Below are 54135 nucleotides of genomic sequence, written 5' to 3'. Positions count from 1 at the left end.
GCGAATGCAGCTCGGACACCCTCGCCGCCGCGGCGGACGAGATGGACTTCAGCGACGACTGCTGGGTGCGTGCCGGTGAGGACCTGCAGGCGTTCGCCGAGACCGAGCCCTTCAACTCCGGATTCCTGACGACTCCCGCACAGCAGGGCGCGGGCAGCTCGGCCGGCCTCATCGCGAACCACCAGGCCGCCATGGAGCTCATGGGCGCCTGGAACCCCGGCGTCATCGGCTCGCTCACCCCTGATCAGAAGCCGCTGGCCGACCTCAGCTGGTTCCCGTTCCCCGAGGTCGAGGGCGGAGACGGCGAACCCGGCTCCATGATGGGTGGCGTCGACGGCTACTCGTGCTCGGTGGATGCACCGGACGCCTGCGTCGACTTCCTGAACTACATCGGCACCTCGGACGTGCAGACCGCGTACTACAAGGCGTTCAACGCCCCGCCCGTCAACACGGTCGCTCAGGAGGCCGTCACCGAGCCCTACCTGCAGACGATCCTCGAGGCGTACAACGCTGCCCCCTACGCGACGCAGTGGCTCGACACCGTCTACGGCCAGAACGTGGGCAACGCGCTGAACGTCGCCGTGGTCGACCTGCTCGCCGGCAACAGCAGCGCGGAAGACCTCGTCAAGGCTGTGCAGGATGCCGCAGCGAAAGCGTGACATGCGTGCCCGGCTGGAAGTGATCCTTCTGGCCGGGCCCGCCCTGCTCGTGTTCCTCGCCTTCGTCATCTTCCCGGTGCTGATGGCGGCGTACTACGGGTTCTTCAGCTGGCAGGGCTACGGCCCTCCCACCGACTTCGTCGGGCTGAAGAACTACCTCACGATCCTCCAGGATCCGCTGTTCCACGACGCGCTCGCGCACAACGGATTCATCCTGGTGTTCTCCCTCGTGCTCCAGGGCCCGATCGCCATCGTGCTGGCGCTGCTGCTCAACCGCAAGATGCGCGGCCAGTCGCTGATCCGCGTGCTGATCTTCGTCCCGTACGTGATCTCCGAGGTCGTCGTGGGCACGGGGTGGAGCCTGATGCTGCAGACCAACGGCGCGATCAACGCGATGCTGACGAACATGGGCCTCGGGTTCCTCGCCACCGACTGGCTGTCGGATCCCGGCATCGCGATCTGGACCCTGATGGCCATCATCACGTGGAAGTACATCGGCTTCGCGGTCATCCTGTTCCTCGCAGGCCTCCAGGGCATCCCGGAGGAGCTGCACGAGGCGGCGGCGATCGACGGCGCGTCCTACTGGCAGATCCAGTGGCGCATCACTCTGCCGCTCCTGGCGCCGACTCTGCGCATCTGGGCGTTCCTGTCGATCATCGGCTCGCTGCAGCTGTTCGACCTCGTCTACATCATCTGGGGCCAGTACATCGCTTCCACCGCGGGTACGTCGACCATGGCGACCTACATGGTCTCCGAAGGCCGCAACGCCGGCAACTACGGCTACGGCAACGCGGTCGCGGTCGTCCTGTTCCTCATCTCGCTCGTGGTCGCTCTCATCTATCAGCGTGCGGTGCTGCGCAAGGACACCGACGGCGCCCTCACGGGTGCCTCGGGTCGCAAGCGCGGCTCCCGGTCGCGCGCGTCGCAGGATGCCGTCCCGCAGGATGCCGTCGCAGACGCAGACGCCGACTCCGGTGCAGACGCCACCACACAGAAGGAGTACGTCCGATGACCGCCACCTCGGTGCTCGTCACCCAGCGACCCGCACGTCTCGGACGCCCGGGTCGAACCGCCAAGCCGAAGCTCCCGTGGGCGCATCCGACCGTGTACTTCGTCGCGCTGATCGCCGTCGGACTGATGCTCGCGCCCATCGCATACATCATCACCGGCGGGTTCCGCACGAACGCGCAGATCACGACCGACCCGTCGGGGTTCCCGTCTCCCTGGGTGGTGTCGAACTACCTCGACGTCCTCACCGGCGACGTGTTCTGGCGGCTCGTGGGCAACTCGACGATCGTCGCCCTCGCGACCACCGTGGGCACCGTCGCTCTCGCGCTGATGGCGGCATACGTGCTCGCTCGATACCGGTTCGCCGGTCGCGGCGTGCTCTACGCCTTCTTCGCCGCGGGCCTGATGTTCCCGCTGACCGTGGCGATCACGCCGCTGTACATCGTGGTGCGCAGTCTCGGGCTGATGAACTCGCTCGGCGGAGTGATCCTGCCGCAGATCGCCTTCGCCCTGCCGACGACCATCATCATCCTCGTGCCGTTCCTCCGGGCGATCCCCGATGAGATCGAGGAGGCCGCGTTCATCGACGGATGCAGCCGCATCGGGTTCTTCTGGCGGATGGTGCTGCCGCTCTCCCTGCCGGGAGTGATCACGACCGGCATCCTGGCGTTCATCGGCAGCTGGAACGGCTATCTGCTGCCGCTGTTCATCCTCAACGACGCCTCGGCGTTCACCTTGCCGCTCGGCGTGCAGTCGTTCGCCTCGCAGTACTCGGTCGACACCGCGAAAGTGCTGGCATTCACCTCCCTGTCGATGATCCCTGCGCTGATCTTCTTCAGCCTGTTCGAACGGCGGATCGTGGGAGGGCTGACCGGTGCTGTCAAGGGCTGACACGGTCGCCGTCGCGACCCCACACGTCGACGAGAACGAGAACGAGAAAGAGAACAAGATGTCGCAGTACGCAGGCGCCGCGCCGCGCTCGCCCCGCGTCGAGGAGCTCCTCGCGCGGATGACCCTCGAGGAGAAGCAGGCGCAGCTCGTCGGCTTCTGGGTGGACCAGGGCGTCGAGGTCGTCGCGCCGATGTCGGGCGAGAAGAAGAGCTCGACCCGCTACGAGGACGCCTCGGAGCACGGGATCGGTCACCTCACCCGGGTGTACGGCACGCGTCCGGTCGACCCTGTGGAACGCGCCGAGTGGCTGTGGGCCGAGCAGCGCCGCCTGAAGCAGCAGACCAGACTCGGCATCCCCGCCATCGTGCATGAGGAGTGCCTGACCGGTCTCGCCGCCTGGAAGGCGGCGACCTTCCCGACGCCGCTCGCCTGGGGCGCCGCGTTCGACCCCGAGCTCGTCGAGGAGGTGGGCCGAGCGGTCGGATCATCCATGCGCGCACTCGGGATCCATCAGGGCCTCGCTCCCGTGCTCGACGTCATCCGCGACCCCCGCTGGGGCCGGGTCGACGAGTGCATCGCCGAGGACCCGCTGGTCGTCGGCCGGGTGGGCACGGCGTATGTCCGCGGCCTTCAGTCCGAGGGCGTGCACGCGACCCTGAAGCACTTCATCGGATACTCCGCCTCGAAGGCCGGACGCAATCACGCGCCCGTGAGCGCCGGCCGGCGAGAGATCGAGGACGTGCTGCTCCCGCCGTTCGAGATGGCGATCCACGAGGGCGGCGCCCGCAGCGTGATGAACTCCTACGTCGACATCGACGGCGTTCCCGTCACGGCGGACGCGCACTACCTGACCGACATCCTGCGCGATCGCTGGGGGTTCGACGGAGTCGTCGTGTCGGACTACTTCGCGGTCGACTTCCTCTACAGCATGCACCGCGCAGCCGCGGACTCGGCGGACGCCGCCAGGCTCGCGCTCACAGCGGGAATCGATGTCGAGCTGCCCTCGCCCGACGCCTTCGTCACGCTCGCCGATCAGGTGCGGGACGGTCGGCTCCCGGTCGAGATCCTCGACAGGGCCGTGGGGCGGGTGCTCGCGCAGAAGGAGGAGCTCGGGCTGCTGGATGCCGACTTCGACACCCCTCCGACCGCGATCGACCTGGATCCGGCAGAGCACCGTGCGCTCGCGCGCCGTCTCGCCGAGGAGTCGATCGTGCTGCTGAGCAACGACGGATCCCTGCCGCTCGCGCCCTCGACCACCGCCAGGATCGCCGTGATCGGGCCGAACGCCGACAGCGCCGAAGCGCTGATGGGGTGTTACTCGTTCGTCAACCATGTGCTCGCGCATCACCCCGACACCCCCGCAGGCATCGATCTGCCGACGGTCGCCGGCTCGCTGCGCGACGAGTTCCCCGCCGCCGAGATCGTCTCGGCGATTGGATGCGACGTCGAGGGCTCCGATCGCTCCGGCATCCCCGCCGCGGTCGACGCCGCCTCCGCTGCCGACGTCGCCGTCGTCGTGGTGGGCGATCGCGCCGGCCTCTTCGGACGAGGCACCGTGGGCGAGGGCAACGACGTCGAGGACCTCGAGCTCCCCGGCGTCCAGCGCGAGCTGGTCGAGGCTGTCGTCGCGACCGGCACTCCTGTGATCCTCATCGCGATGACCGGACGTCCGTACGTCCTCGACTGGGCGCTGCCGACCCGCGCGGGCGCCGCCGGGACCATGACCGGCCTCGGAGCGGTCGACGGCTCTGCTGTGGCGAACGAGGCATCCGCGGGCATCCCCGCGGCTGTGCTGCAGACGTTCTTCCCCGGCGAGGAGGGCGGCCCCGCGATCGCGCGGCTGCTGAGCGGTCGCGTCGCTCCGTCGGGTCGGCTGCCGGTATCGCTGCCGCGTTCGGCGGGAGCGCAGCCGTACTCGTATCTGCACCCCGTGCTGGGCGGGCTCACGGATGTCACGAGCGCCGACTCGACGCCCGTGCGGCCCTTCGGCTTCGGTCTCAGCTACACGACCTTCGCCCACGATCAGCTCACCGCACCCGCATCGGTCACCTCGGGGAGAACTTCCGGGCGACGGTGCGCGTGCGCAACACCGGCGAGATCGCCGCGACGGACGTCGTGCAGCTCTACGCGCACGACGAGGTCGCGAGCGTGACCCGTCCGGTCGCCCAGCTGCTGGACTTCCGGCGGGTCGCGCTCGCGCCCGGCGCCGAGCAGATCGTCGAGTTCGACGTGCCCATCGACCGGCTGGCCTTCACCGGGCTCGACGGCGTCAAGCGGGTCGAAGCAGGAGCCGTACGCCTGTGGGTCGGCGGCGCCTGTGACGAGGAGGAGACGGTCGCCCGGCTCGAGATCGTGTGAGGCGTCAGCCCTTCACACCCGCGACGAACGCGGGTGTGAAGGTCACGCCGCGACAGTCGTCACGGTATCCGGAAGGTCCACGGTCGACCTCAGCGTGACGCCCGGGAGCATGACGACGGCGACGAGGCCGACCGAAGAGATGGCCGTCGCGACGATGAACACGAGCGATGACGCAGAGGCGTAGAGGCTGCCAAGCGACGCGGCCGCCACCTCATCCACGGCCGGCACGAAGCTCGCGACGATCGCGCCGAAGACCGCGAGCCCGACCGTCGAACCGAGCGTGCGGCAGAAGATGATGGTTCCGCTCACCGCGCCGGTGTCACGCATCCGGGTCGCGTTCTGAGCGAGCAGCACGAGATTGGTCACTGTCATCCCGAGCCCGGCCCCGATGAATGACGATGCCAGGATCACCCACCACAGCGGAGTGGTCGAGGTGAGCAGGATCAGAGCCCCATTACCCAGCACCACCAGCGCGATCCCGGTGAGCAGGTAGCGACGAATCCGTCCGGTCCTGGTGCTGAGCCGTCCGACGAGCAGGGCGGCGATGAAGGTGGCGACCGCCATCGGCATGAGCAGCACGCCTGCGGTCAACGCGTCGAGGCCACGACCGAGCTGTAGGTACTGCGTGACGAAGATGGTCCCGCCGAACATCGAGACTCCGACGCACAGGCTCGCGACTGCTGCGAGCGCCGGAACTCGCCCGGAGAGTGCGCGGAGCGGGACGATGGCATTGACTGCGCGCCACTCCCACCATGCTGCGACCGTCAACACGACAAGGCTCGCGGCGACCCAGAGGAACGACGCTGTGGATAGGAACGGCAGGTCGTCTCCGACGAAGGAGATCCACGCCAGGAGGCCGGTGAGACCGATGACGAGGAGCACGGCACCGAGGTAGTCGACGCGGCCTTCAGCCGGTGCCGTGGCCCGGGGCAGCACGATCTGCACGACGATCGATGCGACCACGGCGACCGGCACCCCCAGCAGGAAGCACAAACGCCAGCCGACCACCGGCACCCCGACCAACAATGCCCCGATCAACGGTCCGCTGATCGTCGCGACGATCTGCGAGACCGCCATCACGCCGTTGACTTGCGCACGCAGGCGCGGGACTACGAGCCGCGCCGCGAGCGCCTGGGTGAGCGCGATATGTCCCCCGATCCCGATGCCCTGGACGACTCGAGCGGCGATGAGCAGATCGGCTGACGGAGCGAGCCCGCACAGCAGCGCACCGACTGTGTAGAAGCCGAGCGACCACTGCAGCACCGTCTTCGCGTCGAAGATGTCGCCCAGCCTGCCCCACAGCGGAGTCGTGACGGCGGATGCGAGCGCGGTGGTCACGAACATCCACGTGTAGTGCATCGTGGTGCCGTGGATCTCGGACGTGATCGCCGGCAGCGCCGTGGCGATGATGGTGCCGCTCATCATGCCGACGAACTGCACCATGGTGAGGACACCGATCTGTACCCAGAGGCGGCGATCACGCAGCCGGGCTGCGCCGGGCGGAATGGGGGGCCGAGCCGACAGGCGGCCCGGCCCCGACGATCGAGAACTCACGTCACACAGCTGCGGCGAGCGCCGCCGAGCCCACGTTCGCCCGCTGCAGGGGGAATCCGGGCACACCGGTGACCTCGGTGCCCCATGAACGCTGCACGTCCTCCGTCATCGCGACAGTGCCGAACAGGAACTCGATCGAATAGAGCGCGTGCCAGTAGCGGCTCGGCTCGGCCTCGCCGGTGGCGTCCGCGATCACGTAGGTGTCGTACCCGCGGGCATGGGCTTCGCGAGCTGTGGTCTCGACGCAGATGTTCGTGGTGACTCCGCAGATGACGACGCTACGGATGCCGAGACCGACCAGCAGAGGCTCGAGACGTGTGCCGTAGATCGCCCCCGGGCGCGACTTGTCGACCACGTACTCCGTGTCGAGAGGCGCGAGCTCGTCGATGATCTCGACATCGGCGCTGTGCTCGTGCATGCGACGGGCCGGAGCCGGCTTGCCGAGTGCGCGTCCACGACGTGGCAGCGCGTCGGCGTGGTCATACAGGTTGGTCGCTCGCGTGTAGATCACCGGGACCCCCGCCGCGCGAGCCGACTCGACGAGCGCGACGCACCCGGGCACCGCCATCGCGAAGGGGTCCTGCGTGGGGGCGATACCCAGCGAGTACTCCTCGCGGATGAATCCGTTCTGCATGTCGATCACGATGAGCGCGACGTCGTTCGCGGCGACGTCGACCGGGTCGCCGTCGGTGCCGTTCATCCAGCTGTCGAAGGTCTTCAAAGTTCTCTTCCTCTCATCCAGGGGTCGTTCATCCAGGTGGCTCGCACCGAAGGGCGCCGCACTCATGCGGTGACCGCTTCACGCCACGCGAGGTCGGTCACGTTCTCACCGCGCTTGAGCGGGTACCCGGGCACTCCCGTCACCGGCACGCCCCACGACCGCTGCACATCTTCGACGGTCGCGACCGTGCCGAAGATGAACTCGACGGTGTAGAGCGCGTGCCAATGACGACTGAGCTCGGCCTCGCCGACGGCATCCTCGATCACGTAGGTCTTGTATCCGCGCTGGCTCGCATCGCGAGCGGTGGTCTCGACGCAGATATTCGTCGTCACGCCGCAGATCACGACGCTGCGGATGCCTCGAGCGGTCAGGTACGGCTCGAGACGCGTGCCGTAGAAGGCGCTCGGCCGCGACTTGTCGAGCACGATCTCTCCGGCGATGGGGGTGAGCTCGTCGACGATCTCGATGTCGACCGTGCCCTCGACCAGTCGGGGCGAGAGGGTCGTGCCTTCGGCCCTGCCGACGGGGTCGAGCTGATCTTCATTGCCCGGCAGATACGCGTAGCGGGTGTAGATCACCGGTACACCGGCCGCACGAGCCGCCTCGACGAGCTTCACCGAACCGGGCAGAGCCGCGGCGAAGGGCTCCTGCGTCTCGGCGATGCCCAGGGAGTACTCCTCCTTGAGGAAGGCATTCTGCATGTCGATCACGATGAGTGCGACATCGGATGCGGGGACGGCGACAGGCGAGGAGTACTCGCCGTGCAGCCATCCTTCGAACGTCTTGCGAGCCATGATGGCTCCTTTCGGTATTTGTCTGGTTCGGCGTTCTGGTTGTGCGGAGGGTGGGCGGCACAGCAGCCGCCCACCCGCCGATCGATCACTGGGTGTCGGCATCCTTCATGATGAAGAGACCGTCGGGGCGCGGTTCCCATACGACGTCCGGGTTCACGCCGTAGGCGGCATCCGGCGAGTAGAGAGGCGCAACGTATGCGTTCTCCTGGTTGATGCCCCAGATCTGGGAGATCACGTCGAGGCGGGCGTCATCTGCCACCGCCTTCTGGTCGACGACGAGCTCTTCGATCGCCGCGTCGGAGAAGTAGTTCGTCGCCTCGGCCGAGAACACGAAGCGCAGCGGCAGCCCCGCGTCGAGGATCGAGGGTGAGAACTGACCCAGGAACAGGCCGCTGAGGCCGTGCTCACGGGTGACGATGTCGTAGCTCGCGTTGTCGGTACCCTCGAGGGTCACGGTGATGCCGACCTCGGCGAGCTGCCCGGCGATGGCCTGCGCGATCTCGGCGCCCATCGGGATCACCCCGTCCAGCGCGTACTGGAACGAGATCTCCTCCCCGTCGTAGCCAGATGCGGCGAGCTCGGCCTTCGCGGCCTCCTGGTCGAACTCGAGGGGCTCAAGCGAGTCCGAGAATCCGACGACGGTGGGGGCGACGAGCTGGCTGTTCGCCTGTCCGTTGCCACTGAGGATCGTGTCGACGATGGCGTCGCGGTCGATCGCGTACGACACCGCACGACGCAGCGCCGCATCGGCGAGCGGCCCGGTCTCGGTGTTGAATCCGAGGTAGACGACCTGATGGCTGGGGATGCTCACGACGTCGGCGCTGCCCGTGTTCTCGACGGCCGAGATCTGCGCGGTGGGGATCGCGGCGATGTCGACGGTGCCGGACTGCACGCCGGTGACGCGCGCGTCGTCGGCCGGGACGGGGATGAACTCCACGGAATCGAGCTGCGGAGCGCCGCCGAAGTAGTCGTCGAACTTCGTCACGACCACCGACTGTCCGCGTTGCCAGCTCTCGAACTGGAATGGCCCCGATCCCACAGGAGCTTCGTTGAAGCCGTCGGCCCCGAGCTCTTCGTAGACCGCCTGAGGCACGATAGAGATGAGCGTGGTCTGCCGCGGCCACTCCGAGAACGGCGATGACAGGGTGAAGCGCACGTGGGTGTCGTCCACGGCCTCGACCGACACCATGTCGGTCAACCACAGCTGTCGATTGCTGTCGGCATCCGCCATCACCTCCTCGAAGGAGAAGACGACATCGGACGCCGTCATCGACGAGCCGTCGTGGAAGAGGATGTCGTCGCGGAGGGTGAAGTCCCAGACGGTGTAGTCCTCATTGGAACTCCACTCCGAGGCCGCTCGCGGGATCACGTCGCCGTCCACGGCGATCTCGGCCAGTTGGTCGAAGAGGTTGAACTCGAGACTCAGCGCCCCGAAGGATCCGCCCACGACGGGGTTGAGATTCTCGGGGTCCTGAGTGATGGCGACGGTGACGGTCTTCTCCTCCGAACCACCGGATGGAGCGTCACCACCACCGGCGGCGCAGGAGGCCAGTAGGGCGACGGCTGCGGCCGAGGCGAGGACGGCCGCGGGCCGATATGAGCGGATGCGGGACATGGGACTCCATTCGGGATGCTGCGAGTGGTGCATGGGTAGGCGATCAGCTCGCCCGACGTCGTGGGTCGGGGATCGGGATCGCGTCGAGGAGCGTGCGGGTGTACTCCTCCTGCGGGTCTTGGAAGATGCTGCGTGTAGTGCCCTGCTCGACGATGACTCCCTGGCGCATCACCGCGACGCGGTGAGAGACGTGCCGGACCACGGAGAGGTCGTGAGCGACGAACAGGTAGGAGACGCCGAGCTCCCGCTGGAGCTGGGCGAGGAGGTTGATGATCTGCGCCTGGATCGACACGTCGAGAGCCGACACCGGCTCGTCGAGGATCACCAGGCGAGGATGCAGCGCGAGCGCACGCGCGATCCCGATACGCTGACGCTGGCCACCCGAGAACGCGGACGCCTTGCGCGAGGCGTACTCCCACGGCAGGCCCACCCAGTCGAAGAGCTCGCGGACACGCTTCTCGGAGTACTGCCGATTGAGCCACAGCGGCTCGGCGACGATGCGCTTGGCGCTCATGCGCGGGTCGAGGGCGGAGTAGGGGTCCTGGAACACGACCTGGGCGTTCGCCCTGGCCCGCGCTCGCTCCTTGCTGGCCCACGCGTTCACATCGGAGCCCATGACCCGCACAACGCCGGATGTCGGCGTGTGCAGGCCGAGGATCGTGCGCACCAGCGTCGACTTCCCGCACCCGGACTCGCCCACGAGTCCTACGGTCTCGCCTGCCGCAACGTGCAGCGAGACGCCATCGACGGCCCGGAAGGTCTCCGTGTGCATCCCGACGCGCTTCTGGAAGTGCTTGCGCACATCGACGATCTCCAGCGCGAGCTCACCGCCGTCCGAGCGGGGCTGTTCCTGGGGCAGACGTCGGAGGCGCCGGCGTTCGCTGATCGTGGTCATGATGCTCTGGCCTCCTCGGGCTGCGCCGTGTGATGGTGGGCTGGCAAGTCGGACACCAACGGCAGCCGTCCATCGACGAGGGGGAAGTGGCAGGCGACCCGAGCGTCCGCGGCATGCGTGATCGGCGGCGCCATCGCGCACTCCTCGCGGTCCCGGCCGACGATGCAGCGCTGCTGGAACGCGCACCCCGCCCCTCGTGTCGCGGGGGTCGGCGGCTGTCCGGGGATCGCATAGGCGGAGCCTCCCTCACCCTCGAGACTCAGCACGCTCGCGAGCAGACCCGCGGTGTACGGATGCCGGGGCGATTCGAAGATGCTGTACACGTCCTGCACTTCGACGATCCGACCGCTGTACATCACGGCCACGCGGTCGGCGACCTGGGCGACCAGTCCGAGATCGTGGGTGATGAGGATCATCGCCGAGCCGACGTCGGCGCGCGACCGCGCGAGCACCTTCATCACCTGCGCTTGGATCGTGACGTCGAGCGCCGTCGTCGGCTCGTCGGCGATCAGCAGCGCGGGGTCATGCGCCATCGCCCCGGCGATCAGCGCGCGCTGTCGCATTCCGCCGGACCACTGGTGCGGGTAGTCGCGCATCTTCGTCTCGGCATCCGCGATCCCGACGCTGTCCAGCAGCTCGACCACTCGACGACGCGCCTGGGTCCGTGAGAGCGATCGTTCGTGCACCCTGACTCCCTCGGCGAGCTGCGTGCCGATGCGACGCACCGGGTTGAGCGTGGTCATCGGGTCCTGGAAGACCATCGCGAGCTGTCCACCGCGGATCCGATTGATCTCGCGCTCGCTCAACGTCGTGACCTCCGCGCCCCGGAACCGGATGGAGCCGGAGTCGATCCAGGCACCCGGCGGCAGCAGCCCCATCACGGCGAGCATGGTGATCGACTTGCCGGAACCGGATTCTCCGACGAGGCTGAGCACTTCGCCGGCGGCGACTTCGAGGCTGATGCCGTCGACGAGTGTGACATCGCCGGTCGACGTCTCGGCCTTGACGACCAGATCGGTGATGCGGAGCACGGGTTCGGTGGTCATCGACGTCCTGCCTTTCGCGCGGCTGCGACGGACTCGGTGGTGAAGCGCTGGCTCAGGAACTGCATCCCCGCCACCAGCAGGAAGAGAGCGATGCCGGGCAGGATGACGAGCATCGGATTGATCTGCACGTACTTCTGACCCTCGGTGATCATCGCGCCCCAGCTGGGGATCGGCGGCTGGACGCCGAGACCCAGATAGTCGAGCGATGATTCGATGCCGACGATCACGGCGATGTCGAACGAGGCGATCACCGCCATCTGAGGCAGCACCTGCGGCAGCACGTGCGAGAACACGGTTCGTCCGTGCGAGCCTCCCTGGGTCAGCGGCGAGACGACGAAGTCACGATCCCGCAATCCCATGGCCATGGCCCTCGCGACGCGCGCATAGCCGACCCAGTAGGTGAGCCCGAGAGTGATGACCATCAGCTGCGTGCTCGGGCCGAAGACGGCCGACAGAGCGATGAGCAGGATCACGACGGGCATCGCGAGCTGTATGTCGGCGATCGATCCGAGCACGGTGTCGAGCCAGCCGCCCCGATAGCCGGCGATCAACCCGACGGTGACGCCGATGATGAAGTTGAGGGCGACTACGACAGCCGCGATGCCGACCGAGACGAGCCCCGCGAGTGCCAGTCGCGACAGCACATCACGGCCGAGCGAGTCGGTGCCGAGTGGGTGCGCCGCAGAGGCGAACGGCGGCAGCATGGCATCAGCGAGGCTCTGCCCGAACGGGTCGTAGAGCGGCAGGAGCGGCACAACGGTGACGAGCATCAGGATGGTTGCCAGCAATCCGATGCCGATCCACATCGGCACGGTGCCCTGGGGTCGACGGACGCGCACCCTGGGGTTGCGGCGAAGGAAGGCCGGGGCGAGCGGGCGGGGTGCGGCGAGGGTCATGGCAGCCTCACTCTCGGGTCGATGGAAGCGGTGACGAGATCGACGAGGAAGTTGACCGCGACGAAGAACACGGCGACGACGGCGAGCCCACCGAGCACGACCGGGAAGTCGCGTCCGTTGACGGCCTGCAACAGGACCTGCCCCATTCCCGGCCAGGCGAAGACCGCCTCCACGATCACGGTGCCTCCGAGCAGACCACCCAGGTTGAGTCCTGCGATGGTCAGCACCGGGACGAGCGCGTTGGGCATCATCTGTCTGACGACGACGATCGGGTGCGCCTGTCCGCGGGCATAGCTGGCTCGCACGTAGTCGAGACCCTGTTGCTCACCGAGCGCTGAGCCGATGAGTCGCAGGTACAGAGCGAACTGAGCGGTGGCGAGACAAGCCACGGGAAGCACGAGGCTCTGCGGGCCCTGGTTGCCGAGCGAAGGCAGCAGACCCAGCATCACCGAGAAGACGAGAGCGAGGATCACCCCGAAGAGGAAGTCGGGAACGGCCTGTCGCAGCGATCCCAGCCAGAGCAGGCTCAGCCGCAGCCAGTTCCATCGAGTGATGAAGATGATGAGGGCGACGATCAGGGCGGCGCCGAGTCCGACGACGAACGACGTGATCGCCAGCTGAAACGTCGCGGGCACCCTGTCGATCAGGAGATCCAGAGCGGGCACCTTCTGTCGGTACGACTCCCCGACCGTTCCCTGGAGAAGTCCGGCGAGGAAGTCGCCGTACTGCACGATCAGGGGCCTGTCGAACCCCAGATTGGCGTTGAACGCGTCGATCTCGGCCTGGGTGGCTCCCTCTGGGAGGATCAGCGCACCGGGCTTGCCGCTGAGCCTGCCCAGGAAGAAACCGATCGTCATGACGGCGAAAACGGTGATCACGGCTTGAGCGAGCTTGCGGGCGACATATCTCGGCATGTCTCTCCTCTCGATGGTCGTGGGAGCTCTCCATCGAGCGGCGATTAAAACATCGGACATATTCCGATACAGCCGATACTGGCTTCAATCCGCGGGGTCATGGGTTTCGAGAATGTTAAATACGGGTCTCGAATGCGTTTCTCGTGGTTCACAGTCACCTCGTTTTCGGCATCCTGGAGAAACATTGGACATATCGTTGCCAGAGGTCGAGAAGAGCCGATATGGTTCCTGATGTCGCCCGATCGAAAGGAATCCGGATGCCCCTCGACACGGACCTCGCACTCGCTCGCATTCGTCCCGCCTACGACCAGATCGCGAGTCAGCTGAAGCTGCTGATCCTGAACGGATCACTTGCCCCGGGCGAGCGACTGCCCGTCGAGTCCTCTCTCGCGGCAGCCTTCGGCGTTTCACGCAATACGGTTCGCGAAGCTCTGCGGATGTTGAGCTCGATGGGGCTGGTCCGCACCGAGCGCGGGGTGAACGGCGGAACTTTCGTCGCCCAGGTCGCCGTCGACGACGTGAGCGAGTTCCTGGAGTCCCGCCTGGGTCTGCTCGTGGGCAGCGATTCGATCTCGCCGGCCGAACTCACCGAGGCGCGCATCATGCTCGAGGTACCGTGCGCGCGACAGGCCGCGGAGCGTCGCACCGACGAGGATCTCGATGCGCTGCAGGCGCTCGTCGACGCCGAGCGCCAGGACCGCACCGGCTGGAGCCGCGGCGAGCACAGCCACGAATTCCATCTCACGCTGTTGCGCGCGACGGGAAACACGGTGCTGGAGCTGATGCTCGCTCCAGTTCTGTCGATCTCGCGACCCAACATGCTGCAGCCGAAACCGGGCACCTGGGATGCCGCCAACGACGATCACTCGAAGATCCTCGAGGCCGTTCGCAGACAGGATGCAGACGCCGCCGCGCATCTCACCCTCGAGCACCTGCACCGTGTGCGCGAGATCACGGATCCGGCGTACGACGACGGCCACTCCTGACTCATCCCGATAGCTCACCCGACAACGGTGTCGGTCCCCCACCCCTAAAGAGAGGACGCACCACCATGACCGACACCACCGACTCCCCCGTGGAGATCACCGACGAGATCGCCCGCACGTGGATCGACATCGCCCTCACCGAGGCGCGAGCCGGCGCCGAAGAGGGCGGGCAGCCCATCGGATCCGCGCTGATCGGGCCGGATGGAGAGGTCCTCGGTCTCGGCCGCAACCGCTTCGTTCAGCACGGCGACGTTTCCGCGCATGCCGAGACCGAGGCCTTCTCCGACGCCGCCTACCGCGAGTCGTACGCCGGGACCACGATGGTCACCACCGCGGAGCCATGCTGGTACTGCTCGGGCCTGATCCGACAGTTCGGCATCAGCCGCGTGGTGATCGGCGCCGGCACCGGCACCGGCGGCGCCGCGTGGCTCGAGGAGCTCGGTCACGAGATCCACCGCATCGACGATCCCGCATCCGTCGAGTTCCTCGAGGGCCTGCGTGCGGGCTGGAAGAAGAAGCCGTAACCGACGAGGCATCCGACACGACGGTGAAGGGTCCGTCCTCCTGAGGGAGGACGGACCCTTCACGCATCTCAGCCCTTCACACCCGCGATGAACGCGCTCACGTGCTCCTGGAGCTTCAGGATGCGCATCTCGCGGGCGAGCTCGCGGTCGTAGCCCTCGTAGGCGAGCGGCGGCAGCACGCGCACGTTCTGCGAGCATCCGAACTCCGCGCAGACGAGAGTGCCGATGCTGTCGCCCTTGCGGCCGGCCGGACCCGCCTTGCGGGCGACGTACAGCTGCACGTCGTTGCGCAGGGTGACGTCCTCGCACCAGGAACACTGGGCTCTGGCCGTGACGCGCTGCTCGGCGCGCTGCAGGATCACGCCGGTGAGGACGTCATCGACCCAGGCGACGACATAGGAACGTCGAGGGAGCTTGGGGTCGACCCAGCCGAGGTAGTCGAGCTTCTCGACGTCGAGGTCGGCGAAGCCGGCGGGCAGGGTGAGATCGGAGACCTCCTTGCGGGAGGCGTTGATGAAGGAGGCGCGCAGGGTGCGCTCGTCGATGGGACGCATGCGTCGGTGCTTTCGTGTGGGCCGCAGAGGGCGGCGGAAGAGGATTGGAGGACGGCATCCGCACGGATGCCGGGTACGACGTGGTTCCGGGGACGGGATGTTCCGCCTCCGGCCGATCGTCAGCCTCTGTCCGTGGCGCTGAACGCGCCCACGGCTCCATTCCGCGCTCGATCCGGAATCCGGAGAGCGCTCTTCGACAACAGCACCCCGAGAGTCTACGCCCGTTTGTTTCGGAGCATGTCGGCTCGGGTTTCCTCGCTGCCACGGCCGACCTACTCTTGCCGGAACGTCCGCTCATGAAGGAGACCACCGTGTCCACGCCGCTGAACCGCCTTTCGCCTCTCTCGGTGCGTGAGCGTTCTGCGTGCATGTGCCGCCACGGCTTCGCGTGCTCCTCGTTCGAGGCGGGTCACGCGCTGCACCTGATCCAGGCGCGCATCGCGTCGGCGACCCCGACCGAGTGGGCCGACGCGATCGTCGAGCACGCCGACGCGGCGACCGGCGAGCTGAGCGTGCGCACCCTCGACGGGGCTACTCACGCACTGTGGAACAGCGGCGGCGCAGCGCTCGAGGCTCCTGCGGGCACGCCGATCGCGCTGCACGTGCGCTACGGCGTGCTGGCCGTCGGTCGCACGCAGTTCAACGTCGCGCTCTCCTGAGGGCGCCGTGCGACTCGCTGCCGCTCAGGCGGTCGCCATCATCATGTCCTTGACGGCCATGCACGCGTCCATGCAGTCCTTGCAGGTCTGAGCGCACATCTTGCACACCTCGCTGTGGTCGGCGTGCGCCATGCACTCGTCCATGCACGTCTGACACATCGCGATGCAGGCGTCGAGCATCGCCATCATCGACGCAGGGGTCATGCCCTGCATCCGAATCATCGACCGCATCATGGTGTTGCACATGTCCGCGCAGTTCATGCATGCCGGCGAGCAGTCCATCATCTGCGTCGAGCACACCGTGCACGCCTGCTCACAGGCCGAGCACGCGTCCATGCAGGCCTGCATGACCGACATGTCCATGGTCGCCATGTCGGGCATCGACATCATGTTCGAGCGCATGGCGCCCATCATCATCGAGTCCATGTTCTACCGCTTCCTTCGTCGACCGCAGCCGAGGTGAGAGCGGGCAGGACCACCCGCCTGGGGCCAGGCTAGTCGTCGCCGACGTCCGCGTCGACGGGGAGGTGGCGCTGTCACGCCCGACCGCGGTTGTCAATCCCGTGTGCAGGATTCTCGGTCCGTGCGACGGTGGACATCCATTGATCGACTGATGAAAGGAATCGCGCCATGAGTGGAGCAGACGACATCAAGAACGCAGCCGAGAAGGCCGGCGGAAAGATCAAGGAGGGCGTCGGAAAGGCGACCGACAACGAGAGCCTCGAAGCCGAGGGTCGCGCCGACCAGACGAAGGCTTCGGTCAAGCAGGCCGGAGAGAACGTCAAGGACGCCGCACACAACGTCGGCGACGGCCTGCGGGACGCTTCCCGGGACTGATCCCTGAAAACGGAGTGAGGCCCGCCGAAGCGGGCCTCACTGCGTGGATCAGCGGGTGCGGCTGCCGGAGATCGCTCGGATCAACCAGGCGATGACCGCGATGGCCAGCAGCACCAGGCCGACCCACAGGAGGAACTGCAGGGACTGCACGAGCCCGCCGGTGATCGCCAGGATGATGGCGACCACGATGATGATGATCAGCAGGATGTTCATCGGTCTTTCCCTTCTTGGGGGCGCGGGGGAGTGCGCCCATCGGTCACTCAACCTAGACCCCCGGGGCCTGTCACCGGAGGGCCTTGACGCGGGGCTTCCCGCCGTGCGAGAGGAGCAGACGACATGCCAGGACGCAGGAACAACTCACTGAAGGATCCGGAGCTGTACGAAGAGCTCCGCGATGACGGCGCCTCGAAGGAGAAGGCCGCCAGGATCTCGAACGCCGCAGCCAGAGACGGCCGCAGCACGGTCGGGCGCCGAGGCGGCGAGCACGGCGACTACGAGGACTGGACCGTCGACGAACTGCGCAAACGCGCCAAGGAGATCGGCCTCACCGGTTACAGCGGCAAGCGCAAGGCCGAGCTCATCTCGGCGCTGCGCGATCATTAGGTCCGCGTCTGTGGCCCGGTTCGGTGTCGAGGAGGAGTTCGTCCTCCTCGACGAGCAGACACTCGTGCCGTCGGCCATGACTCCCGAGACGCGCGAGCGCATCCTCGACGCGGCGGGCTCCGGTCTCACCCCTGAGTATCTGACCTGCCAGCTCGAGTCGGCGACCGAGCCGTGCGTCACGCGAGCGGATGCCGAGGGGCAGCTGCGTCGCACGAGAGGGATTCTCGGCGAGGTCGCTGCGGAGCAGGGATCGATCGTGGCCGCCTCCGGCACCCCCTTCATCTCGCCCAACCGCCTCGTGGTCTCGTCGTCGCCCCACTACGACGCGGTGTCCGCCCAGCTCGTCGAGATCACGCGCGAGCACGAGGTCAACGGCCTGCACATCCACGTCGAGGTGCCGGACGAGGAGGAGCGCGTCCGCGTGGTCAACCGCGTGCGGGCCTGGTTGCCTCCGTTGCTCGCCATCACCGGCAATGCGCCGTTCGCGCACGGGCGGGATTCGGGCTACGCGAGTTGGCGCAGCATCCTGATCCGTCGACTTCCTGCCTCGTGGAGTCCTCCTCTCTTCCACGATCTGAGCGACTACCGCTCGCACGTCGATCAGCTGGTGTCGATGGGGGCCATCGCCGAAGCCAGCTCGCTGTCATGGACCGTCCGCCTGTCCGAGAGGTTCCCCACCGTCGAGGTGCGCGTCTTCGATGCGCAGCTGACGGTCGACGACACGCTGCTCGCCGTGGCCCTGACTCGCGCGCTGCTGGTGAGCGACGCCCTCGACGACTGTCACGGTCTGAGCCTCGACGCGATCGACGCCTCGCTGTGGACCGCGGCCAGATACGGCACGGATGCTCGCCTCGTCGACCCGGTGAACGGATCGATCGAACCGGCCTGGACGATCGCCGACCGGCTGCTCGAACGGCTGCGCCCGGCGCTCGCCCAGCTCGGCGACGACGATTTCGTGGTCGACGGCCTCGCCCGCCTCCGATCCGAGGGCACCGGCGCCCAGCGCCAGCACCGCGCCTACGCGGATGGCGGCGCCGCCGGACTCCGCGAGCTGTATCGGACGAGCACCGCGACCCGCTGACCGCCCCGGAGGTCTCCTGGCGGCAGTAGTGTCGCCGTGTGGCATCCTCTCGCTTCGCGCCGCTGCAGCGGCTCGTGATATCCGTCGCCGTCCTCGCGTCCTTCGTGACCTTCCTCGACGGCACCGTGGTGACCGTCGCCCTGCCCGCGATCAGCCGAGAGCTCGGCGGCGGCATCACCACTCAGCAGTGGGTGGTCGACGCGTACCTCATCACCCTCAGCGCGCTGATCCTGCTCGCGGGGTCGCTGTCGGACGCCTACGGCCGGGTGCTCGTGATGCGCATCGGCCTGATCGCCTTCGGCGTGGCATCCGTCGCGGTGGCCGCCGCACCCGATCCCCTCATCCTGATCATCGCGCGCGCGGCGCAGGGCGCCGCGGGTGCGCTGCTCGTGCCCAGCTCGCTCGCGCTGATCACGGCGACGATGCGCGCCGACGTGCAGTCCCGGGCGATCGGCGTCTGGACCGCGTTCACGACGGCGGCACAGCTGGTCGGCCCCCTGCTGGGCGGGCTCTTCGTCGACTTCCTCTCGTGGAGATTCGTCTTCCTCATCAACGTGGTGCCGATCGCCGTCACGCTCGTGCTGCTCTCGCGCCTGAAGCTGAAGGAGCACCCCAGCGGTGTGCGGGTCGACTGGCTCAGCGGGGCGCTGTGCGCGATCGGTCTGGGCGCTGTGGTCTTCGCGCTGATCGAGCAGCCGAACCTCGGGTGGCAGTCCCCCGCGATCTGGATGCCCGGCATCGCCGGAGCGGCGCTGTTCGCCTGGTTCCTCGTGCGCCAGCAGCGCTCGGCCTCCCCGCTCATGCCGCTGTCGCTGTTCCGGGTGCGCGACTTCGCCTGGGGCAACCTCGCCACCCTCTTCGTCTACGCCGCACTGTCGCTCAACGGCTTCGTCGTCGGCGTCTACCTGCAGCAGGGCGCAGGTCTCAGTGCCACGGCGGCCGGCCTCGCGAGCCTGCCGATGACGATCCTGATGATCCTCGTCAGCTCGCGCGCCGGATCCTGGGCCGGTCGTTTCGGGCCCCGCATCTTCATGACCGTCGGTCCGCTCATCATGGCGGTCGGCGCGCTGATGCTGCTGCTCGTCCGCGAGGACTTCGACTACTGGTGGCAGGTATTGCCGGCGATGATCGTGCTCGGGCTCGGGCTCTCGCTCACCGTGGCTCCGCTCACCTCGGCGATCCTCGGCGCCATCGACGAATCCCGCTCGGGCATCGCCTCCGCGGTCAACAACGCGGTCTCCCGCGTCGCCGGGCTGCTCGTCGTCGCGATGCTGTCGACCATCATCGGCGGCACGCTCGATCTCGCGGGCTTCCACAACGCGGCCTGGGTCACCGCCGCACTGCTCGTGCTCGGCGGTGTGGTGTCGTGGATCGGCATCCGCCGCAATCCGGCCGAGGAGGCCGAGGCTCCGGCCGTCGACGGGGCACCCTCGCCGATCGGTTGACGATGTCGGTGGTCGGGCGCACACTGGGGGCATCGTCCTACCGAGCACCCGGAGGTCCACCGTGAGCACGCCCCAGACGCCCCTTCCGCCCGTCGTCGACGTCGACACGTGGCGTCGCGAGCTCGACGCACTGCGCGTGCGTGAGAAGGCGGCGACGCGAGAACTGGATGCGATCGCGGCACAACGACGACGACTGCCGATGGTCGAGCTGCCCGACTACACGCTCGTCGGCGAAGACGGGCCGGTGCGGCTGCCCGAGATCTTCGGCGAGCACCGCCAGCTCATCGTCTACAACCACATGTGGACCGACGGCAATGAGTGGCAATGCCCCGGCTGCACCGGCTTCACGTCGCAGTTCACCCGCCTCGACTTCCTCGAGCGCTACTACGACGCCCGCTTCGTGATCGTGACGAACGGACCGATCGATGAGGCACTTGCCTACCGCGACAGGGTGGGCAACCGCATGACCTGGTATTCGAGCGCCGACAGCACCTTCGGTGCCGACATGGACGCCGGGCCGAACGAGGGCTTCGGCGTGAACGTGCTGCTCCGCGACGGCGACACGGTCTATCGCACGTGGCACACGAACGGCCGTGGCACCGAGCGCATGAGCCAGCTGCAGGGTCTCGTCGATCTGCTGCCCTTCGGCCGACAGGAGGAGTGGGAGGACTCCCCCGCCGGCTGGCCCCAGCATGAGACGTATTCTCAAGGGATGGGTTCGAAAGAGATCGCCGCACTGTACGGGGCCGGCAGCTGAGGCGCGCCACGGTCGAGGTCGCCGCCATCGCCGTGCTGGTCCTCACGCTCACAGGGTGCGTCACGACCATCTCCGACCCTCCGGCGCAGTTCGCCCTTCCCCCCGCGGGAGCGACCCCCGACTATCAGCTCGGCGGCGGCTACGACCCCGCCGACGGAGTCGGCATCGTCGGCCGGGACCGCTCGGATGAGCCCGCCGACGGGCTGTACTCGGTCTGCTATGTGAACGGATTCCAGACCCAGCCGGGCGAGCTCGACACCTGGCCCGACGACCTCGTGCTGCAAAGCGACGGCGAGCCGGTGTTCGACCCCGATTGGCCCGATGAGGCTCTGCTCGACACGTCGACGGACGAGCGCCGCGAGCGCATCGCCGAGATCGCCGGACCGTGGATCGAGGGGTGCGCCGAGTCGGGATTCGACGCGGTCGAGTTCGACAACCTCGACTCGTACACCCGCTCGGACGACGCGCTCACTCTCGACGACAACCTCGCCCTCGCGGCGCTGCTGGTCGACGTCGCCCACGACTCCGGACTCGCGGCCGGGCAGAAGAACGCCGCCGAAGACGCACCGGTGCTGCGCGAGCACGCAGGATTCGACTTCGCCGTCGTCGAGGAGTGCAGCGTCTTCGACGAGTGCGGGGCGTTCACCGACGTCTACGGAGACGCCGTGATCGACATCGAGTACTCCGACGAGCTGCCGCGGTCGTTCGACGAGATGTGCGCCGACGACGACGCCCCCTCGTCGATGGTGCTGCGAGACCGCGACCTCGTCACGCCGTCAGACGACGGGTACGTGTTCGAGACCTGCGATCGCTGACCGTCGCCTCAGCAATGCACATCGATATGCTGGCCCCGTGAGCATGACGGGGGATCACGGTGGCGCCACGCCTGCGGCCTCGCGCCCGGCGCCCGCGCAGGTCGTGCGGCACGCTGCCTCCCGGTGGACGCGCGGGATCGCCGAGCTGCCCCGATGGATCTGGTTCGCCGCAGTCGCGGTCGCCGCCGTGGCCATCGTCGTCGCGGCGATGGGCGGGTTCGCCCGTGCAGAGGCTTCGCCGACGCTGCTCGGCGCGGATGAGGAAGTGCGCACCTCGCAGTACGCGATCACCGTGCTCGACGCCGAGTTCGCCACCGAGGTCGAGTCGGAGTATCTCGAGGCGGAGCCCGGCGAGAAGCTGCTCGTGATGAGCACGCGTATGGAGAATCTCTCGGATGCTCCGATCGGAGTCGGCACCACCGTCGACCGCATAAGCACCGGGTTCGTGAACACCGGCCGTCCGCTTCTCGACCTCGCAGGCGTCCCCGCGAGTGACTCGGTGGCGGTCTGGCGAGCGGACGGGTCATCCGGCCAGGTCATCCTGCAGCCGGGCGTCCCCAGCCAGGTGACCTTCGCCTGGACCATACCCGAGGACGCGTTCCTCGACGGTTCCGTCGCGCTCGACGTGCACGAGGTGCAGATCCAGCGTGGAGCGGTGATCCTCTCCTCACGAGCGGTCACGTGGCGCCCTGCCGCCCTCAGCGCACGCATCTCGGTCACCGCCCAGGAGACACGATGAGACGCGCGACCCCCTGGCTGGTCGGCGCTGCGCTGGTGGTCGCGGCCGGCGTGCTGACCGCCGTCACCCCGACCGATGACGACGTCATCGGTCCGACCGTCGTGCGTGGCGCCTTCGGCGACCCCGTCGAATCCCGCACTCTGATCGCGGCAGCGACGGACGCGACGTTCGCGGACCAGGTGGCGGTGTCCGGTGGCGACTGGAGCGCGGAGGGGAACTGGCTCGTCGTGACGGTGATCGCCTCGGCGCCCCGCACGGAGGTGGATGCCGCCATCCAGCTCGCGACGCTGACGATCGACGATCGCGTGTTCCAGGCCAGCGAGCGACCCGACGCGACGCTGACGTCGACCCCGCTGCGACTCGGCATCGACACGGTCGGGACGCTGGCCTTCGAGCTGCCACCGGATCTGACATCGGGGCAGGCGGACCTGCGTCTCATCTCCTCGTACTTCACCGCCGAGCTCGACGACGTGATCGCGATCGCGGTCGAACTGGACGACCTTCCTCGCACGCCGAGTCTCGAGCTCGATGACCCCGAACTGCGGATCCCATGAGCTGGTGGCGGACGCAGCGGACCGGGCTGATCGCGTTGGCGATCGCGGCCGTCGCGATGGTCAGCGCCACGGCATGGCTCGACATCGCGCCGAGCATCCGGCCGACGGATCGGGTGATCGACGCCGACACGACGGTCGACATCGCCGGACAGACCCTCACGCTCGGGCCCACGGAATGGGCGGAGTTCGAGGCGCCTGCGGGGACCCGCACCCTCAGCGTCCGACTGTCGTCGAGCGGCGGATCCGCGGCATCGCTCTGCGGACAGACGACGCTCGCAGAGATCGACGCCGATCGCACCTGGCTCAGCTCTCGCGCAGACCTCGATGTGCCCTACGACGAGGGCGAGAGCTCATGCATCGCCGAGCCGGCGTCGTACCGCATCCTGCTGACCTTCCTGCTTCCCGACGACGCCGATGGCCCGTTCCTGCTCGACATCGAGGGCAGTGACGACGACCTCGCCCGCTTCCGTATCGAGCCCTGACGGGCGGGTGTCGAGGCCAGACCGGGGCCGGCCGATGACGGCGTCATAGGCCGTGGCGACGATCGCCACCCTGAGCGGTTCGGCGACGGCACCGATGGCGACGGTGACGAGCGGGAAGAACCCCGCCCAGAACGACGATTCGTGGCCCCCGATCAGCAGCAGCACTCCCCGGGTGCCCGCCTGCTCGGCGAAGCCCCACGCGGCGTAGGCCAGTGCGTAGACGCCGAAGAGCAATGGCCCGCCACGCCAGATCACCGCGACGGCAGCCCAGAGGCCTTCGAGTCGCATCACCAGCGTGCGCGCGATGCTCAGCGCCGCCCCTCGCGCCGCTCCCCGCCGACGCGTGCGAACGGCGGAGTCGAGTCGAAGGTCGTGCCGAAGATCACACCGGCGACCGTGAGCCAGGCCGCGGGGACGAGGAGTGCGGCGACGAGGATTCCGGCCAGCCAGGTCGCCCCTTCCCATACGGCGGCGATGGGTTCGATGTTCACCGAGAACCAGTCGCCGAGGCTCTGCAGCCACCCGGCCGCCTCTCGTTCACCGAACCAGTCCAGGACGCTGACCCACCACCGTGCGACGAGTGTGAAGAGCATGAAGGTCCACAGCACCTCGGCATAGGTGGCCAGGATGATCGTCCACCGCGGCAGCCGGTCGGCGAAGCGCGTGAAGAGCAGTCGTGCGATCAACGCGATCACGAGCACCGTCACCGGCAGCACGCCGACCGCGATGACACCACCGCGATCGCCCATCTGGACGAGGTCGTACCCGGAATCGGCCAGCGCGATCGCGCTCGCGATCTGGAAGAACTCGATCTGGTCGGCATCGAGCAGACCCCACGCGGTGTAGAAGGCGAAGAACGGCAGGATCGCGGCGAGAGTCGCGGAGGCGAACTCGCGGAGGCCACCGGCATCCTCCCTCCGGCTGTGCGGCAAGGAGGGGCGCACAGTGAGATACATCGCGACGTACGCGACGAGTCGGGCGGCGACCGCCAGCGGCAGCAGCAGCAGGCCCCCGAGCGTGGTGTGACCGCCGACGAAGCCGGCGAGCTCGATCAGTACGCGATGCAGCGCCTCGCCCCCGAGATACCAGGCCATGAGCGCAGGCCAGTGTCGGGCGAGGATGCGCCCGAACGTGCGGAGGGCCTGTGACATGTGCCCTACCGTACCGGTGGATCACCGTCGTCGAGCGGCATGAGGACACCGACCCCGGCTCACGCCAGCGGCATACTCCGCGCCACATCGGGCGTCAACCCGGTTCTCACCGCCGCCCTGCGGGGGCACCATGTCGTCGTGAACGCATCGACGTGGACTCCCCGCCGCGCCGTCTCGGCCGCAGTGGCGCTGTTGCTCGCCGCCGCACTCTCGGGCTGCGGCCTGACCATCCCGGCCGACCCGGACGGCACTCTCGCGTCGGCGACCGGCGCTGACCTGAGGGTCGGCGTCTCGGCCGATCCCGGGCTGGTCGACACCGATCGCGACACCCCCACAGGAAGCATCGCCGACCTCGTGACAGGCTTCGCCGACAGCATCGACGCCGACATCGACTGGACCTACGGGTCGGAGGAGACGCTGGTCGGGATGCTCGAGCGCGGCGACCTCGACCTCGTGGCGGGCGGCTTCACCTCTGACACCCCCTGGATCGACAAGGCCGGGGTCACCCGCGGCTATCCCGAGATCGACGGAGCCGACGGTCGCGAGATCGTGATGCTCGTGCCACTCGGCGAGAACGCGTTCCTCAGCGCTCTCGAACGTCACCTCGACGAGGCGGTGGGGGTCGCGATGACCGTGCAGCGGATCGGCCGCACCGAGCTGCCAGACGAGCAGCGCGCAGCGCTCCGCCGAGCGATCGGGTGGGAATGGTTCACCATCGCCTACACGTCGGTGACGATCGCGGTGATCGCCCTGGTCGTCGGCAACTCGCAGGCGATGCGCACCGCGTGGATCGAGGACATGCTGTCGCTGATCCCGCAGATCGCCTTCCTCGTCGCGCTGATCTTCATCCGCAAGCGCCCCTCGGTCAAGCATCCCTACGGCCTGCACCGCGTGATGGGAATCGGACACCTCGTGGCGGGCGTCGCCCTGCTGGCGGTCGGACTCAATCTGGCGATCGAAGCGGTGACCGGGCTCATCGCCCGCGAGCACCCGACCATCGGCACGGTGCAGCTGTTCGGGCAGACGATCTGGCTCGGCTGGCTGATGGTCGCCGTGATGGCCGTGGTCATCGTCGGGCCGGTGTTCTTCTACGGACCGGCGAAGGCGAAGCTCGCGCCCGTGCTTCACAACAAGCTGCTCTTCGCCGACGCCGACATGGCCAAGGCCGACTGGCAGACCACGGTCGCCTCGATCGTCGGCGTGCTCGGTGTGGGTGCCGGCGTGTGGTGGCTCGACGGCGCTGCGGCTCTCGTGATCTCGCTCGGGATCGTGTGGGACGGCTGGCGCAACACCAAGACCGCCGTGATCGATCTCATGGACCAGCGCGCCAGGACGTACGACAGCAAGCACCCGCATCCGCTCGCCGGTGACGTGATCTCGACCATGCGCTCCCGCCCCTGGGTCACGGAGGCGGGAGTGCGGATGCGGGATCAGGGGCAGGTCTTCCACATCGAGGCGTTCGTCGTCCCGCATCGCGGAAAGGTGTCGATGGGCGACGTCACCGACCTCGCGACGCGCATCACCGACCTCGACTGGAAGGTGCAGGATGTCGTCGTCGTCCCGGTGGAGGAGCTCCCCCAGGGCGTCGACACCTCGGGCCGCGACTGACCGTGCTCGGAGCGAGACCCCGGACGGCAGGACGCCCACCGCACCAGTTAGGGGGAGTCCGTGCGGCGGGCGCCGTAGCCGATCGCTCGGGGCGACCGGCCGCTCGCGGCAGGCGTCAGAGGTCGTCCTCGTCGTCGCCGTCCTCCGAGCCCGCGGCGTCCGGATCGTTCGGGACCGGGTCCTCGGACTGCTGACGCGGCGCGAGCTCGTCGGGGATCATCGGCGTCTCGTCCGCCTCGGATCGCTCGTCGTCGGGGGTGGATTCGATGTCTGACATGGTGCTCCCTTCGTCGGTGTGGCCAGTCCGGTCAGCATGCCGGGGCGGAACAGCCGATGCGCGCCCCTTGACAGAACGCGCTCACCCACTCAGTGGAAGGGGCACCCACGGGACGCGGGTGCCGATGACGATGCCGATACGGATGCCGCCGAGCGCACCGCACCGCCGGACCGCGGCTTGGTGGGCAGCCGACGCCGGTCGACGTCGAGCCCTTCGTCGAGGATCCGCAGGTCGGGGTCGCTGAGCACCGTGATCGCCGCGGCCAGCCCTGCGATCGCGAGCTTCTCGCCCGGGCAGCGGTGACCCGTCGGGACGTCGGCGCCACCATGAGGAACGAATGCGGCGAGCGCTTCGTAGTCCTCGATGTCGCGGAAGCGCTCGGGGTCGAACCGCTGGGGGCGCGCCCAGAAGCGGTCGTCCGTGTTGGTGCCCTGCAGGTCGAGGACGACGCGTCCTCCGGCATCCACCGTCTGACCGTCGATCTCGATGTCCGCAGTGGCCCAACCGGGAAGCATCGGAACGAAGGGAGAGGTGCGACGGATCTCCTGCGCGAACATGATCGACAGCGGTCCGCCGACGACCGACCCGCGCTCGACGGCCTCGGCCGCGATGCGCTCGCGCCAGTCGGGACGCTCGTGCAGCTCCTTCGCGGCGAAGGCCACGAACCGGGCGACTGCGATCATCGGACGGATGCTGTTCTGCAGCTCGACACCGGCGACGCGCGCCGGGAGCAGCTCGCCGTCCTCGTCGCGGTGATGCGCCCACACCTCGAGCGCCGTGCCCGATTCGGCGCGCAGCGAGCCGTGCCGCACCGCCTCGATGAGCCGAGCGGAATGACGGTCCGACCACCACCGGTTCGCCAGGGCGGCGATGTACACCGGCGAGTACGGCGAGCCGAAGCCGTCGACGATCTGGGCGAGCCGCGCCGCCCATCGGGTCTGGGCCGCCGGGGTGCCCGGCACACCCGCCCAGCCCATGATCGCCCGGCCCAGCGCGCCGACGGCCGCGTCGTAGGCGCTGCGGGTGCCGCCGTCGAGCCACGCCCGGCGCTCGCTCTGCCATTCGCGCTCGAGCCAGGGCGTGAGTCGTGCGACCTGCTCGTCCTCGTAGAGGGCGCCGACGAAGGCGGCTTTGCGGTGCCGGTGGGCTGTGCCGTCGAGGCTGTGCACGGAGCCGTGCCCGAACAGGCTCTCCTGCACGATCGCGGGCATGGCTCCGGAGCGCGCGATGCGGGTCTCGTCGTAGAAGAGCTCGACCCCCTCCACTCCCCTGACGAAGACCGCGTCACTGCCGAGCAGCCGCATCGGCGCCGATCTCGCACCCGGCGGCACCCGTCGCCAGATCCGTGCCCCGAACCCGTAGCCGCGGGTCAGCAGGGTGGGAGCGTCGTCCTGTGCCAGTGCGCCGAGCTTTCGCGCCGCACGCGCGGGGATGTCGATGAGTGCCATGCTGCGACGTTCGCAGAGACGTGGTCGCCGAACCAGGGGGAGGCGCGAGCGGGGCCTCTGTGCTAGTGCCTCACTCGTGCCGCGCGACCCGCACTCCCCCACGCGCGGTCGTCAACCCCCTGTCTGCGAATCGGAAGCCACGCGATCATCGTCACGACGCGAGAGGAGTTCCGACATGGCGAAGAACGTGCGCACGATGGACTGTCAGCCCGACGATGTCTTCCGGGTGCTGGGCAACGGTTGGCTGTACCCGGCGTGGGTGGTGGGCGCCTCGCGCATGCGCGACGTCGATGAGTCGTGGCCGCAGCCGGGCGCGGAGCTGCATCACTCGGTCGGCGTCTGGCCCGCTCTGCTCGACGACACGACCGTGGTGGAGGAATGGTCGCCGCCGAACCGCATGGTCATGCGCGCGAAGGGTTGGCCGATCGGCGAGGCCCGCGTCACTCTGCGGGTGCGGTCGTATGACGGCGGCACGATGGTGCGCATCGACGAGGAACCGGTGAACGGCCCCGCCACGCTGCTGCCCGGTCTGCTGACCGCTCCCCTGCTGCGCTGGCGCAATTCCGAGACCCTGCACCGTCTCGCCTACCTCGCGGAGGGGCGCGCGTCCTGACCCGCTCCTGCCCATATATTGGGTCGTGAGCCGCGACCTCCGCGGATGCGGAGGGATGCACGATGACCGATGTGACGCAGTCCGCCTGGCGACGCTTCTGGGAACAGGGCGGCTGGTGGCGGGCCGTCATCCTCGTGGTCGTCTACTTCGTGCTCTACAACGGGCTGTCGCTGCTGTTGACCCCGTTCGCGGCTCAGATCGAGGATCCGCAGAGCGCGGCGGGGATCCTCGTGTTCTACGCGATCCCGGTTCTCGTCGGCTGCCTGCTGCTCATCGGCTTCGCGGCATCCGTCGGCTGGCTGGGTGAGATCTTCCGTCCGCAGCCGATCCGCGGACGCGGATGGATGTGGATCGCGATCGCCGTCGTGCTCCTCTTCAACGTGCTCCACCTGTTCGCCATCGACTACGGAGCGGCCGGATTCGAGGTCGTCGCGACCTGGCTCCTCGCCGGACTGTTCATCGGCTTCGCCGAGGAGGTGCTGACGCGCGGCCTCGTGGTGAACCTGCTGCGCAAGGCGGGTCAGCGTGAGCTCGTCGTCGCGGTGATCTCCTCGGCCCTGTTCGCCCTGCTCCACGCCGGCAATCTGCTCACCGGCCAGTCCCTGTTCGCGACCCTCATCCAGCTGGCCTACACCTTCGCGTTCGGCATCTGCATGTACCTCGCGATGCGCGTGACCGGGACCATCGTCGCGCCGATCCTGCTGCACGCCAGCACCGACCCGAGCATCTTCCTGCACACGGCGTACCCGGCGGAGAGCGCGTTCGGCTCGATCGCGAACCTCGGCAACATCGTGGTGATCGTCGTCGGCGTGATCTGCCTGTTCTTCATCCGAGGTCGCGTCGAGCAGACGCAGGCGGCGGCCCCGGGTGTCGGGGCCGCCGCCTGACTCTCACGCGGCAGACGGTCGCAGCACGACCTTGATGCAGCCGTCCTCCTTGCGCTGGAAGGTGCGATAGAGCTCCGGCGCATCCTCGAGCGGGGCATCGTGCGTCATCAGATCCATCACGCCGAGGGGGTCGGAGAGGTCTTCGACGAGCGGCATCAGATCGTCGGTCCAGCGCTTCACGTTGCACTGGCCCATACGGATGCCGATCTGCTTGTCGAACAGGGTCTTCATCGGCAGGATGTCGGCATCGCCCGCGTAGACGCCGCTGAGCGACACCATGCCGCCCCGGCGCACGACGTCGATCGATGCGTACACGGCGGCGAGTCGGTCGATCCCGGCCTTGTCGAACACGGCGCGGGCGGCCGGATCCGGCAGCAGTCCGACGGCCTTCTGCACGAGGGCGACGCCGGCGTTGCCGTGCGCCTCCATGCCCACGGCGTCGACCACGGAATCCGCGCCGCGTCCGTCGGTGAGGTCCCGCAGCTCGGCCACGACGTCATCCGTGAGGTCGAAGACCTCGACTCCGTGGCGTGCCGCCATCTCCCGGCGTTCCGCGACCGGGTCCACGGCCAGCACCCGGTATCCGCGGTGCGCTCCGATGCGGGCTGCGAACTGCCCGACGGGGCCGAGCCCCATCACCGCGAGCGTCCCGCCCTCCGGCACGTTCGCGTACTCCACACCCTGCCAGGCCGTCGGCAGGATGTCGCTGAGGTACAGGTACCGCTCATCGGGGAGATCGGACGCGATCTTGATGTGGTTGTAGTCGGCGAGCGGGACGCGCAGGTATTCGGCCTGCCCGCCCGGCACCTGGCCGTAGAGCTTGGTGTAGCCGAACAGCGCAGCGCCGCTGCCGTACTCCTTCACCTGCGTCGTCTCGCACTGCGACTGCAGGCCGCGCAGGCAGAAGAAGCAGTGCCCGCACGAGATGTTGAAGGGGATGACGATGCGATCGCCGACCGCGAGGTCGCGCACACCGCTGCCCACCTCCACCACGACCCCCATCGGCTCGTGGCCGAGGATGTCGCCCTTGTCGAGGAACGGTCCGAGCAGTTCGTAGAGGTGCAGGTCCGAACCGCAGATCGCCGAGGAGGTGATCCGGACGATCGCATCGGTCGCGTGCTCGATGGTCGGATCCGGTACCTCCTCGACCGCCACGTTGCGCGTTCCCTGCCAGGTGAGTGCCTTCATCGTCATCCTCCTCGTTACGTGTCGAACGGCCACCCTCCATCGACGGCGCGCGAAGTGACAGAGGGTTGACAGGCGGTTCCTGAACGTTCGACAGGCGCGGTGCACATCGGAATATGGGAAACTGGATCCACCATCGGTGATCATTCGATACGCCTCGTCTCGCGGGCACTGTGGCGTACTGGGGAGATCATCATGGGCAAGTTCATCTACGAGGGCACCGTCAAATCGGACATCGAGGACAGGGCGCTCACGCACCTGCAGCTCGTGATGACGGCGAAGCTCAGGAGAGGCGAGCCCTTCTCGTTCTCCTGGCGCGAGGACATGGCTGTCGGCGGCGGTCGGACGACTGTCTGGGTGCACGCCGGCAGCTCCCTCGTCTTCAAGTACAGCGGGAGCCGTCAGCCGCAGATCAACCGCGCGTGGATCGAAGCGCTGGCGTTCACGGCGAACGCCCCCGGCGGTCTGCGCCTGGTGAGCGAGCCGGCCGAAGGCACGGCGCCGCCGGTCGAGCGCGTCGAGGTTCCGGCGCAGGCCTGACGGATCTTCTCCTCCCCAGTCCTCGCGGCGTCGGATGCACCGGTCGCGAGGAGGAAGAATGGGATCGTGTCCCCGAATCCCCAGCGGCGACTGCTCGCCTCCGTGCGCAGGATCCTGCACACCGATCCCTCATCCGTCGCCCACACCGAGGCGATGCCGATCATCGACGAACGCACCGTGCCGCGTGTGCTCGACCTCGCGACCCGCATCGGCGAATCGATGTTCGGGGTCGGCGCCTCGGCGCACGAGGTCACGCTGGCCATCACCCGCATCTGCGCCGCGTACGGCATGCGGGACGTGCAGGTCGATGTCACCTACAACTCGATCACGGTCTCGTTCCACCTGAGCGGTGAGGTCTGGCCCGAGACGCTCGTGCGGGTCGTGCGCGTCGCCGCCCCCGACCACGCCAAGCTGCAGAGAGTGCAGGCCCTGGTCGCCGACATCGACGACGGACTGGATCTCGAATCGGCCCGCTCGACCTTCCGTGCCCTGCGGCGCGTGCCCTTCGGCTACCAGCAGCCGGTGGTCATCGTGGCACGAGCGCTGCTCGCCGTCGGAGTGAGCATCATGCTCGGGGCCTCGCCGCTCATCGTCGGTCTCACGTTCGTCGCGGCGCTCTGCGCGGCCTTGACCCAGGCCGGCCTCGCGCGCGTGCGCGTTCCGCTGTTCTTCAGTCAGATCGCCGGAGGGTTCGTCACCACGGTCGTCGCGGTCGCCGTCTCGGCCCTCGGGGCCGCCGGCATCGAGCCCTTCGTCGGCATCCGACCATCGATCATCGTCGCGTCGGGTATCGTGCTCATGCTCGCCGGACTCACCGTGGTGGGGGCCGCGCAGGATGCGATCGACGGATTCGCGCTCACCGCAGGCGGACGCATCCTCGATCTGACGATGCAGACGCTCGGAGTCGTGATCGGCATCCTCGTCGGCCTCGAACTCGGCAGCGTGCTCGGCTTCACGATGGGTCTGCCCGATGACCCGGCCCCGTTCGGTCCGCTCCTGAACCAGTTCGCGGGGGCGATCATCATCGCGATCGCCGTCGCCGTCTTCAATGGCGCGGGTCTTCGGATCATCCTCGTCAGCGCGCTGCTCAGCGCCGTCACCATCGCCGGCTATTCGACGATGGTCGGTCTGAACCTGCATCCGGCTGCGGCGAGCGCGATCGGCGCCCTGCTCGCGAGCTTCATCGGGATGCTGATCGCGGTGAAGCTGCACGTCCCGTCGGTCGCGGTCACCACGGCCGCGATCGTGCCGCTCGTGCCCGGTGTCGCGGTTTTCCAGGGCCTGCTCGAGATGATCCACGCGGCAGGGTCGGCATCCGGGGTCGTCGGCATCGGCGGCTCTCTGGTCGATGCCGCGGTGATCGGAATCGCACTGGCTTCGGGCGCATCGCTCGGCCTGTATCTGGGAACGCCCGTGCGCGCCACCCTCAGCAGCGTCGCAAAGAACCGGGCGCGGGTCGTCCGGCGCTGAGCCGAACGACGCGAGCGACTCAGACCTGGGGTCCGAGCGCGCCGCCGCCGGACTCCCCCGCGGCGTCGCCCTTCAACTCGACGAGGATGGTGTGCGTCGACGTAGCCCCCGTGTTCTCTCCCCAGTGGCGTTGGGCCGGCAGCCAGACGGCCTGACCCGCGGTCAACGACGTGTCGAAGGTGCGCTCCCCCGCTGACAGACGGCGCGAGAAATCGCTGAGGGTCACCATCACGCTGTTCGGATGATCGTGAGGAGTCGTGCGGTCGCCCGGCTCATCCGTGTACTCGAGCACGCGCACGAGATCGTTCTCCCAGAGCGTGCGGTAGTGATCGGGGTTGGTGACAGTGGGATCGTCGGTGACCATGCGGTCACAGTACGCTCCGATATTCCGCGCCGACAGGGGTACTTCGCGCAGCCGCGCGCGTCAGGCGTCGGCGCGCACGGTCTCGAGCGACGGGTAGTCCGTGTATCCCTCGGCCGTGCGTCCGTAGAACAGCGCAGGGCGCGGCTCGTTGAGCTCGGCGTCCTGACGCCAGCGCTCGACGAGGTCGGGGTTCGCGATCACCGGACGACCCGCTGCCACGGCGTCGGCCCATCCCTCCGAGACGAGCATCTCGGCCTCGTCGCGGGTGGTCTGCGCGGCGAATCCGGAATTGACGATCAGCGGGGCACCGGCCGTGCGGCGGATGCTCTGCACGAGCTCGCTGGTCGGCACGGCACTGAGCACGTCGATGAATGCGAGGCCGAGCGGTGCGAGGCCCTCGGCGACGGCGAGGTAGGTGGCGAGTGCGTCGGCGTCGTCCTCCTCGAGGACGCCCTGGATGTTGTGCTGCGGCGACAGACGGATGCCGGTGCGGTCGGCCCCGACCGCCTCAGCCACCGCCGACGTGACCTCGATCGCGAACCGCGCGCGGTTCTCGGGCGATCCGCCGTACTGATCGTCACGGATGTTCGACACCGGCGAGAGGAACTCCTGCACGAGGTAGCCGTTCGCGCCGTGCACCTCGACGCCGTCGAAGCCCGCGGCGATCGCGTTGCGTGCGGCCTGGACAAACTGCTCGACGACCATCGGGATCTCGTCGAGCGTGAGAGCGTGAGCGACCGGCATGTCGACCTTGCCGACCGGGGTGTGCGTCTGGCCGGGGGCGGCGAGCGCGCTCGGGCCCACGACACGCGGCTCACCGGAGATCTCGGGGTGCGAGACGCGGCCGCCGTGCATCAGCTGCATGACGATCGTGCCGCCGGCCTCGTGCACGGCGTCGGCGATCCGCCGCCATCCGTCGATCTGCGCGGGAGTGACGATGCCGGGCTGCCCGGAGTACGACTTGCCCTCGGCAGCCGGCCACGTGCCCTCGGAGATGATGAGACCCTGGCCCGCGCGCTGGCGGTAGTACTCCACCATCGTCTCGGTGGGCACACCGTCGTCGTCCGCACGGGTGCGGGTGAGCGGCGCCATGACGACGCGGTTGGACAGCGGGAGGGCGCCGAAGACGGCCGATTCGAAGAGGGTCACGCTCAGGGACAAGCGCCCTGGGGTGCCGAGTATTCCCCTGCGGAGATATGCAGACCGGATGCTCAGTCGGCGACGCGGCCGTACATCTCCCCTACGGGCACCGCGACCTCGAGCACATTGCCCGGCTGGGCGAGCGGGCAGGCCCACGCCGGGTCGTAGGCGCACGAGGGGTTGTAGGCGAAGTTGAAGTCGAGCACGATCGTGCCGCGCTCGGCATCCGACCCGAGGTCGGCGCCCTTGATCGTGTCGATCAGATAGCGGCCGCCTCCGTAGGTTCCTCCCGGACGACCGGCGAGAGCGTCGCGCACGGGGATGAAGATCCCGCCGCCGTAGGTCGTCAGACGCCACACGTCGAGCGACCCGGTGTCGGGGACCTCGACCCTGCCGATGCGCTCGAAGGGAACCACGCCGTCGGTGCCGGTCGCGAACTCGAAGCCCCCGGGCTCGGCCTCGAGGATCGGCAGCTCGAAGCGCCACTGCGGATCGTACGACGCGATCGGGAGCCCTTCGAACAGCGGTCGATCGTCGGCCATCAGCGGGGTCGCCGCATGGTGCAGCAGCAGGTCGTCGCGCTCGATGCGCCAGAGCTCGTGCGCGTCTTCGGCGGAGTCCGCCCGACGCACGGCGTCGTAGAGGGCGAAGACACGGCGTCGCCAGTCGACGACCTCTGCGGCGGTGCGGGCTTTCGTGAGCGTCATGTGGTTCAGGCTACGCGGCTCGCGCCCCCGGGTTCACACGTCGGTGTCGCGCGGCAGCACCGTGAGCACGCGTTCGATGTGGTCTCGGAACTCGACCAGGTAGTCGCGGAGGAAGGTCGCGGTGCCCTCGTTGTGGACCGTCCCGTCATCGGCGAAGGTGTCGGGCGAGAACTGGATGTAGGCCTCGGGCGCCGTCATCTGACGGGCGTTGCAGAAGCTCAGCACCCCGCGCAGGCTCTGCTGGGCGACCGCCGTGCCGATCGCGCCCACCGAGGCGCCGATCACCGCGGCGGGGATGTGGTCGAAGGAGTTCTGCCCCCACGGCCGCGACGCCCAGTCGATCGCGTTCTTGAGGCCGCCGGGGATCGAGCGGTTGTACTCGGGCGTCACGAAGAGCACCGCATCAGCCGAGGCGATGGACTCCTTCAGATCGACGGCCACCGCGGGGTAGTCGGCGTCATAGTCCTGGCTGTAGAGGGGGAGGTCTCGGATCGGGATCTCGAAGAACTCGAGATCATCCGGCGCCAGCCTGATCAGCGCCGTCGCGAGGATGCGGTTGATCGAGGTGGACGAGAGGCTTCCGACGAAGTATCCGACCCTGTATGCCATGACTGTTCCTCATTCCCGTAGTCGTGAGATCAGTCTCGTCCGGGCTCGCGTCTGCGTCCAGCCCCCGTGGCGAACGGGCCGCCGCGCTTCGGCTCAGTCGCCGAAGGCGGCGAGCAGCTCCGCGAAGTGGTCGAGATCCTCGGCCGTCCAGCGGCGCAGCCTCTCGCCGAGGCGCTCTTCGTACCGAGCGCGGGCGAGGGCCACCCGCTCCTGCGCCAGCTCCGTGGCGACGAGCACCCGCGCGCGGCGATCGTCCGGGTCGGGGACGCTCTCGACGAGACCGAGCTGCTCGAGTTGGCGCACGTGCCGGCTGACGGCCGACTTGTCGGTCTGCAGGCGCTCGATGATGGCGCCGGCCGAGGTCGCCTTGCCGGTGGCGATCGACGTGAGCACCTGGTATCCGAGAGGTTGCAGGTCGGGATGCACGGTGGTCGCGGCTTCGCGCCAGCTCACCCGGATGCGGGCGAAGAGCCTGCCCAGCTCGTGCTCGACCCTCGAGATCGCCTGATCGAGGTCAGGGGTTGCGGCGCCGTCTATCGGGGCGACTTCGTCGGACGAGGCACTCATGCTCGCCAGCTTACGATGAAGCCCCGCCGGCGCTGTGCCGGCGGGGCTTCGATCAGATCACCGACTCGTGATCCGTCCGCACGATCACTTGTCGAGCAGACCTGCGGTGGTGAGCCATTCTTCCGCCGCGGTCGCAGCCGACGCCTTCTCGTCGCCCTCGACCCGTTCGCGCAGATCGATCAGGTCGTCGGTGGTGAGCTTCGCGGAGATCGCATTGAGCACCTCGGCGAGCTTGTCGGTGTAGATGTCCTTCGAGAGCAGCGGGATGACGTTCTGCGCCGAGATCATGTTCTCCGGGTCCTCGAGGACGACGAGGTCCTCGGACTTGATCGCCGGCGACGTCGTGTAGATGTCGGCCACCTGCACCGTGCCGTCGACGAGCGCCTGCACCGTGTCGGGACCGCCGAAGTCCTCGTACGGGACGAACGTGACCTGTCCCGCTTCGACGCCCACGCCGTAGACGTCGCGCAGCCCCGGGATCCCGTAGCCGAGTTCGCCGAACTGCGGGTTCGACGCCAGGGAGAACGGCTCGAGAGCCTTCAGGTCGCCGATGGCCGTCAGGTCGTTGTCCTCGGCGGTCTTCTTCGTCACCACGTAGGCGTCCTTGTCCTCGGCCTCGGCCGAGTCGAGCACCTGCAGGTCGTCCGCGCCCACCGCATCCGGCAGCGCCGCATCGACGTCCTCGGTCGTCCGCTCCTCGTACGCCGTGTCGTAGTACGCCAGCAGGTTGCCGTTGTACTCCGGGATGAGGTTGATGGACCCGTCCTGCAGCGCGGGGATCGTCTGCTGGCGCGGACCGATGTTGAACTTGGTCGAGACGTCGAAGCCCTCGGCCTCGAGCGCCTGCGCGTAGATCTCGCCGAGGATCTCGCTCTCGGGGAAGGCGAAGGAGCCGACGACGATCGCGTCGCCCTCGGCGGCGTCACCGCCCGAGGACGTCGGGTCGGCGGTCGCGCAGCCGGCGAGCGCGACGGTGGTGCTGACGGCGAGCAGGCAGGCCGTCAGCCAGGTCTTACGGGCTCGAGAGGTCATGCGGGGGTCCTTTCGTCGACGATCGGCGCCACAGCGGCCTCCGACCTGTTTCGCTGCACACTGCGGAGGGGACGGCTCGTCTGCCCCCGAGTACGGGTGAGGCGCTGGAGGAGCGCGAAGACGCCGTCGACGCTCAGCGCGAGAACGGTCACCAGGAGCGCCCCGCCGAGGATCACGGTGTAGTCGTTGAGGCCAATGCCCGACGAGATGATCCGCCCGAGGCCGCCGAGTCCGACGTACGACGCGATCGTCACGGTCGCGATGACCTGCAGCGTGGCCGAGCGGATCCCGCCGATGATCACCGGCAGCCCGAGTGGGATCTCGACCTTGCGGAGGATCTGCATCTCGGTCATCCCGATCGCGCGCGCCGCATCGATCGACTCGCGGCTGACGCTCTCGAGCCCGGCGTAGGCGCCGGCGAGCAGCGACGGGATCGCCAGCAGCACGAAAGCGACGACGGAGCCGACGAGGACGGCCGGAGTGGTGCTGAGACCGGAGCGCAGCACCATCGTGAGGAAGAACAGGAGCCCGAGCGTCGGGAGAGCGCGCATCGCACCGGTGAAGCCGATCACGAACTGGCGACCGTGCCCCGTGTGCCCGATGTAGAAGCCGAGCGGCAGAGCGATCAGCATCGCGATGACGAGCGAGACGCCCGAGTAGATGAGGTGCTCGACGAGTCGGTCGCCGATGGGCAGCGGGCTCTGCGAGCCCGGCACCCAATTGGCGGGGTCGAGGATCCAGGCGATGGCGTCGAGGAAGAAGTTCATCGGACACCGGCCCCCGGGGGCGCGAGCACCCGACGGGTGCTGACACTGTCGGTCGCGGGGTCGGGGTCGGTCGGTGCGCCGCTCGTGCCGCGCACGCCGGCGGCGCGGCTCCAGGGCATGAGGACCCGCCCGATCGCCACGAGGATCAGGTCGAAGACGAGAGCGATGAGCAGGCTCATGACGATCCCGACGACGACCTCCTCGAGGATGCCGCGCTGCTTGCCGTTCTGGAAGAGGTAGCCGAGATTCTCCGAGCCGATGATCACGCCCACCGAGACGAGGGCGATGGTCGACACGGAGACCACGCGGAGGCCGGCGATCAGCACGGGGCCGGCGAGAGGGAACTCGACGCGCCAGAACCGGCCGCTGCGCGAGAAGCCGATGGCCTTCGCCGACTCGATGATCGACCGATCGACCGATCCGAAGGCGTCGGTCGCCGAGCGCAGCATGATCGCGACCGCGTAGATCGTCAGCGCCACGACCAGGTTCGTGTCATCGAGGATCCGGGTGCCGAGGATGACCGGCAGGATGACGAAGAGCGGCAGGGACGGGATCGTGTAGAGCAGGCTGCCCGTCGTGATGATGAACGTCCGGGCGACGCGATTGCGGCTGGCCACCCAGCCCAGCGGCACCGCGATCAGGAAGCCGAGGATGATCGGAATGATCGCCAGACGCACGTGATTGATCGTCAGATCGACGATCAATCCGAGGTTGGAGGCGATCCAGTTCATCCGAAGTACCGTTCTTTACGGTCTTGGGACGCCGAATCGCGAAGTCAAGACATTCGACTGAACCACAGAATATCGCTCTCGACAACCCGGGCCGACACGTCGCGTGATCGGCCCGGGCTCTCGGTCAGACCTCTGAGAGCAGACGGAACACCTTGCTTGCCGCGTGGATCTCGTCCTGCGTGAGCTCGGCCACGACCGTCCGCAGGCGCGAGGCGTGGTCGCTGCGCAGCTCGGTGAGGGCGGAGCAGGCCGACGGCGTCGCCGTCAGGACCCGCAGCCGGCCGTCACGCTCGTCCGGCCTCGACTCGATCAGGCCCAGCTCCTCGAGCATCCGCACCTGGCGACTGATGACGGACTTGTCCATCTCGAAGCGCTCGGCGAGCTCGTGAGCGCTGGCGGAGCCCGCCCGATCGATGAAGGTCAGCAGCTTGTAGCCGCCCACCTGCAGCTCGGGGTCGATGCGCGCCGCCGACTCCCTCCAGAGCGTCCGAGTCCTCGCGAAGATGAGGTTCAGATGCGTCTGGAGGTCGCCGAGGGCGGTGTCGACGTCGGCGGGCGCCGCCGCTTCGGAGGTGACCATGTCAGCGCCCCGACTCCCGCTCGTCGCGCTCGAGCACGGTCGTCACCGAGCCGGTCGAGGGTGAGGCGGACTCGGTGCCCGAGATGCGGATGGCTCCGGTCGACATGGTGGCGCCGACCTCGGCCTCGGAGACCTCGAGAACGGACTCCTCGGCCTGCTCGCGCAGCTGCTCGGCGGCGTTCTTCGTCGACAGCGGCTTGTTCTTGATGAACGCGATCGCGATGATGGCGATCACTGCGAGCGGAATGGCGATGATGAACGCATCCGCGATGCCGTGGCCGTAGGCTCCCTCGACGATCGTGCGGATCGTGTCGGGCAGCTGCGTGACCTTGGGCACATCGCCAGAGGCGAGGTGCTTCAGCGCGTCGATCTCATCGGGCGTCGTGGGAGTGAATCCCTCGAGCGCGTCGGAGATGTAGTTGCCGACGCTGGTCGAGAGCGAGGCGCCCATGACCGTCACGCCGATGGTGCCGGCGATCGTGCGGAAGAAGTTGACGTTCGACGAGGCGGCGCCCAGCTGCTGCGGCGCGGTGTCGTTCTGCACGATGAGCGTGAGGTTCTGCATGACCATGCCGAGACCTGCGCCGAGCACGAACATGTAGGTCGCGACCAGCGGGAACGGGGTGTCGTAGCGCAGGGTCGCCATCAGGCTGACGCCGATCGTGGTCAGCACGGAGCCCGTGAGCATCCATCCCTTCCACTTGCCGAAGCGGCTGACGAGCTGGCCGATGATGATCGACGCACCCATCTGTCCGACGATCATCGGGATCGTCATGAGGCCGGACTCGGTCGGTGTGGCACCGCGGGCGAGCTGGAAGTACTGGGCGAGGAACACCGAGGTCGCGAACATCGAGACGCCGATGGCGATCGACGCGATGACCGACAGCGTGAAGGTGCGGTTGCGGAACAGCGACATCGGCACGATCGGTTCCTTGACGAAGAACTCGACGGTGATGAACGCGGCGATCGCGACACCCGCGGTGACGGCGAGCATGATGCTGGTCGAGGAGTCCCAGTCGAACTGGCTGCCGCCCATCGAGACCCAGATGAGCAGGGTCGAGACGCCGACCGCGAGCAGCACGATGCCGAAGTAGTCGATCGACACCTTGCGGTCGCGCTGGGGCTTGGGCAGGTGCAGGGTGAACTGCAGCAGCACGAGGGCGAGGATGGCGAAGGGCACGCCGACGAAGAAGTTGGAGCGCCAGCCCCAGACGTCGGTGAGGAGTCCGCCGAGCAGCGGGCCGCCGATGGTGCCGAGGGCCATGATTCCGCCGACCACGCCCATGTACTTGCCGCGCTCGCGCGGCGAGATGATGAGGGCGACCGCGATCATCACGAGCGACATCAGTCCGCCGACGCCGATGCCCTGGATCACGCGGACCGCGATGAGCATGTTGGTGTCGGTCGAGAAGCCGGCGATCACGGTGCCGACCGTGAAGATGATCAGCGACAGCTGCACGAGGATCTTGCGATCGACGAGGTCGGCGAGCTTGCCCCAGATGGGGGTCGAGACGGCGGTCGCGAGGAGGCTGGCGGTGATGACCCAGGTGTACTGCGACTGGGTGCCGCCGAGGTCGGCGATGATGACCGGCATGGAGGTCGACACCACGGTGCCCGAGAGCACGGCGACGAACATGCCGACGACGAGGCCCGAGATCGCGGTGAAGACCTCGCGAGGCGAGCGCACCGCGTCGCCTGAGGAGGTGGGTGAGATGTGTGTCACAGTGGAGAGCTCCTGTGTAGAAAGTTGATAAGAGTCAACTATACGCCTATTGGTTGCGAAAGTGCAACTGTAGACCGGAGGCAACCATCTGTCGATGGAGTGGGACGCTAGCCGCGGCTCTCGTCCTTGGTCGGCTCGACGACGCGCTGGTCCAGGGACCACGACGCGAGCAGCGCGAGACGCTCGGCCGAGGGCGAGCCCGGCTCGGCCGAGTAGATCAGCAGCACGTTGCCCGGCTCGGCGGTGATCGCGAGCTCCTCGTACGCCAGGGTCAGCTCGCCGACGAGCGGATGCCGGAACCGCTTCGTGCCCGCGCCGTGGATGCGCACATCGTGCGCCGCCCACAGCCGGCGGAACGTCTCGCTGCGCGTCGACAGCTCGCCGACGAGATCCTGCAGACCCTTGTCGTGCGGATCCCGCCCGGCTTCGGCTCGCATGATCGCGACGCACATCTCGGCGAAGAGATCCCAGTCGGGATAGAAGTCGTGCGCTGCCGGGTCGAGGAACTGGAAGCGCGCGAGATTCGGGGTGCGGCCGCCGTCGCCGATCACCGGCGAATAGAAGGCTCGGGCGAGATCGTTCGTGGCGACCAGGTTCTGGTGGGGGTCGCGGACGAACGCGATCGCATCGGTGATCGACGACAGCGCCCACTGCAGGCTGGGTCGTGCAGCCCCGGGCTTCGCCGACCGGCGACGCGAGCGGCCGCTCGACGGGATGCCGTCGGCGGCGCGGGCGAGATCGAGCAGATGCGCGCGCTCGGCATCGTCGAGTTGAAGGGCTGACGCGAGCGCGTCGAGCACCGCGGCGGAGGCGCCGGCGATCGCGCCGCGCTCGAGCTTCGCGTAGTACTCGACGCTGACTCCGGCGAGCGCTGCGGCCTCACTGCGCCGCAGGCCGGCGACACGTCGGTTCCCGCCGGCCGGGATGCCGACCGACTCGGGCGCGACACGCGCGCGGCGGGTCATCAGGAACTCGCGGACCTCGGATCTGTTGTCCATGCTCAGGACGCTACCCCCGACCGTGCTTCGGAGGGAGGTTCTCGCAGTACACCCCTCGACAGGGACTCCCTCGGAGCACCCGACAGGCGCAGAGTGGACAGCATGACATCCGCAGCCCGCCCCTCCGTCGACCGGGTGCTCCCCGCCCTGCTGCTTCTGCTGACCGTCTTCGGGCCGATCTCGATGGACCTCTACCTGCCCGCTCTTCCGGCTCTCACGGCAGCGCTGGGCGCCGCCACGTCGGTCGCGCAGCTCACCGTGACCGCCTGCCTCATCGGTCTGGCGGCCGGTCAGCTCATCGCCGGGCCGGTGTCGGATCGATACGGCCGCCGCGGCGTCCTGCTCATCGGCATCGTGGCGTACATCGTCACGTCGATGCTGTGCGCGATCAGTCCGACGGTCGAGCTGCTGATCGCCGCCCGATTCGTGCAGGGACTCGCCGGCGGCGTCGGCATCGTGATCGCACAGGCAGCCGGGCGTGACGTCTTCTCCGGCGGGACGCTGATCCGCTTCTACGCGCGGCTCACCGTCGTCGGCGGCTTCGCGGCGATCGTCGGCCCGCTGCTCGGGGGCCTCCTCAACACGATCATCGACTGGCGGGGACTCTTCGTCTTCCTCGCCGTCATCGGCGCCGCCATCCTGATCATCGCGCTCGCGCGGTTCGGGGAGACCCTGCCGATCGAGGCACGGACGACCGGCGGTCTGACCCGCACCCTGAGCGACTATCGGACGCTCCTGCGAGACCGCGTCTTCGTCGGCGCCGTCCTGAATCAGGGGCTGATGTACGCCGCGCTCTTCGCCTACCTGTCCGGCGCGACGTTCGTGCTGCAGGACATCTACGGCCTGTCGCCCCTCGGCTACGCCCTCGCGTTCGGCGCGAACTCCGCGGGATTCATGGTCTTCGGCCACCTGGCCGGCCGATTCTCCGAACGAGGGCACGTGCACGCCGTCCTCGCCGCCGGTGTCGTGGTCGCGACCGTCGGCGCTCTCGGCCTGCTCGCCGCCGGACTCACGACGATGCCGCTGTGGGTCGTGCTCGCGTCGCTGTACGCCCTTGCCGCGGGCGTCTCCATCTCGTCTCCCCCGGCCACGACCCTCGCTCTGGTCGGATACCCGCAGATCGCCGGCACCGCCTCGTCGCTTCTCGGGATGGTGCGGTTCAGCTTCGGGGGCATCGCCGCCCCGCTCGTCGGCGTCGCCGGGGCCTTGAGCATCCTGCCGCTCGGCGTGGTCACCGTCTCCGCGACCGTGCTCGCGGCCGTCACCCTGGTGCTGATCGGCACCGCACGCGGGCGCACGCCACGGCACTCGCCGCACACGACCTCATCCGCCGCCCTCACCCACTGAAGGAGAACATCATGAGCACAGACACCGTCAGCACCCGCACCATGCGCGCCGTCGTCATGCACGCCCCCGGAGACGTCCGCGTCGAGGAGGTCCCCCGCGCTTCCGTCGTCGAGCCGACGGATGCGGTCATCCGCGTCACCGCCGCCTGCATCTGCGGCTCGGACCTCTGGCCCTACCGCGGCATCGAGCCGGTGGACCACCCCACACCGATGGGTCACGAGTACATCGGCGTCGTCGAGGAGGTCGGCGACGCGGTCCGTGACATCGCGGTCGGCGACTTCGTCGTGGGATCCTTCGTCGCGTCCGACAACACGTGCGAGATCTGCCAGGCGGGATTCCAGTCGCGCTGCATCCACCAGGTCATGATGGGCGGCGTCGGCACCCAGTCCGACTACGCCCGCATCCCTCTCGCCGACGGCACTCTCGTCGCCGTCGAGGGCGATCCGACCCCCGCGCAGACGCGCAGCCTGCTCGCGGCATCCGACGTCTTGGGCACCGGATGGTTCGCCGCCGTGGCCGCCGAGGCGGGGCCGGGCAAGACCGTCGCCGTGGTCGGCGACGGAGCCGTCGGCCTGCTCGCGATCCTCGCGGCCAGGCAGCTCGGAGCCGAGCGGGTCATCGCGATGTCCCGCCACGCCGACCGTCAGGCTCTGGCGACGAAGTTCGGGGCCACCGACATCGTCGAGGAGCGCGGTGACGCAGGCGTCGCGAAGATCAAGGAGCTCACCGGAGGGTACGGCGCCCACTCCACCGTCGAGGCGGTCGGCACCCAGGAGTCGATGATGCAGGCGATCCACGCCACGCGTCCGGGTGGACACGTGGGGTACGTCGGCGTGAGCCACGGCGTCGAGCTCGACGGCCTGGACCTGTTCTTCTCGACCGTCAGCCTTCTGGGCGGGCCGGCGCCGGTGCGCCGCTTCCTGCCCCAGCTGATCGACCTCATCATGACCGATCAGATCGATCCGGGGGCCGTCTTCGATCTGACGCTGCCGATCGAGCAGGCGGCCGAGGGCTACAAGGCCATGGACGAGCGCCGCGCCACCAAGGTGCTGCTCACCACCGACTGATCAGAACCTCCGACGGCGGCGGGCGCCTTTCTCGTGCCCTCCGCCGTCGGCGAAGGAACCTCGCGGTCAGCGTGCCGCCGCGGCCGAGCCGTCGAGGTCAAGGTCCACATCGACGTACCAGTCGCTGTGGCCGCCGTGCTCTCCCGAGTCCGGAGAATCGGGATAGAGGCGGTGCGCCTGCAGCTTCGCCGCGTGCTCGCTGAAGTCGGGCTCGTCGTCATCGAACTCGTGCGGCCCGACCAGCAGGTCGTTGCCCACGCCGATCACGAGGTCGGCGCAGTCCTCGCGCCCGCCGACGAGGATGGGGATCTCGACGGCGTCGGCCTCCCCCTCTTTGGCGACGGCTGCGGCGAGAGTCACGAGAGAGTCCGCCACGTCATCCGTGGTCACCAGCTGCTGGCCTGCGTACGAGACGATCTTCATGGATCCATCCTGGCCGACTCGGCCGATCCGCAGCGCAGGGTTGCGCGGCGGCGCACGGTTCGATATGCGGGCGGGGTCAGCTCACATCCGGGCGTAGCGGGCGCGGGCGAAGCAGAACAGGCCGTACAGAGCGAGGCCGGCACCGACCACCCACAGGATGACGGCGCCGAACGGGAGTCCGGCCAGAGCGCGCAGCGCCGAGTCCAGGCCGCCGGCGGTCTCGGGGTCATGCGTGAGCGCCGCGATGACGAACAGCACACCCGCGACCCCGACCGCGATGCCCTTGGCGACATAGCCGGCCGTTCCGAAGGCGGCGATGCCGGATCGCGCTTTTCCGGACGGCACGGACAGATGCTCCATGAACGCGCGAGTGATGCCCCGGACGACGAAGGCGACGCCGACGGCCGCCACTCCGAGTCCGACGAGCACGAGGAGCACGACGCCGGCCGGCACCGCGAGCAGCTTCGCGCTGAACGACTGGGAGGATTCGGACGACTGCGACTGGCCCCCGAGCGCATAGACCAGAGCCGTCGCGCCGATCGCGAGATAGGCGACAGCCGTGCCGAGGAACTTCGCCCGGTGCGCCCACTTCTTCTTCGCGTCGGGATCGCGCTCGACGACCGCCTCGGCGATCTGCCAGATCGCGAGAGCGAGCAGGCCGAGCACGATCAGCCACAGCAGGAACACGCCGGCGGGAGACTCCTGGATCTGCTGCATAGCACCGCCCTGATCGGCGTTCTCGCCGCCGCCGCCGGTCGCGATCGAGATCGCGATGCCCCCGATGAGGATGTGCAGGATGCCGAGCACGACGTAGCCGACGCGGGCGAGGACGCGGAAGGCGGTCGAGTCCTGGGCGGCTCTCGCGGTGGAGGCGGCCGAGTCGCGAGTGTTCATGGGTTCACGGTGCTTTCGATCGGTTCTTCGGAGATGTCGGGAGTGGGGGTCGCAGACGCGAGGCGCCGCGCACGGATCGCCTCCATGCATGCCCAGACGAATGTCGCGACGGCGACGCCCTCGAGCATTCCCGCGACGACGTCGCTCAGCCAGTGGGCATGCAGGTAGGTGCGGCTCCACATCATGAGGAGCACCCACACGATGCCCACGACCCAGACCCATCGACGACGGAGCACGAGTGCGAGGACGACCACGACGGTCGTGGCGACAGCCGTGTGCCCGGATGGAAAGGACGTCGCGACGCTCTCGGCGAGCGAGTCCGCCGGTCGCGTGCGCCCGATCACTGCCGCCATGGTCGCGCCGATCGCCACGACGGCGACCATCGCGATCGCCAGCGTCGCGGCATCCCACCGCCGGCCGCGCCAGATGAGCGCAGCGATCAGCAGCGCTCCGACGACGATCATGCCGATAGTGCCGCCGACCACCGCCGGGACCCAGGCGACGACGACCCAGATGTCGCTGGTCAGCGCGACCATGAGGTCGTGCCACCAGACGTCGATCGCGAGCGGCTCGTGACCGCCGAGGGCGACCACCGCCCGCAGCACGACGAAGGCGAGGGTCGCCGCGACACCGACGACGATCGCGCCGGTGCCGCGCTGCACCTCGGTCACGCCGACATCAGGCGAGGGGCTCGTTGTCGCGCATGCTGCGACGGGTCACGCGGTCGCCGGTCGCCGGGTCGACGGCGGTGCGGTCGACGGTCTCGGTGCGACGGCTGCGCATCGTGAGGATGAGGCTGATCAGGAAGACGACGACTCCTGCGCCCATGAGGATGTAGCCGATCAGATCGAGATCGACGTAGCCGCCGGTGTCGATGTTGAGTGCGAAGACCAGGATCGCTCCGATGACGAAGAGCGCGATGCCGCTGCCGATGCCCATATGTCCATTCCTCTCCGAGACCGCGTCCGCGGTCTCGCGACGACCAGAATATGGTCAACACCGATTGAGTCAATACCCGTGGACACGTCCATCATCCCGTGATATGGATGGGAACGATGACTGATCTCGAACGCCGGGTGGCGATCTTCGCCGCACTCGCCGATCAGACGCGCCTGCGCATCGTCGACCTGCTCACCCTCGGCGACCTCTCGTCGTCGGAGATCGGCACGACGCTCGACCTGAGATCGAACCTGATCGCCCACCATCTCGGCGTCCTCGAGTCCGCGCGCATCATCACGCGCACGCGCTCGGAGTTCGACAGGCGGCGCAGCTACATCGGGCTCCGTCCCGAGGTGTTCGACACGCTCGCACCGCCGAGCGTCGCTCCCCCGCGCCGGGTGCTGTTCGTGTGCACCGCGAACTCGGCCCGATCGCAGCTCGCCGAGGTCATCTGGCGCGACGTGAGCGCGATCGACGTGGCCTCCGCCGGCACCCAGCCCGCCTCCGCGGTGAACCCCGAGGCGCTGGCGACAGCCGAACGCCACGGGCTGATCATCGACCCGGCCCGGCCACCCCGCCACGTCGACGAGGTGCGCACCGACGACGACCTGGTGATCACGGTGTGCGACGACGCGCACGAGCGGATGCTCACGGGCGACGACCTGCACTGGTCGGTGCGGGATCCTGCCAGGGTCGGCACGGCCGCCGCCTTCGAGAGCGCCTTCGACACGCTCTGCCAGAGGATCCGCGCGCTGTCGTCGCGGCTGATCGCGGCCTGACAGCCCCGGCCCGGATGTCCCCGGCCCGTGCGACGATCTGCACGTCGACGGGAGAACACGATGCGGGGCGAAGCCACCGTGCTGCACGCCGATCTCGACGCGTTCTACGCCTCGGTCGAGCAGCGCGATGCGCCTGCTCTGCGCGGCCGGCCCGTCATCGTCGGCGGAGGCGTGGTGCTGGCGGCGAGCTATGAGGCCAAGGCCCGAGGGGTGCGCACTGCGATGGGCGGCCGCCAGGCGCTCGAGCTCTGCCCGGATGCCGTCGTCGTCCCGCCGCGCATGGAGGCGTACTCGGCGGCGAGCAAGGACGTGTTCGCGATCTTCCGCGACACGACCCCGCTCGTGGAGGGCCTCTCGATCGACGAGGCCTTTCTCGAGGTCGGTGGGCTGAGGCGCATCGTCGGCACCCCCGAAGAGGTCGCAGTGCGGCTGCGGGATCGGGTGCGCACAGAGGTCGGCCTCGCCATCTCGGTGGGCGTGGCGCGCACCAAGTTCCTCGCCAAGGTCGCCAGCGCGGTCAGCAAACCCGATGGGCTGCTCGTGGTCGAACCCGACCGGGAAGAGCAGTTCCTGCTGCCGCTGCCGGTCGAGCGCCTGTGGGGCGTCGGGGCGGTGACGGCCGAGAAGCTGCACCGCTACGGGGTGCACACGGTCGGTCAGCTGGCGGAGCTCGAAGCGGCGACGGCCGAGCGGGTGCTGGGCAAGGCTGCGGGCTCGCACCTGCACGCCCTCGCCCGCCTGCGCGACCCGCGCCCGGTCGACACGACCCGGCGCCGCGGCTCGATCGGCTCGCAGCGCGCCCTCGGCTCGCGCGCCCGCACAGCGGACGAGCTCGACCTCTTCCTCACGCAGATCATCGACCGGCTCGCCCGCCGGCTCCGCGACGGCGAGCGCGTCTGCCGCACGGTCGTGCTGCGCCTTCGCTACGGGGACTTCGCCAAGGCGACCCGATCACGCTCTCTCCGGGCGCCGACCGATCGCACCGCGATCCTGCTCGACGTCGCGCGGACCCTGCTCGCCGCGGCCTGGCCCGAGATCGAGGCGCGGGGCATCACCCTCATCGGGATCTCGCTGTCGCAGCTCGACCGCGCCGAGAACGCGCCACCCGAACTGCCGATCGACTGGGGCGACGACGAACGACTCGACACGGTGCTCGACACCCTGCGCGGTCGCTTCGGCGCGGCATCCGTCTCGCGCGCCGCTCAGCTGGGGCGCGACCCGGGGTGGTCGAGTCCGATCCTCCCCGAGCACGAGTGAGCGCTCGACGTCAGAGCTGGTCGAGCACCAGTTCGCCGCGCGAGTTCAGCTGATCCATCATGTGGGCGACCCGTTTGGGGTCGATCCCGGGCATCGTCGGGTCATCGAACTCGAGCACCAATGGGATGCTGGGGTGCACCCAGATGGTCATGCGGCCGGACGATGCCTCGGGCTTCGAGAGCCAGGTCATCATGAAGCTCTCATTGCGGCGCAGCTTCGTGCCGATCACGATCTTCACGTGCGCCAGAGTGGCGTCCTCGATCTCGATCGCGGGCCGCGAGCTGTTGTACTCCAATTTCCCCATGATGAGAACTGTACGCTCAGCGGAACCGATCGGGACCGCCCCACCCTCCGACCCATGCCTCCACGTGCGGGTTCGAGCGCAGCAGATGAACGCCTTCCGCACGGACGGTCAGGGTCTCGAATCCCTCTGCCGTGCCCCATCGCGCGGCTCGCCGCAGCGCTCGTCGTGAGTGCAGCACACCGGCGGACGAGCCGGCGGAGTCGACGAGATCGACGGTGCCGACGTCACCCGCACCGAGGCCCGCGACGAGCTCGGCGATCCCTGCCGACTCGAGGACCACGACCGGGCGGTCGAGCTCCCAGAGCACCCTGGCCTCGGGCTCGTCGCCGTCGCCGTCGCCGTCGCCGTCGATCACGATGCGCGGGTCGTCGATGTCGAGTCCGGACGTCGCATCGAGCATCACGCGCGACCGCGGGAACGCGGTGAGGATCGAGTCCACCGCGATGAACAGCGCCTCCCGGGTGTGCGTGCCGCGCAGCCGGACGACGAGATCCGGGACCGCCGACAGCAGTCCCCGCGGAGCCGAGCCGCTGACCGGGATCGACGAGACGAGTGTCATGGTCTGGGCGTTCGCGCGCTCGAGCCCGGAATCCGTGCGCTCGGCCCACTCGGGCCCGTCGTGCCAGGCCACGGCCGTCGGCACGTGCGCCAGCACGGCGCCGGCCTGCCACATCCGATGCGCCCACTCCCAGTCCTCCCCGCCGTAGGTCGAGAACGACTCGTCGAAGCCGCCGGTCTCCTCGAACAGGCGACGCGAGCAGGCGATCACCGCGCCGATGACGAACCGGTACGAGCGGTCGTCGGCGTCGAGCAGGTCACGGCTGCGCGCGTACTCCTCGGCGAGCCAGGCCGGCTCCGGGAGCTCACGGCCGATCACCGCCTCGATCACGGGCGTCTCCGCATCGCTGCCCGAGAAGTCGGCGTGGCGACGCCGTCCGACCGTGACCGCCTCGGGAAGCAGCGCCGGAAGACGGGTGAGAGCCCGCACATACCCGGGTTCCGGGGCGGTGTCGGCATCCAGGAAGCAGAGCACGTCCCCGGTGCTCGCTCGTGCGCCGAGATTGCGTGCAGCGGCGAGGCGGAAGCCCCGGTCGTCCTGCCGCACGAGGGTGACCCCCGGCGGCACGAGGACATCCCCGGCGGAGCCGTCGTCGGCGACGACGATCTCGAGGAGTTCGCGCGGATAGTCCTGCGTCGACAGCGCCGACAGCGTGCGGGCGAGCTCCCCGGGCTGCTCGTAGTAGGCGACGATCACCGACACTTTCGGCAGCGTCTGCGGCCGGACCCCGTCGAGCGAGTCCCACCTGTTGCCGACGACCCACGGGCGCCGTGTCACCACGCCAGCCCGCCCCACCAGCGCACGTAGGCCTCCGCCGCGTCCGGCCACGACATCGGCAGCCGAGTGAGTCCGTGCCAGGTCGTCTCGGGTCGTTCGAACGCCGCCCGCACCGCGGTGGCGAGCTCTGATCCGTCGACGGTCTGCACGGTTCCCGGACGCAGCGCCGCCATCTCGTCCATGTAGCGATTGCGCACGGCGACGGGACGGCGCCCCCAGCCGATCCACGATGCGAGGGACCCCGACGCCGACACATGGCGATGGGCGATCACCGGCACCGACACCGCGCGTCCCCGCCGGGCGACCTCCTCGTCGTCGAGCCAGCCCGTCACGTCGACCTCGACCCCGAGGGCGCCCGCGCGACGGACGAACTCCTCGAGCTCCGCGGCGTGGCCGTCGGACGCCCGGCCGAGAACCGTCATCCTCGTGATGCCCGCGGACGCGGCTGCGCGGGCCGCCTCGTCGTGTCCCTTGCCCGGGTAGAAGTAGCCGAGCACTCCGATCGACGCGTCAGCCGGCGTCCGCGGCACCTCGGGCCGCAGCTCGACGGGCAGCGGGATGCTCACCGCCGGGCCCGTCCACACCCGCTCCTCGCGCAGCAGCGCACGCTCGTGGTCGCTGTTCACCGCCACTCCACGCGCCGCCGCCGCCACCGCCGCGTACGCGGCCCGCCGCCGTGGCAGGTTGCGCTCGCCGTCCGACGCCTGCGGCACATCGTGCAGGGTGACGCTGATCGCGCGCCCGGCGGCGAGGTCTCCGAACGCCTGCGCCGCCTCCTCGGGAGAGCGCCCCCAGAGCCGGTCGGTGAAGTGCACGTGCAACGGGGCGCGGTCGTCGTCCGCATCCAGGCCGTGCGGTTCCACGGTGCGGATCGACGGGTCCGCGACGCGGACCGCATCGGCCATCTGCCGTCCGTACATGGCGACGCCGTGCGTCCCAGGGTGGACGAGCAGCAGCGGGGTGACGCTCATCGTACTCGCCAGACGTCGAGAAGGGGCGCGAGACGGGTCACGGCGGCGTCGACGAACTCCGGGTGCGTGGCGTACCACTCGCGGTGAGCGGCACGCACCTCGGCGTCGTCGACCGCAACGCCGTCGACGATCCAGTGCGCGCGCGGCTCGTCCGCCAGCCCCCACGCGTCGACGACCTCCGGCTCCAACGGCGCGCGCACCGAGTTCAGCAGCGGGCGCCCGGGGTCGGTCGGGCCGCCCGTATGGCCGAGCATCTCGAGCATGCGGGCACCCAACGGCATCCACACCGCATCGCCCGGATGATTGACCGTGCGCATGTGATCGGCCGTGACGGAGTCGAAGAGGTCGGAGACCGCCACGTCGGCGCTCTGCTCGCGCAGGCGCAGCGTGTCGATCGACGTCTGTCCCACGGCCCGCACCTCAGCGGGCGCGAGCGCGGCGACGACGGGGATGCCCGCGGCGGCGGCGAGAGTGCGCACGTCGTGGTACGCCACGACGGGCGGATCTCCCTCGACGCCGGGAACCCGGAAGGCGGATTGGAAGGGATGCAGTCCGGCGAAGCGCACCGGGGGCACGGTCATGACCCGGGCATCGGTCACTGCGGCGATCTGCTGCGTCCCCAGCGGCAGATCGCGATAGTCGTCGCGGATCGGCTGGCTCACCACGACGTCGGCGAGGCCGGCGATCTCGTGCAGGCGCGCGGCGTCGGCGGCGGTCATCTCGTGCACGGCGGGGACGCGCACGAATCGGTGCTCCGGCGCATCCATCACCACGCGCAGCGACTCGGCCTGGCAGTTGCCGAGGACGACGCCGAATCGTTCGGGAAGCGGGGTGAGCCCGTAGAACTCCGAGTAGTGCCTCTGACGCGCTAGCACCACGGAGCCGGTCGGCGCAACGCCCGTGCGCGGTTCGGGATCGTGGCTCATGATTCGAACGTACCCCCTTCGATCGCATCAGTCGTGCGCCCCCTTTGCTGTGCGGTCACCCCCGTCATCGCGACCCCGCACGTCGATGCTCTGCCCGCCCACGGAGAACCACATCGTCACCGAACCCGCCCTCATCCGCGTCGCCTCGATCCCGGCCACCCATCCCTACGTGCGCGCCATCGCCGACACGGAGCGAGTGAAGGTCCTCCCCGATCCGCCCGTTCCCGGCGCAGCTGCGGGCGTCTGGTGGCCTCCGGTGGCTCTCACCCCGCAGTGGCTGGTGTCGCACGCAGATGAGTTCGATGTGCTGCACGTGCACTTCGGCCTCGAATCCTTCTCGCCCGACGAGCTGCGCGAGGCGCTCGAGACCGCGCACCGGCTCGGCCGCCCGGTCGTGTACACCGTGCACGACCTCGAGAACCCGCAGCTGGTCGACCAGGCGCCGTACCGAGAGCTGCTCGATGTGATCATCCCGTCGGCCGATCACCTGGTCACGCTCACCGCGACGGCGGCGGCCGAGATCGAACGACGGTGGCACCGGAGCAGCGAGGTGCTGGCGCACCCCACCCTGCTCGACGATGCGCCTGTGATCGGGCGCTCGGACGACGCGACCGTGCGGGTCGGCATCCACCTGCGCGACCTGCGTCCCAACATCGACGCGGAGCGTGCGGTCCGCACGGCTGTCGACGCGGCCGGACCGCTCGCCGAGGCGGGTCGCGCCGTCGAGTTCGAGATCCTGCTGAACGAGCGCACGCGGGATGACGAGGCGGCAGCCCGCGTGGTCGCCGCCGCGGCCGACCACCCGTCCGTGCACGTGCGGCGCACCCCGCGGCTGAGCGACGCGGACATCGCCGCGTGGATCGGCGGCCTCGACCTCTTCGTCCTGCCGTACCTGCACGGAACCCACTCGGGATGGGTCGAGCTCTGCCACGACCTGGGGGTCCCCGTGGCCGGGACCGAGGTGGGGCACATCGGCTCGCAGCATCCCGACGACTTCTTCGTCATCGGGCTCGACGACGCGCGGACGCTGGCCGAGGCCGTGTCGCGCGCGTCGGACGCGCCGCCCCGGCCGCCGATGGACACGCGCAGGTCCGAGAGGCTGGCCGAGCGGCAGGCGGTGCGCACCGCCCATGCGCGGCTGTATGCCGAGGCATGTGCGCGCGTCACCGAGGGGGTCCGCGCATGATGGGTCGCGAGCAGTTGCGGGTGCTGGTCGTGGCGCCCGAACGTCATCCTCTTCGCCAACCGCACGCGGGCGGACTGGAGGCCGTGGTCTGGAACCGCGTGCGCTGGCTGCGCAGCCGCGGCCACCACGTGGAGCTGTGCGCGGCGGAGGGCTCGGACTTCCTCGACGCCGACATAGACCTGCACCTGCCGAGTCCGCGGTGGCACCGGGCGCGGGATGCGTCCGACACCGACTTCCCCGAGGGGCACCGCCGTCTCATGACCGACGCGTTCGCCCGGGTGCGGGATCGGCTCGACGCGCCGGAGACCCGCGTCGATGTCGTCGACAACCACAGCCTCCACGGCGATCCGATCCTGTGGAGCCGTGAGATCGGGGTTCCGGTCGTCACGACGCTGCACACCCCTCCCCTCGCCGACATGGTGATCGCGTCGAATGCTCTCGACGGCTCGTCGCCGCACAGGTTCCTCGCGGTCAGCCAGTACACGGCGCGCGCGTGGTCGGCCGAGGGCGTCGAGGCGTTCGTCTTCACCAACGGCGTCGACACCGCACAGTGGAGTCTGGGATCGGGCGGAGGGGACTGGGTGTGGTTCGGCCGGATCGTGCCCGAGAAGGCACCCCATCTCGCCATCGACGCCGCTCGACGCGCCGGCGCACGCCTGAAGCTCGCGGGGCGCGTCGGCGACGCCGCCTATTTCGACCGCGAGGTGCGCCCACGTCTCGGCCGGGGCATCGACTACGTCGGCGCGCTGCGACAGCCCGAGCTCGCCGCGCTCGTCGGGGCTTCATCGGTCGCCCTCGTGACACCGGTGTGGTCGGAGCCCTTCGGGCTGGTGATGGCCGAGGCGCTCATGACCGGCACGCCCGTCGCCGCGTTCGACTCGGGAGGCACCAGTGAGGTGCTCGCCGGAATCCCCGGCACCGC

Annotated in this window: 61 protein-coding genes and 1 pseudogene (2 of these 62 running past the window's edge); 28 read left to right on the top strand and 34 right to left on the bottom strand. The window is 68.8% G+C overall.

The genetic code is table 11. From position 1 onward, the window contains the following. The 4 genes and pseudogenes from ACZZZQ_RS11545 to ACZZZQ_RS11530 all read left to right on the top strand — a co-directional run. A protein-coding gene (locus ACZZZQ_RS11545; protein WP_187250262.1) for an ABC transporter substrate-binding protein crosses the window boundary here: on the top strand, positions 1-659 show its 3' portion. The gene continues 637 nt to the left of window position 1, outside the view; the window shows 659 of its 1296 coding nt (coding positions 638-1296); its start codon lies off the left edge, out of view; it ends in the stop codon at positions 657-659. Then, positions 640-1671, top strand: a complete 1032-nt coding sequence (locus ACZZZQ_RS11540; protein WP_082297874.1) for a carbohydrate ABC transporter permease — start codon at positions 640-642, stop codon at positions 1669-1671. Before ACZZZQ_RS11545 ends, ACZZZQ_RS11540 begins: the two co-directional genes overlap by 20 nt. Next, entirely contained in the window at positions 1668-2558 is an 891-nt protein-coding gene (locus ACZZZQ_RS11535) for a carbohydrate ABC transporter permease (protein ID WP_295103432.1), read from the top strand. The genes ACZZZQ_RS11540 and ACZZZQ_RS11535 overlap by 4 nt, the downstream gene beginning before the upstream one ends. Before the next feature lie 58 nt (positions 2559-2616). Then, positions 2617-4916: pseudogene (locus ACZZZQ_RS11530) on the top strand (beta-xylosidase/alpha-l-arabinosidase). A 42-nt stretch (positions 4917-4958) separates the two neighbouring features. Here ACZZZQ_RS11530 and ACZZZQ_RS11525 read toward each other — a convergent pair. The 8 genes from ACZZZQ_RS11525 to ACZZZQ_RS11490 form a co-directional block, all read right to left on the bottom strand. Further along, complete coding sequence (locus ACZZZQ_RS11525; protein ID WP_463507601.1) at positions 4959-6359, bottom strand: MFS transporter; 1401 nt, start codon at positions 6357-6359, stop codon at positions 4959-4961. Positions 6360-6471: 112 nt separating this feature from the next. Beyond that, positions 6472-7191, bottom strand: a complete 720-nt coding sequence (locus ACZZZQ_RS11520) for a cysteine hydrolase family protein (RefSeq protein ID WP_463507600.1) — start codon at positions 7189-7191, stop codon at positions 6472-6474. A gap of 62 nt (positions 7192-7253) precedes the next feature. Continuing rightward, a complete protein-coding gene (locus tag ACZZZQ_RS11515; protein ID WP_463507599.1) occupies positions 7254-7985 on the bottom strand; it encodes a cysteine hydrolase family protein in 732 nt (243 codons plus the stop codon). Positions 7986-8070: 85 nt separating this feature from the next. Continuing rightward, positions 8071-9600 carry an ABC transporter substrate-binding protein gene (locus ACZZZQ_RS11510; protein ID WP_463507598.1) on the bottom strand — a complete coding sequence of 510 codons (1530 nt, stop codon included), beginning with the start codon at positions 9598-9600 and terminating at the stop codon, positions 8071-8073. A 43-nt stretch (positions 9601-9643) separates the two neighbouring features. Next, positions 9644-10495, bottom strand: coding sequence for an ATP-binding cassette domain-containing protein (locus ACZZZQ_RS11505; RefSeq protein WP_463507597.1), 852 nt, complete (start codon positions 10493-10495; stop codon positions 9644-9646). Further along, complete coding sequence (locus ACZZZQ_RS11500) at positions 10492-11541, bottom strand: ABC transporter ATP-binding protein (RefSeq protein ID WP_463507596.1); 1050 nt, start codon at positions 11539-11541, stop codon at positions 10492-10494. The genes ACZZZQ_RS11505 and ACZZZQ_RS11500 overlap by 4 nt, the downstream gene beginning before the upstream one ends. Next, positions 11538-12437 (bottom strand): ABC transporter permease, encoded by a 900-nt coding sequence (locus ACZZZQ_RS11495; protein ID WP_463507595.1) that lies wholly within the window; start codon positions 12435-12437, stop codon positions 11538-11540. Before ACZZZQ_RS11495 ends, ACZZZQ_RS11500 begins: the two co-directional genes overlap by 4 nt. Further along, positions 12434-13351: an ABC transporter permease gene (locus ACZZZQ_RS11490; protein WP_463507594.1), complete on the bottom strand. Its 918-nt coding sequence runs from the start codon at positions 13349-13351 to the stop codon at positions 12434-12436. The genes ACZZZQ_RS11495 and ACZZZQ_RS11490 overlap by 4 nt, the downstream gene beginning before the upstream one ends. Positions 13352-13608: 257 nt before the next feature. On the opposite strand from ACZZZQ_RS11490, the gene ACZZZQ_RS11485 reads away from it, so the two are divergent. Both ACZZZQ_RS11485 and ACZZZQ_RS11480 read left to right on the top strand, forming a co-directional pair. After that, on the top strand, positions 13609-14337 hold the full coding sequence (locus tag ACZZZQ_RS11485; protein WP_463507593.1) for a FadR/GntR family transcriptional regulator: 729 nt from the start codon (positions 13609-13611) through the stop codon (positions 14335-14337). 65 nt (positions 14338-14402) lie between these two features. Beyond that, on the top strand, positions 14403-14861 hold the full coding sequence (locus ACZZZQ_RS11480; RefSeq protein ID WP_463507592.1) for a nucleoside deaminase: 459 nt from the start codon (positions 14403-14405) through the stop codon (positions 14859-14861). A 68-nt stretch (positions 14862-14929) separates the two neighbouring features. Here ACZZZQ_RS11480 and ACZZZQ_RS11475 read toward each other — a convergent pair whose 3' ends face one another. Further along, positions 14930-15415, bottom strand: coding sequence for an FBP domain-containing protein (locus ACZZZQ_RS11475; protein ID WP_053097609.1), 486 nt, complete (start codon positions 15413-15415; stop codon positions 14930-14932). 296 nt (positions 15416-15711) lie between these two features. Here ACZZZQ_RS11475 and ACZZZQ_RS11470 point away from each other — a divergent pair, with 296 nt between their 5' ends. Further along, a complete protein-coding gene (locus tag ACZZZQ_RS11470; RefSeq protein WP_463507591.1) occupies positions 15712-16074 on the top strand; it encodes a hypothetical protein in 363 nt (120 codons plus the stop codon). Positions 16075-16098: 24 nt separating this feature from the next. Here the strand turns inward: ACZZZQ_RS11470 and ACZZZQ_RS11465 are convergent, their stop codons facing one another. Beyond that, entirely contained in the window at positions 16099-16278 is a 180-nt protein-coding gene (locus ACZZZQ_RS11465; RefSeq protein WP_232224472.1) for a hypothetical protein, read from the bottom strand. On the opposite strand from ACZZZQ_RS11465, the gene ACZZZQ_RS11460 reads away from it, so the two are divergent. Then, entirely contained in the window at positions 16277-16537 is a 261-nt protein-coding gene (locus ACZZZQ_RS11460; RefSeq protein ID WP_232224473.1) for a hypothetical protein, read from the top strand. The two genes, ACZZZQ_RS11465 and ACZZZQ_RS11460, sit on opposite strands and share 2 nt — an antisense overlap. A 167-nt stretch (positions 16538-16704) precedes the next feature. Next, positions 16705-16911 carry a CsbD family protein gene (locus ACZZZQ_RS11455; RefSeq protein ID WP_053097611.1) on the top strand — a complete coding sequence of 69 codons (207 nt, stop codon included), beginning with the start codon at positions 16705-16707 and terminating at the stop codon, positions 16909-16911. 48 nt (positions 16912-16959) lie between these two features. On the opposite strand, the gene ACZZZQ_RS11450 is transcribed toward ACZZZQ_RS11455, so the two are convergent. Beyond that, positions 16960-17124: a hypothetical protein gene (locus ACZZZQ_RS11450; RefSeq protein WP_167347464.1), complete on the bottom strand. Its 165-nt coding sequence runs from the start codon at positions 17122-17124 to the stop codon at positions 16960-16962. A gap of 123 nt (positions 17125-17247) precedes the next feature. Here ACZZZQ_RS11450 and ACZZZQ_RS11445 point away from each other — a divergent pair, with 123 nt between their 5' ends. The 8 genes from ACZZZQ_RS11445 (at position 17248) to ACZZZQ_RS11410 (ending at position 23387) form a co-directional block, all read left to right on the top strand. After that, the gene (locus tag ACZZZQ_RS11445; RefSeq protein WP_053097612.1) at positions 17248-17514 is read left to right on the top strand and encodes a DUF7218 family protein; all 267 of its coding nucleotides are present in this window, start codon (positions 17248-17250) and stop codon (positions 17512-17514) included. Positions 17515-17524: 10 nt separating this feature from the next. Further along, a complete protein-coding gene (locus ACZZZQ_RS11440) occupies positions 17525-18595 on the top strand; it encodes a carboxylate-amine ligase (protein ID WP_463507590.1) in 1071 nt (356 codons plus the stop codon). A gap of 38 nt (positions 18596-18633) precedes the next feature. After that, positions 18634-20040, top strand: coding sequence for an MFS transporter (locus tag ACZZZQ_RS11435; RefSeq protein WP_053097614.1), 1407 nt, complete (start codon positions 18634-18636; stop codon positions 20038-20040). A gap of 61 nt (positions 20041-20101) precedes the next feature. Then, positions 20102-20797: a DUF899 family protein gene (locus ACZZZQ_RS11430; protein ID WP_072591748.1), complete on the top strand. Its 696-nt coding sequence runs from the start codon at positions 20102-20104 to the stop codon at positions 20795-20797. A 32-nt stretch (positions 20798-20829) separates the two neighbouring features. After that, a complete protein-coding gene (locus ACZZZQ_RS11425) occupies positions 20830-21612 on the top strand; it encodes an endo alpha-1,4 polygalactosaminidase (RefSeq protein WP_463507589.1) in 783 nt (260 codons plus the stop codon). A gap of 37 nt (positions 21613-21649) precedes the next feature. Further along, positions 21650-22351 carry a hypothetical protein gene (locus tag ACZZZQ_RS11420; RefSeq protein WP_053097617.1) on the top strand — a complete coding sequence of 234 codons (702 nt, stop codon included), beginning with the start codon at positions 21650-21652 and terminating at the stop codon, positions 22349-22351. Continuing rightward, on the top strand, positions 22348-22905 hold the full coding sequence (locus ACZZZQ_RS11415) for a hypothetical protein (protein WP_463507588.1): 558 nt from the start codon (positions 22348-22350) through the stop codon (positions 22903-22905). The genes ACZZZQ_RS11420 and ACZZZQ_RS11415 overlap by 4 nt, the downstream gene beginning before the upstream one ends. Next, the gene (locus ACZZZQ_RS11410) at positions 22902-23387 is read left to right on the top strand and encodes a hypothetical protein (RefSeq protein ID WP_463507587.1); all 486 of its coding nucleotides are present in this window, start codon (positions 22902-22904) and stop codon (positions 23385-23387) included. Before ACZZZQ_RS11415 ends, ACZZZQ_RS11410 begins: the two co-directional genes overlap by 4 nt. 308 nt (positions 23388-23695) lie before the next feature. Here the strand turns inward: ACZZZQ_RS11410 and ACZZZQ_RS11405 are convergent, their stop codons facing one another. Then, positions 23696-24538, bottom strand: coding sequence for a hypothetical protein (locus ACZZZQ_RS11405; RefSeq protein ID WP_463507586.1), 843 nt, complete (start codon positions 24536-24538; stop codon positions 23696-23698). Between the two features lie 39 nt (positions 24539-24577). Between ACZZZQ_RS11405 and ACZZZQ_RS11400 the strand changes: the two genes are divergently transcribed. Continuing rightward, positions 24578-26146: a cation efflux transmembrane domain-containing protein gene (locus ACZZZQ_RS11400; RefSeq protein WP_463507585.1), complete on the top strand. Its 1569-nt coding sequence runs from the start codon at positions 24578-24580 to the stop codon at positions 26144-26146. Between the two features lie 115 nt (positions 26147-26261). Here ACZZZQ_RS11400 and ACZZZQ_RS11395 read toward each other — a convergent pair whose 3' ends face one another. Both ACZZZQ_RS11395 and ACZZZQ_RS11390 read right to left on the bottom strand, forming a co-directional pair. Next, positions 26262-26423, bottom strand: a complete 162-nt coding sequence (locus tag ACZZZQ_RS11395; protein ID WP_463507584.1) for a hypothetical protein — start codon at positions 26421-26423, stop codon at positions 26262-26264. 89 nt (positions 26424-26512) lie between these two features. After that, the gene (locus ACZZZQ_RS11390; protein WP_285364630.1) at positions 26513-27871 is read right to left on the bottom strand and encodes a cytochrome P450; all 1359 of its coding nucleotides are present in this window, start codon (positions 27869-27871) and stop codon (positions 26513-26515) included. 175 nt (positions 27872-28046) lie between these two features. Between ACZZZQ_RS11390 and ACZZZQ_RS11385 the strand changes: the two genes are divergently transcribed. Both ACZZZQ_RS11385 and ACZZZQ_RS11380 read left to right on the top strand, forming a co-directional pair. Continuing rightward, the gene (locus tag ACZZZQ_RS11385; RefSeq protein ID WP_053097622.1) at positions 28047-28484 is read left to right on the top strand and encodes an SRPBCC family protein; all 438 of its coding nucleotides are present in this window, start codon (positions 28047-28049) and stop codon (positions 28482-28484) included. A gap of 62 nt (positions 28485-28546) precedes the next feature. After that, on the top strand, positions 28547-29371 hold the full coding sequence (locus ACZZZQ_RS11380; protein ID WP_463507583.1) for a lysostaphin resistance A-like protein: 825 nt from the start codon (positions 28547-28549) through the stop codon (positions 29369-29371). Positions 29372-29374: 3 nt separating this feature from the next. Here ACZZZQ_RS11380 and ACZZZQ_RS11375 read toward each other — a convergent pair whose 3' ends face one another. After that, positions 29375-30559, bottom strand: a complete 1185-nt coding sequence (locus ACZZZQ_RS11375) for an alcohol dehydrogenase catalytic domain-containing protein (RefSeq protein WP_056280245.1) — start codon at positions 30557-30559, stop codon at positions 29375-29377. Positions 30560-30751: 192 nt separating this feature from the next. Between ACZZZQ_RS11375 and ACZZZQ_RS11370 the strand changes: the two genes are divergently transcribed. After that, positions 30752-31096 (top strand): DUF7882 family protein, encoded by a 345-nt coding sequence (locus ACZZZQ_RS11370; protein ID WP_053097624.1) that lies wholly within the window; start codon positions 30752-30754, stop codon positions 31094-31096. 66 nt (positions 31097-31162) lie between these two features. Next, positions 31163-32566 carry a threonine/serine exporter family protein gene (locus ACZZZQ_RS11365; protein WP_463507582.1) on the top strand — a complete coding sequence of 468 codons (1404 nt, stop codon included), beginning with the start codon at positions 31163-31165 and terminating at the stop codon, positions 32564-32566. Between the two features lie 19 nt (positions 32567-32585). On the opposite strand, the gene ACZZZQ_RS11360 is transcribed toward ACZZZQ_RS11365, so the two are convergent. The 11 genes from ACZZZQ_RS11360 to ACZZZQ_RS11310 all read right to left on the bottom strand — a co-directional run bounded on the left by ACZZZQ_RS11360 (position 32586) and on the right by ACZZZQ_RS11310 (position 41784). After that, on the bottom strand, positions 32586-32930 hold the full coding sequence (locus tag ACZZZQ_RS11360; protein ID WP_463507581.1) for a cupin domain-containing protein: 345 nt from the start codon (positions 32928-32930) through the stop codon (positions 32586-32588). A 60-nt stretch (positions 32931-32990) separates the two neighbouring features. Next, positions 32991-34079 (bottom strand): alkene reductase, encoded by a 1089-nt coding sequence (locus tag ACZZZQ_RS11355; RefSeq protein WP_463507580.1) that lies wholly within the window; start codon positions 34077-34079, stop codon positions 32991-32993. A 62-nt stretch (positions 34080-34141) separates the two neighbouring features. Beyond that, positions 34142-34777 (bottom strand): DUF1684 domain-containing protein, encoded by a 636-nt coding sequence (locus ACZZZQ_RS11350; RefSeq protein WP_056279558.1) that lies wholly within the window; start codon positions 34775-34777, stop codon positions 34142-34144. Positions 34778-34810: 33 nt separating this feature from the next. Next, entirely contained in the window at positions 34811-35386 is a 576-nt protein-coding gene (locus ACZZZQ_RS11345) for an NADPH-dependent FMN reductase (RefSeq protein WP_053097629.1), read from the bottom strand. A 93-nt stretch (positions 35387-35479) separates the two neighbouring features. Further along, positions 35480-35953, bottom strand: a complete 474-nt coding sequence (locus ACZZZQ_RS11340; RefSeq protein ID WP_072591758.1) for a MarR family winged helix-turn-helix transcriptional regulator — start codon at positions 35951-35953, stop codon at positions 35480-35482. 84 nt (positions 35954-36037) lie between these two features. Next, the gene (locus ACZZZQ_RS11335) at positions 36038-36985 is read right to left on the bottom strand and encodes an ABC transporter substrate-binding protein (RefSeq protein WP_053097631.1); all 948 of its coding nucleotides are present in this window, start codon (positions 36983-36985) and stop codon (positions 36038-36040) included. Next, the gene (locus ACZZZQ_RS11330) at positions 36982-37752 is read right to left on the bottom strand and encodes an ABC transporter permease (protein ID WP_072591759.1); all 771 of its coding nucleotides are present in this window, start codon (positions 37750-37752) and stop codon (positions 36982-36984) included. The genes ACZZZQ_RS11335 and ACZZZQ_RS11330 overlap by 4 nt, the downstream gene beginning before the upstream one ends. Next, positions 37749-38483, bottom strand: coding sequence for an ABC transporter permease (locus tag ACZZZQ_RS11325; protein ID WP_230100418.1), 735 nt, complete (start codon positions 38481-38483; stop codon positions 37749-37751). The genes ACZZZQ_RS11330 and ACZZZQ_RS11325 overlap by 4 nt, the downstream gene beginning before the upstream one ends. Positions 38484-38607: 124 nt before the next feature. Continuing rightward, positions 38608-39063, bottom strand: coding sequence for a MarR family winged helix-turn-helix transcriptional regulator (locus ACZZZQ_RS11320; protein WP_053097635.1), 456 nt, complete (start codon positions 39061-39063; stop codon positions 38608-38610). A 1-nt stretch (position 39064) separates the two neighbouring features. After that, on the bottom strand, positions 39065-40786 hold the full coding sequence (locus ACZZZQ_RS11315; RefSeq protein WP_082297877.1) for an MDR family MFS transporter: 1722 nt from the start codon (positions 40784-40786) through the stop codon (positions 39065-39067). 107 nt (positions 40787-40893) lie between these two features. After that, entirely contained in the window at positions 40894-41784 is an 891-nt protein-coding gene (locus ACZZZQ_RS11310; RefSeq protein WP_372984907.1) for a helix-turn-helix transcriptional regulator, read from the bottom strand. Between the two features lie 102 nt (positions 41785-41886). Between ACZZZQ_RS11310 and ACZZZQ_RS11305 the strand changes: the two genes are divergently transcribed. Together ACZZZQ_RS11305 and ACZZZQ_RS11300 are read left to right on the top strand one after the other, a co-directional pair. Beyond that, a complete protein-coding gene (locus tag ACZZZQ_RS11305) occupies positions 41887-43131 on the top strand; it encodes a multidrug effflux MFS transporter (protein WP_463507579.1) in 1245 nt (414 codons plus the stop codon). A gap of 41 nt (positions 43132-43172) precedes the next feature. Next, complete coding sequence (locus ACZZZQ_RS11300) at positions 43173-44198, top strand: zinc-dependent alcohol dehydrogenase family protein (RefSeq protein WP_463508097.1); 1026 nt, start codon at positions 43173-43175, stop codon at positions 44196-44198. 66 nt (positions 44199-44264) lie between these two features. Here the strand turns inward: ACZZZQ_RS11300 and ACZZZQ_RS11295 are convergent, their stop codons facing one another. From ACZZZQ_RS11295 to ACZZZQ_RS11280, 4 genes are all read right to left on the bottom strand, one after another. Beyond that, positions 44265-44621 (bottom strand): hypothetical protein, encoded by a 357-nt coding sequence (locus ACZZZQ_RS11295; protein WP_053097638.1) that lies wholly within the window; start codon positions 44619-44621, stop codon positions 44265-44267. A gap of 81 nt (positions 44622-44702) precedes the next feature. Beyond that, complete coding sequence (locus tag ACZZZQ_RS11290) at positions 44703-45515, bottom strand: DUF1206 domain-containing protein (RefSeq protein WP_053097639.1); 813 nt, start codon at positions 45513-45515, stop codon at positions 44703-44705. Continuing rightward, positions 45512-46186, bottom strand: a complete 675-nt coding sequence (locus ACZZZQ_RS11285; RefSeq protein WP_295103721.1) for a phosphatase PAP2 family protein — start codon at positions 46184-46186, stop codon at positions 45512-45514. The genes ACZZZQ_RS11290 and ACZZZQ_RS11285 overlap by 4 nt, the downstream gene beginning before the upstream one ends. Positions 46187-46193: 7 nt before the next feature. Continuing rightward, a complete protein-coding gene (locus tag ACZZZQ_RS11280) occupies positions 46194-46454 on the bottom strand; it encodes a DUF6458 family protein (protein ID WP_053097641.1) in 261 nt (86 codons plus the stop codon). A gap of 116 nt (positions 46455-46570) precedes the next feature. Between ACZZZQ_RS11280 and ACZZZQ_RS11275 the strand changes: the two genes are divergently transcribed. Both ACZZZQ_RS11275 and dinB read left to right on the top strand, forming a co-directional pair. Then, on the top strand, positions 46571-47233 hold the full coding sequence (locus tag ACZZZQ_RS11275) for an arsenate reductase/protein-tyrosine-phosphatase family protein (RefSeq protein WP_308418026.1): 663 nt from the start codon (positions 46571-46573) through the stop codon (positions 47231-47233). A gap of 60 nt (positions 47234-47293) precedes the next feature. After that, entirely contained in the window at positions 47294-48490 is a 1197-nt protein-coding gene (dinB, locus tag ACZZZQ_RS11270) for a DNA polymerase IV (protein ID WP_463507578.1), read from the top strand. A 10-nt stretch (positions 48491-48500) separates the two neighbouring features. Here the strand turns inward: dinB and ACZZZQ_RS11265 are convergent, their stop codons facing one another. Genes ACZZZQ_RS11265 through ACZZZQ_RS11250 form a run of 4 tightly spaced genes read right to left on the bottom strand, consistent with a single transcriptional unit; the run spans position 48501 to position 52027 of the window. Next, a complete protein-coding gene (locus tag ACZZZQ_RS11265) occupies positions 48501-48794 on the bottom strand; it encodes a DUF7882 family protein (RefSeq protein ID WP_463507577.1) in 294 nt (97 codons plus the stop codon). A 16-nt stretch (positions 48795-48810) separates the two neighbouring features. After that, positions 48811-50133, bottom strand: coding sequence for a glycosyltransferase family 2 protein (locus tag ACZZZQ_RS11260; protein WP_463507576.1), 1323 nt, complete (start codon positions 50131-50133; stop codon positions 48811-48813). Then, positions 50127-51101: a hypothetical protein gene (locus tag ACZZZQ_RS11255; protein ID WP_463507575.1), complete on the bottom strand. Its 975-nt coding sequence runs from the start codon at positions 51099-51101 to the stop codon at positions 50127-50129. Before ACZZZQ_RS11255 ends, ACZZZQ_RS11260 begins: the two co-directional genes overlap by 7 nt. Next, positions 51098-52027 (bottom strand): WcbI family polysaccharide biosynthesis putative acetyltransferase, encoded by a 930-nt coding sequence (locus ACZZZQ_RS11250; RefSeq protein ID WP_463507574.1) that lies wholly within the window; start codon positions 52025-52027, stop codon positions 51098-51100. The genes ACZZZQ_RS11255 and ACZZZQ_RS11250 overlap by 4 nt, the downstream gene beginning before the upstream one ends. A gap of 85 nt (positions 52028-52112) precedes the next feature. Between ACZZZQ_RS11250 and ACZZZQ_RS11245 the strand changes: the two genes are divergently transcribed. Together ACZZZQ_RS11245 and ACZZZQ_RS11240 are read left to right on the top strand one after the other, a co-directional pair. Beyond that, on the top strand, positions 52113-53213 hold the full coding sequence (locus ACZZZQ_RS11245; protein WP_463507573.1) for a glycosyltransferase: 1101 nt from the start codon (positions 52113-52115) through the stop codon (positions 53211-53213). Beyond that, positions 53210-54135 carry the 5' portion of a glycosyltransferase gene (locus ACZZZQ_RS11240; RefSeq protein WP_463507572.1) on the top strand. Its footprint extends 214 nt past the window's final position, so only the first 926 of its 1140 coding nucleotides appear in the window; the start codon lies at positions 53210-53212; its stop codon lies beyond the right edge, outside the window. The genes ACZZZQ_RS11245 and ACZZZQ_RS11240 overlap by 4 nt, the downstream gene beginning before the upstream one ends.

Source organism: Microbacterium sp. AC132, assembly GCF_979258525.1.
The sequence above is the reverse complement of the archived record's forward strand: the minus strand, read 5'-3'. Positions and strand labels throughout refer to the sequence as shown.

Bases quoted from the DNA above. Each gene is read 5' to 3' on its own strand.
- ACZZZQ_RS11540 (WP_082297874.1), top strand. From the start codon at position 640: ATGCCGCAGCGAAAGCGTGACATGCGTGCCCGGCTGGAAGTGATCCTT.
- ACZZZQ_RS11535 (WP_295103432.1), top strand. From the start codon at position 1,668: ATGACCGCCACCTCGGTGCTCGTCACCCAGCGACCCGCACGTCTCGGA.
- ACZZZQ_RS11525 (WP_463507601.1), bottom strand. From the start codon at position 6,359: ATGGTGCAGTTCGTCGGCATGATGAGCGGCACCATCATCGCCACGGCG.
- ACZZZQ_RS11515 (WP_463507599.1), bottom strand. From the start codon at position 7,985: ATGGCTCGCAAGACGTTCGAAGGATGGCTGCACGGCGAGTACTCCTCG.
- ACZZZQ_RS11510 (WP_463507598.1), bottom strand. From the start codon at position 9,600: ATGTCCCGCATCCGCTCATATCGGCCCGCGGCCGTCCTCGCCTCGGCC.
- ACZZZQ_RS11505 (WP_463507597.1), bottom strand. From the start codon at position 10,495: ATGACCACGATCAGCGAACGCCGGCGCCTCCGACGTCTGCCCCAGGAA.
- ACZZZQ_RS11500 (WP_463507596.1), bottom strand. From the start codon at position 11,541: ATGACCACCGAACCCGTGCTCCGCATCACCGATCTGGTCGTCAAGGCC.
- ACZZZQ_RS11495 (WP_463507595.1), bottom strand. From the start codon at position 12,437: ATGACCCTCGCCGCACCCCGCCCGCTCGCCCCGGCCTTCCTTCGCCGC.
- ACZZZQ_RS11490 (WP_463507594.1), bottom strand. From the start codon at position 13,351: ATGCCGAGATATGTCGCCCGCAAGCTCGCTCAAGCCGTGATCACCGTT.
- ACZZZQ_RS11485 (WP_463507593.1), top strand. From the start codon at position 13,609: ATGCCCCTCGACACGGACCTCGCACTCGCTCGCATTCGTCCCGCCTAC.
- ACZZZQ_RS11480 (WP_463507592.1), top strand. From the start codon at position 14,403: ATGACCGACACCACCGACTCCCCCGTGGAGATCACCGACGAGATCGCC.
- ACZZZQ_RS11475 (WP_053097609.1), bottom strand. From the start codon at position 15,415: ATGCGTCCCATCGACGAGCGCACCCTGCGCGCCTCCTTCATCAACGCC.
- ACZZZQ_RS11470 (WP_463507591.1), top strand. From the start codon at position 15,712: ATGAAGGAGACCACCGTGTCCACGCCGCTGAACCGCCTTTCGCCTCTC.
- ACZZZQ_RS11460 (WP_232224473.1), top strand. From the start codon at position 16,277: ATGCCCTGCATCCGAATCATCGACCGCATCATGGTGTTGCACATGTCC.
- ACZZZQ_RS11465 (WP_232224472.1), bottom strand. From the start codon at position 16,278: ATGACCCCTGCGTCGATGATGGCGATGCTCGACGCCTGCATCGCGATG.
- ACZZZQ_RS11455 (WP_053097611.1), top strand. From the start codon at position 16,705: ATGAGTGGAGCAGACGACATCAAGAACGCAGCCGAGAAGGCCGGCGGA.
- ACZZZQ_RS11450 (WP_167347464.1), bottom strand. From the start codon at position 17,124: ATGAACATCCTGCTGATCATCATCATCGTGGTCGCCATCATCCTGGCG.
- ACZZZQ_RS11445 (WP_053097612.1), top strand. From the start codon at position 17,248: ATGCCAGGACGCAGGAACAACTCACTGAAGGATCCGGAGCTGTACGAA.
- ACZZZQ_RS11415 (WP_463507588.1), top strand. From the start codon at position 22,348: ATGAGACGCGCGACCCCCTGGCTGGTCGGCGCTGCGCTGGTGGTCGCG.
- ACZZZQ_RS11410 (WP_463507587.1), top strand. From the start codon at position 22,902: ATGAGCTGGTGGCGGACGCAGCGGACCGGGCTGATCGCGTTGGCGATC.
- ACZZZQ_RS11405 (WP_463507586.1), bottom strand. From the start codon at position 24,538: ATGTCACAGGCCCTCCGCACGTTCGGGCGCATCCTCGCCCGACACTGG.
- ACZZZQ_RS11400 (WP_463507585.1), top strand. From the start codon at position 24,578: ATGAGGACACCGACCCCGGCTCACGCCAGCGGCATACTCCGCGCCACA.
- ACZZZQ_RS11395 (WP_463507584.1), bottom strand. From the start codon at position 26,423: ATGTCAGACATCGAATCCACCCCCGACGACGAGCGATCCGAGGCGGAC.
- ACZZZQ_RS11390 (WP_285364630.1), bottom strand. From the start codon at position 27,871: ATGGCACTCATCGACATCCCCGCGCGTGCGGCGCGAAAGCTCGGCGCA.
- ACZZZQ_RS11385 (WP_053097622.1), top strand. From the start codon at position 28,047: ATGGCGAAGAACGTGCGCACGATGGACTGTCAGCCCGACGATGTCTTC.
- ACZZZQ_RS11380 (WP_463507583.1), top strand. From the start codon at position 28,547: ATGACCGATGTGACGCAGTCCGCCTGGCGACGCTTCTGGGAACAGGGC.
- ACZZZQ_RS11375 (WP_056280245.1), bottom strand. From the start codon at position 30,559: ATGAAGGCACTCACCTGGCAGGGAACGCGCAACGTGGCGGTCGAGGAG.
- ACZZZQ_RS11370 (WP_053097624.1), top strand. From the start codon at position 30,752: ATGGGCAAGTTCATCTACGAGGGCACCGTCAAATCGGACATCGAGGAC.
- ACZZZQ_RS11360 (WP_463507581.1), bottom strand. From the start codon at position 32,930: ATGGTCACCGACGATCCCACTGTCACCAACCCCGATCACTACCGCACG.
- ACZZZQ_RS11350 (WP_056279558.1), bottom strand. From the start codon at position 34,777: ATGACGCTCACGAAAGCCCGCACCGCCGCAGAGGTCGTCGACTGGCGA.
- ACZZZQ_RS11345 (WP_053097629.1), bottom strand. From the start codon at position 35,386: ATGGCATACAGGGTCGGATACTTCGTCGGAAGCCTCTCGTCCACCTCG.
- ACZZZQ_RS11340 (WP_072591758.1), bottom strand. From the start codon at position 35,953: ATGAGTGCCTCGTCCGACGAAGTCGCCCCGATAGACGGCGCCGCAACC.
- ACZZZQ_RS11335 (WP_053097631.1), bottom strand. From the start codon at position 36,985: ATGACCTCTCGAGCCCGTAAGACCTGGCTGACGGCCTGCCTGCTCGCC.
- ACZZZQ_RS11330 (WP_072591759.1), bottom strand. From the start codon at position 37,752: ATGAACTTCTTCCTCGACGCCATCGCCTGGATCCTCGACCCCGCCAAT.
- ACZZZQ_RS11325 (WP_230100418.1), bottom strand. From the start codon at position 38,483: ATGAACTGGATCGCCTCCAACCTCGGATTGATCGTCGATCTGACGATC.
- ACZZZQ_RS11320 (WP_053097635.1), bottom strand. From the start codon at position 39,063: ATGGTCACCTCCGAAGCGGCGGCGCCCGCCGACGTCGACACCGCCCTC.
- ACZZZQ_RS11310 (WP_372984907.1), bottom strand. From the start codon at position 41,784: ATGGACAACAGATCCGAGGTCCGCGAGTTCCTGATGACCCGCCGCGCG.
- ACZZZQ_RS11305 (WP_463507579.1), top strand. From the start codon at position 41,887: ATGACATCCGCAGCCCGCCCCTCCGTCGACCGGGTGCTCCCCGCCCTG.
- ACZZZQ_RS11300 (WP_463508097.1), top strand. From the start codon at position 43,173: ATGCGCGCCGTCGTCATGCACGCCCCCGGAGACGTCCGCGTCGAGGAG.
- ACZZZQ_RS11295 (WP_053097638.1), bottom strand. From the start codon at position 44,621: ATGAAGATCGTCTCGTACGCAGGCCAGCAGCTGGTGACCACGGATGAC.
- ACZZZQ_RS11290 (WP_053097639.1), bottom strand. From the start codon at position 45,515: ATGAACACTCGCGACTCGGCCGCCTCCACCGCGAGAGCCGCCCAGGAC.
- ACZZZQ_RS11280 (WP_053097641.1), bottom strand. From the start codon at position 46,454: ATGGGCATCGGCAGCGGCATCGCGCTCTTCGTCATCGGAGCGATCCTG.
- ACZZZQ_RS11275 (WP_308418026.1), top strand. From the start codon at position 46,571: ATGACTGATCTCGAACGCCGGGTGGCGATCTTCGCCGCACTCGCCGAT.
- dinB (WP_463507578.1), top strand. From the start codon at position 47,294: ATGCGGGGCGAAGCCACCGTGCTGCACGCCGATCTCGACGCGTTCTAC.
- ACZZZQ_RS11265 (WP_463507577.1), bottom strand. From the start codon at position 48,794: ATGGGGAAATTGGAGTACAACAGCTCGCGGCCCGCGATCGAGATCGAG.
- ACZZZQ_RS11255 (WP_463507575.1), bottom strand. From the start codon at position 51,101: ATGAGCGTCACCCCGCTGCTGCTCGTCCACCCTGGGACGCACGGCGTC.
- ACZZZQ_RS11250 (WP_463507574.1), bottom strand. From the start codon at position 52,027: ATGAGCCACGATCCCGAACCGCGCACGGGCGTTGCGCCGACCGGCTCC.
- ACZZZQ_RS11245 (WP_463507573.1), top strand. From the start codon at position 52,113: ATGCTCTGCCCGCCCACGGAGAACCACATCGTCACCGAACCCGCCCTC.